This window comes from Glacieibacterium frigidum (assembly GCF_007097155.1).
Taxonomy (GTDB): Bacteria; Pseudomonadota; Alphaproteobacteria; order Sphingomonadales; family Sphingomonadaceae; genus Glacieibacterium; species Glacieibacterium frigidum.
On the sequence record NZ_VJWA01000002.1, the window covers coordinates 1 to 55,647 of the forward strand.

General features: G+C 68.9%; 55 protein-coding genes, 2 tRNA genes and 2 pseudogenes (1 of these 59 only partly in view). 27 read left to right on the forward strand and 32 right to left on the reverse strand.

Going from position 1 to position 55,647, the window contains the following annotated elements:
- From FMM06_RS09490 to FMM06_RS09505, 4 genes are all read right to left on the reverse strand, one after another.
- Window positions 1-864: glycine--tRNA ligase subunit alpha (locus FMM06_RS09490; RefSeq protein WP_144237177.1), on the reverse strand; the 864-nt coding region annotated here is incomplete at its 3' end.
- Window positions 861-1,202, reverse strand: coding sequence for a DUF6481 family protein (locus FMM06_RS09495; protein WP_144237178.1), 342 nt, complete (start codon window positions 1,200-1,202; stop codon window positions 861-863). The genes FMM06_RS09490 and FMM06_RS09495, both read right to left, overlap by 4 nt.
- Window positions 1,203-1,255: 53 nt before the next feature.
- A complete protein-coding gene (gene ruvX, locus FMM06_RS09500; RefSeq protein ID WP_144237179.1) occupies window positions 1,256-1,729 on the reverse strand; it encodes a Holliday junction resolvase RuvX in 474 nt (157 codons plus the stop codon).
- Window positions 1,730-2,953 (reverse strand): DUF3089 domain-containing protein, encoded by a 1,224-nt coding sequence (locus tag FMM06_RS09505; RefSeq protein WP_144237180.1) that lies wholly within the window; start codon window positions 2,951-2,953, stop codon window positions 1,730-1,732.
- Between the two features lie 65 nt (window positions 2,954-3,018).
- On the opposite strand from FMM06_RS09505, the gene FMM06_RS09510 reads away from it, so the two are divergent.
- Window positions 3,019-4,698: an N-acyl-D-amino-acid deacylase family protein gene (locus FMM06_RS09510; RefSeq protein ID WP_144237181.1), complete on the forward strand. Its 1,680-nt coding sequence runs from the start codon at window positions 3,019-3,021 to the stop codon at window positions 4,696-4,698.
- Here the strand turns inward: FMM06_RS09510 and mmsB are convergent.
- Window positions 4,695-5,582, reverse strand: coding sequence for a 3-hydroxyisobutyrate dehydrogenase (gene mmsB / locus FMM06_RS09515; protein ID WP_144237182.1), 888 nt, complete (start codon window positions 5,580-5,582; stop codon window positions 4,695-4,697). The genes FMM06_RS09510 and mmsB overlap by 4 nt on opposite strands.
- A gap of 138 nt (window positions 5,583-5,720) precedes the next feature.
- Here mmsB and FMM06_RS09520 point away from each other — a divergent pair, with 138 nt between their 5' ends.
- Window positions 5,721-6,335, forward strand: coding sequence for an OB-fold-containig protein (locus FMM06_RS09520; protein WP_144237183.1), 615 nt, complete (start codon window positions 5,721-5,723; stop codon window positions 6,333-6,335).
- A 36-nt stretch (window positions 6,336-6,371) separates the two neighbouring features.
- Window positions 6,372-8,117, forward strand: coding sequence for a flotillin family protein (locus FMM06_RS09525; protein WP_144237184.1), 1,746 nt, complete (start codon window positions 6,372-6,374; stop codon window positions 8,115-8,117).
- A 79-nt stretch (window positions 8,118-8,196) separates the two neighbouring features.
- Here FMM06_RS09525 and FMM06_RS09530 read toward each other — a convergent pair whose 3' ends face one another.
- The 3 genes from FMM06_RS09530 to FMM06_RS09540 form a co-directional block, all read right to left on the reverse strand.
- The gene (locus FMM06_RS09530; protein WP_144237185.1) at window positions 8,197-8,937 is read right to left on the reverse strand and encodes a Bax inhibitor-1/YccA family protein; all 741 of its coding nucleotides are present in this window, start codon (window positions 8,935-8,937) and stop codon (window positions 8,197-8,199) included.
- Between the two features lie 82 nt (window positions 8,938-9,019).
- Window positions 9,020-11,503, reverse strand: a complete 2,484-nt coding sequence (locus FMM06_RS09535; RefSeq protein WP_235889260.1) for an ABC transporter permease — start codon at window positions 11,501-11,503, stop codon at window positions 9,020-9,022.
- Window positions 11,503-12,189, reverse strand: a complete 687-nt coding sequence (locus FMM06_RS09540) for an ABC transporter ATP-binding protein (protein ID WP_144237186.1) — start codon at window positions 12,187-12,189, stop codon at window positions 11,503-11,505. Before FMM06_RS09540 ends, FMM06_RS09535 begins: the two co-directional genes overlap by 1 nt.
- A gap of 85 nt (window positions 12,190-12,274) precedes the next feature.
- Here FMM06_RS09540 and FMM06_RS09545 point away from each other — a divergent pair, with 85 nt between their 5' ends.
- From FMM06_RS09545 to FMM06_RS09585, 9 genes are all read left to right on the forward strand, one after another.
- Window positions 12,275-12,874, forward strand: coding sequence for an arylesterase (locus FMM06_RS09545; protein ID WP_144335420.1), 600 nt, complete (start codon window positions 12,275-12,277; stop codon window positions 12,872-12,874).
- Window positions 12,871-13,266 (forward strand): hypothetical protein, encoded by a 396-nt coding sequence (locus FMM06_RS09550; protein ID WP_144237187.1) that lies wholly within the window; start codon window positions 12,871-12,873, stop codon window positions 13,264-13,266. Before FMM06_RS09545 ends, FMM06_RS09550 begins: the two co-directional genes overlap by 4 nt.
- Window positions 13,259-13,789, forward strand: a complete 531-nt coding sequence (thpR, locus tag FMM06_RS09555) for an RNA 2',3'-cyclic phosphodiesterase (protein WP_144237188.1) — start codon at window positions 13,259-13,261, stop codon at window positions 13,787-13,789. Before FMM06_RS09550 ends, thpR begins: the two co-directional genes overlap by 8 nt.
- A 77-nt stretch (window positions 13,790-13,866) precedes the next feature.
- Entirely contained in the window at window positions 13,867-15,492 is a 1,626-nt protein-coding gene (locus FMM06_RS09560; RefSeq protein ID WP_328591552.1) for a spinster family MFS transporter, read from the forward strand.
- A 17-nt stretch (window positions 15,493-15,509) separates the two neighbouring features.
- Complete coding sequence (locus FMM06_RS09565) at window positions 15,510-16,286, forward strand: SDR family oxidoreductase (protein ID WP_144335422.1); 777 nt, start codon at window positions 15,510-15,512, stop codon at window positions 16,284-16,286.
- Window positions 16,287-16,425: 139 nt separating this feature from the next.
- Entirely contained in the window at window positions 16,426-16,764 is a 339-nt protein-coding gene (locus FMM06_RS09570) for a P-II family nitrogen regulator (protein ID WP_144237189.1), read from the forward strand.
- Window positions 16,765-16,904: 140 nt separating this feature from the next.
- The gene (glnA, locus tag FMM06_RS09575) at window positions 16,905-18,317 is read left to right on the forward strand and encodes a type I glutamate--ammonia ligase (RefSeq protein WP_144237190.1); all 1,413 of its coding nucleotides are present in this window, start codon (window positions 16,905-16,907) and stop codon (window positions 18,315-18,317) included.
- A gap of 192 nt (window positions 18,318-18,509) precedes the next feature.
- Window positions 18,510-18,914 (forward strand): response regulator transcription factor, encoded by a 405-nt coding sequence (locus tag FMM06_RS09580; RefSeq protein WP_144237191.1) that lies wholly within the window; start codon window positions 18,510-18,512, stop codon window positions 18,912-18,914.
- 98 nt (window positions 18,915-19,012) lie between these two features.
- Window positions 19,013-19,549, forward strand: coding sequence for a DUF4199 domain-containing protein (locus tag FMM06_RS09585; RefSeq protein WP_144237192.1), 537 nt, complete (start codon window positions 19,013-19,015; stop codon window positions 19,547-19,549).
- Here FMM06_RS09585 and FMM06_RS09590 read toward each other — a convergent pair.
- From FMM06_RS09590 to FMM06_RS09600, 3 genes are all read right to left on the reverse strand, one after another.
- Window positions 19,546-19,848, reverse strand: coding sequence for a hypothetical protein (locus FMM06_RS09590; protein ID WP_144237193.1), 303 nt, complete (start codon window positions 19,846-19,848; stop codon window positions 19,546-19,548). The genes FMM06_RS09585 and FMM06_RS09590 overlap by 4 nt on opposite strands.
- Before the next feature lie 86 nt (window positions 19,849-19,934).
- On the reverse strand, window positions 19,935-20,732 hold the full coding sequence (locus FMM06_RS09595; protein ID WP_144237194.1) for an eCIS core domain-containing protein: 798 nt from the start codon (window positions 20,730-20,732) through the stop codon (window positions 19,935-19,937).
- Window positions 20,733-20,947: 215 nt separating this feature from the next.
- Complete coding sequence (locus tag FMM06_RS09600) at window positions 20,948-21,700, reverse strand: TorF family putative porin (protein WP_144237195.1); 753 nt, start codon at window positions 21,698-21,700, stop codon at window positions 20,948-20,950.
- A gap of 368 nt (window positions 21,701-22,068) precedes the next feature.
- On the opposite strand from FMM06_RS09600, the gene parE reads away from it, so the two are divergent.
- Window positions 22,069-24,048: a DNA topoisomerase IV subunit B gene (gene parE / locus FMM06_RS09605; RefSeq protein WP_144237196.1), complete on the forward strand. Its 1,980-nt coding sequence runs from the start codon at window positions 22,069-22,071 to the stop codon at window positions 24,046-24,048.
- Between the two features lie 64 nt (window positions 24,049-24,112).
- On the forward strand, window positions 24,113-25,213 hold the full coding sequence (ychF, locus tag FMM06_RS09610; protein WP_144237197.1) for a redox-regulated ATPase YchF: 1,101 nt from the start codon (window positions 24,113-24,115) through the stop codon (window positions 25,211-25,213).
- Here ychF and FMM06_RS09615 read toward each other — a convergent pair.
- From FMM06_RS09615 to hflK, 7 genes and pseudogenes are all read right to left on the reverse strand, one after another.
- Window positions 25,165-25,701: an invasion associated locus B family protein gene (locus tag FMM06_RS09615; protein ID WP_185965135.1), complete on the reverse strand. Its 537-nt coding sequence runs from the start codon at window positions 25,699-25,701 to the stop codon at window positions 25,165-25,167. The two genes, ychF and FMM06_RS09615, sit on opposite strands and share 49 nt — an antisense overlap.
- Window positions 25,698-25,799, reverse strand: a pseudogene (locus FMM06_RS17405) (PEPxxWA-CTERM sorting domain-containing protein); the annotation flags it as partial. The gene FMM06_RS09615 and the pseudogene FMM06_RS17405, both read right to left, overlap by 4 nt.
- A 453-nt stretch (window positions 25,800-26,252) precedes the next feature.
- Window positions 26,253-26,942, reverse strand: a pseudogene (locus tag FMM06_RS17410) (nidogen-like domain-containing protein); the annotation flags it as partial.
- A gap of 131 nt (window positions 26,943-27,073) precedes the next feature.
- Entirely contained in the window at window positions 27,074-27,607 is a 534-nt protein-coding gene (locus FMM06_RS09625; protein WP_407925196.1) for an adenine phosphoribosyltransferase, read from the reverse strand.
- Window positions 27,607-29,205, reverse strand: a complete 1,599-nt coding sequence (locus FMM06_RS09630) for a Do family serine endopeptidase (RefSeq protein WP_235889261.1) — start codon at window positions 29,203-29,205, stop codon at window positions 27,607-27,609. The genes FMM06_RS09625 and FMM06_RS09630 overlap by 1 nt, the downstream gene beginning before the upstream one ends.
- A gap of 99 nt (window positions 29,206-29,304) precedes the next feature.
- A complete protein-coding gene (gene hflC, locus FMM06_RS09635; protein WP_144237200.1) occupies window positions 29,305-30,150 on the reverse strand; it encodes a protease modulator HflC in 846 nt (281 codons plus the stop codon).
- Between the two features lie 9 nt (window positions 30,151-30,159).
- Window positions 30,160-31,275: an FtsH protease activity modulator HflK gene (gene hflK, locus FMM06_RS09640; protein WP_144237201.1), complete on the reverse strand. Its 1,116-nt coding sequence runs from the start codon at window positions 31,273-31,275 to the stop codon at window positions 30,160-30,162.
- Between the two features lie 107 nt (window positions 31,276-31,382).
- On the opposite strand from hflK, the gene FMM06_RS09645 reads away from it, so the two are divergent.
- Together FMM06_RS09645 and FMM06_RS09650 are read left to right on the forward strand one after the other, a co-directional pair.
- Window positions 31,383-32,369, forward strand: a complete 987-nt coding sequence (locus FMM06_RS09645) for an Mrp/NBP35 family ATP-binding protein (RefSeq protein WP_144237202.1) — start codon at window positions 31,383-31,385, stop codon at window positions 32,367-32,369.
- A gap of 29 nt (window positions 32,370-32,398) precedes the next feature.
- A complete protein-coding gene (locus tag FMM06_RS09650) occupies window positions 32,399-32,839 on the forward strand; it encodes a CoA-binding protein (protein ID WP_144237203.1) in 441 nt (146 codons plus the stop codon).
- On the opposite strand, the gene FMM06_RS09655 is transcribed toward FMM06_RS09650, so the two are convergent.
- Window positions 32,836-33,255 carry a DUF2141 domain-containing protein gene (locus tag FMM06_RS09655; RefSeq protein ID WP_144237204.1) on the reverse strand — a complete coding sequence of 140 codons (420 nt, stop codon included), beginning with the start codon at window positions 33,253-33,255 and terminating at the stop codon, window positions 32,836-32,838. The two genes, FMM06_RS09650 and FMM06_RS09655, sit on opposite strands and share 4 nt — an antisense overlap.
- A 107-nt stretch (window positions 33,256-33,362) precedes the next feature.
- Between FMM06_RS09655 and FMM06_RS09660 the strand changes: the two genes are divergently transcribed.
- On the forward strand, window positions 33,363-34,430 hold the full coding sequence (locus tag FMM06_RS09660; protein ID WP_144237205.1) for an SPL family radical SAM protein: 1,068 nt from the start codon (window positions 33,363-33,365) through the stop codon (window positions 34,428-34,430).
- A gap of 10 nt (window positions 34,431-34,440) precedes the next feature.
- On the opposite strand, the gene FMM06_RS09665 is transcribed toward FMM06_RS09660, so the two are convergent.
- Window positions 34,441-34,836, reverse strand: coding sequence for a hypothetical protein (locus FMM06_RS09665; protein ID WP_144237206.1), 396 nt, complete (start codon window positions 34,834-34,836; stop codon window positions 34,441-34,443).
- A 73-nt stretch (window positions 34,837-34,909) separates the two neighbouring features.
- Here FMM06_RS09665 and FMM06_RS09670 point away from each other — a divergent pair, with 73 nt between their 5' ends.
- Complete coding sequence (locus tag FMM06_RS09670) at window positions 34,910-36,511, forward strand: helicase HerA-like domain-containing protein (RefSeq protein ID WP_144237207.1); 1,602 nt, start codon at window positions 34,910-34,912, stop codon at window positions 36,509-36,511.
- A 150-nt stretch (window positions 36,512-36,661) separates the two neighbouring features.
- On the opposite strand, the gene FMM06_RS09675 is transcribed toward FMM06_RS09670, so the two are convergent.
- The 8 genes from FMM06_RS09675 to FMM06_RS09705 form a co-directional block, all read right to left on the reverse strand.
- Window positions 36,662-37,081, reverse strand: coding sequence for a DUF3035 domain-containing protein (locus tag FMM06_RS09675; protein ID WP_144237208.1), 420 nt, complete (start codon window positions 37,079-37,081; stop codon window positions 36,662-36,664).
- Entirely contained in the window at window positions 37,078-37,560 is a 483-nt protein-coding gene (gene lspA, locus FMM06_RS09680; protein WP_144237209.1) for a signal peptidase II, read from the reverse strand. The genes FMM06_RS09675 and lspA overlap by 4 nt, the downstream gene beginning before the upstream one ends.
- Window positions 37,561-37,714: 154 nt before the next feature.
- Window positions 37,715-40,561 (reverse strand): isoleucine--tRNA ligase, encoded by a 2,847-nt coding sequence (gene ileS / locus FMM06_RS09685; protein WP_144237210.1) that lies wholly within the window; start codon window positions 40,559-40,561, stop codon window positions 37,715-37,717.
- A 42-nt stretch (window positions 40,562-40,603) separates the two neighbouring features.
- The gene (locus FMM06_RS09690) at window positions 40,604-41,530 is read right to left on the reverse strand and encodes a bifunctional riboflavin kinase/FAD synthetase (RefSeq protein ID WP_144237211.1); all 927 of its coding nucleotides are present in this window, start codon (window positions 41,528-41,530) and stop codon (window positions 40,604-40,606) included.
- A 48-nt stretch (window positions 41,531-41,578) separates the two neighbouring features.
- A tRNA-Arg gene (locus tag FMM06_RS09695) sits at window positions 41,579-41,655 on the reverse strand.
- 28 nt (window positions 41,656-41,683) lie between these two features.
- Window positions 41,684-41,756 (reverse strand) — tRNA-Trp (locus tag FMM06_RS16805).
- A 184-nt stretch (window positions 41,757-41,940) separates the two neighbouring features.
- On the reverse strand, window positions 41,941-43,080 hold the full coding sequence (locus FMM06_RS09700; protein WP_144335425.1) for a dipeptidase: 1,140 nt from the start codon (window positions 43,078-43,080) through the stop codon (window positions 41,941-41,943).
- A 141-nt stretch (window positions 43,081-43,221) separates the two neighbouring features.
- Window positions 43,222-43,716, reverse strand: coding sequence for a dihydrofolate reductase (locus tag FMM06_RS09705; protein ID WP_185965136.1), 495 nt, complete (start codon window positions 43,714-43,716; stop codon window positions 43,222-43,224).
- A 71-nt stretch (window positions 43,717-43,787) separates the two neighbouring features.
- Between FMM06_RS09705 and FMM06_RS09710 the strand changes: the two genes are divergently transcribed.
- The 3 genes from FMM06_RS09710 to cysN all read left to right on the forward strand — a co-directional run bounded on the left by FMM06_RS09710 (window position 43,788) and on the right by cysN (window position 47,056).
- Window positions 43,788-44,192 carry an FKBP-type peptidyl-prolyl cis-trans isomerase gene (locus FMM06_RS09710; protein ID WP_144237212.1) on the forward strand — a complete coding sequence of 135 codons (405 nt, stop codon included), beginning with the start codon at window positions 43,788-43,790 and terminating at the stop codon, window positions 44,190-44,192.
- 69 nt (window positions 44,193-44,261) lie between these two features.
- The gene (gene cysD / locus FMM06_RS09715) at window positions 44,262-45,158 is read left to right on the forward strand and encodes a sulfate adenylyltransferase subunit CysD (protein ID WP_144237213.1); all 897 of its coding nucleotides are present in this window, start codon (window positions 44,262-44,264) and stop codon (window positions 45,156-45,158) included.
- Window positions 45,158-47,056 carry a sulfate adenylyltransferase subunit CysN gene (gene cysN, locus FMM06_RS09720; RefSeq protein WP_144237214.1) on the forward strand — a complete coding sequence of 633 codons (1,899 nt, stop codon included), beginning with the start codon at window positions 45,158-45,160 and terminating at the stop codon, window positions 47,054-47,056. The genes cysD and cysN overlap by 1 nt, the downstream gene beginning before the upstream one ends.
- A 147-nt stretch (window positions 47,057-47,203) precedes the next feature.
- Here cysN and thyA read toward each other — a convergent pair whose 3' ends face one another.
- Window positions 47,204-48,124 (reverse strand): thymidylate synthase, encoded by a 921-nt coding sequence (thyA, locus tag FMM06_RS09725; RefSeq protein ID WP_144237215.1) that lies wholly within the window; start codon window positions 48,122-48,124, stop codon window positions 47,204-47,206.
- A gap of 118 nt (window positions 48,125-48,242) precedes the next feature.
- On the opposite strand from thyA, the gene FMM06_RS09730 reads away from it, so the two are divergent.
- From FMM06_RS09730 to FMM06_RS09740, 3 genes are all read left to right on the forward strand, one after another.
- Window positions 48,243-48,872 carry an acyl-homoserine-lactone synthase gene (locus FMM06_RS09730; protein ID WP_144237216.1) on the forward strand — a complete coding sequence of 210 codons (630 nt, stop codon included), beginning with the start codon at window positions 48,243-48,245 and terminating at the stop codon, window positions 48,870-48,872.
- A gap of 84 nt (window positions 48,873-48,956) precedes the next feature.
- On the forward strand, window positions 48,957-50,333 hold the full coding sequence (locus tag FMM06_RS09735) for a glycosyl transferase family protein (RefSeq protein WP_235889262.1): 1,377 nt from the start codon (window positions 48,957-48,959) through the stop codon (window positions 50,331-50,333).
- A 400-nt stretch (window positions 50,334-50,733) separates the two neighbouring features.
- Window positions 50,734-51,576, forward strand: a complete 843-nt coding sequence (locus FMM06_RS09740; protein ID WP_144237218.1) for a hypothetical protein — start codon at window positions 50,734-50,736, stop codon at window positions 51,574-51,576.
- Here the strand turns inward: FMM06_RS09740 and FMM06_RS09745 are convergent.
- The 3 genes from FMM06_RS09745 to FMM06_RS09755 are packed head-to-tail and all read right to left on the reverse strand — an operon-like array spanning window position 51,573 to window position 53,702.
- Complete coding sequence (locus tag FMM06_RS09745) at window positions 51,573-51,923, reverse strand: GFA family protein (protein ID WP_144237219.1); 351 nt, start codon at window positions 51,921-51,923, stop codon at window positions 51,573-51,575. The genes FMM06_RS09740 and FMM06_RS09745 overlap by 4 nt on opposite strands.
- Entirely contained in the window at window positions 51,920-52,993 is a 1,074-nt protein-coding gene (locus FMM06_RS09750; RefSeq protein ID WP_144237220.1) for a diiron oxygenase, read from the reverse strand. Before FMM06_RS09750 ends, FMM06_RS09745 begins: the two co-directional genes overlap by 4 nt.
- Before the next feature lie 22 nt (window positions 52,994-53,015).
- Window positions 53,016-53,702 (reverse strand): MerR family transcriptional regulator, encoded by a 687-nt coding sequence (locus FMM06_RS09755; RefSeq protein WP_144237221.1) that lies wholly within the window; start codon window positions 53,700-53,702, stop codon window positions 53,016-53,018.
- 116 nt (window positions 53,703-53,818) lie between these two features.
- On the opposite strand from FMM06_RS09755, the gene FMM06_RS09760 reads away from it, so the two are divergent.
- The 3 genes in view from FMM06_RS09760 to FMM06_RS09765 are tightly spaced (at most 15 nt apart) and all read left to right on the forward strand, a layout consistent with a single transcriptional unit that may run on beyond the window.
- Complete coding sequence (locus FMM06_RS09760) at window positions 53,819-55,390, forward strand: cisplatin damage response ATP-dependent DNA ligase (protein ID WP_144237222.1); 1,572 nt, start codon at window positions 53,819-53,821, stop codon at window positions 55,388-55,390.
- 15 nt (window positions 55,391-55,405) lie between these two features.
- Window positions 55,406-55,582: a hypothetical protein gene (locus FMM06_RS16810; RefSeq protein WP_185965137.1), complete on the forward strand. Its 177-nt coding sequence runs from the start codon at window positions 55,406-55,408 to the stop codon at window positions 55,580-55,582.
- Window positions 55,579-55,647: the 5' end (the start) of an ATP12 family chaperone protein gene (locus FMM06_RS09765; RefSeq protein ID WP_144237223.1), read on the forward strand. It continues 621 nt past the right edge of the window; only the first 69 of its 690 coding nucleotides appear in the window; its start codon is at window positions 55,579-55,581; its stop codon lies beyond the right edge, outside the window. Before FMM06_RS16810 ends, FMM06_RS09765 begins: the two co-directional genes overlap by 4 nt.

Here is a 55,647-nt window from a genome sequence, read left to right on the forward strand (position 1 = left end):
CCCCACCCCCGCCACATAGGCGTCGCACACCGCCTTGGTCAGCTCCCGCACCCGCCCGATGTACGCCGCGCGCTCGGCGACCGAGATCACGCCGCGGGCGTTGAGCAGGTTGAAGATGTGGCTCGCCTTGATCGCCTGGTCGTAGGCGGGCAGCGGCAAGCCGCGTTCGACGAGAGCGCGGCATTCGCCCGAGACGTCCTTGAACTGCTGGAACAGCAACTCCGTGTTCGCCGCCTCGAAGCTGTACGCCGAGAACTGGCGCTCGTTGTCGCGGAACACATCGCCATAGGTCGTGCCGGCGTCGTTGTAGGCGAGGTCGTAGACCGAATCCTTGCCCTGGATGTACGTCGCCAGCCGCTCGAGCCCGTAGGTCAGCTCGCCCGAGACCGGCGCACAATCGTGACCGCCGACCTGTTGGAAATAGGTGAACTGGCTCACCTCCATGCCGTCGCACCAGACTTCCCAGCCCAGCCCCCAGGCGCCGAGAGTCGGCGATTCCCAGTCGTCCTCGACGAGACGGATGTCGTGCAGGTTGGTGTCGATGCCGATGGCTTCGAGGCTGCCGAGATACTGGTCGACGATGTCGGCAGGCGACGGCTTCAGGATGACCTGGAACTGGTAGTAAGCGCCCAGCCGGTTGGGGTTCTCGCCGTAGCGCCCGTCGCTCGGCCGCCGCGACGGCTGGACGTAGCAGGCATTCCAGGGCTTCGGCCCCAGCGCGCGCAGCACGGTCGCGGGGTGGAAGGTCCCCGCGCCGACCTCGACGTCATAAGGCTGCAGCACGACGCAGCCGCGCGCGCCCCAGTAATCCTGCAATGTCAGGATCAGGTTCTGGAACGAGAGCGGTCGCGGGTACTCGGTCACCGCTTCTTGGCGGCCTTGCGCGCGGCATAGCGCTCGTCGCGCAGGCGCTTGCGCTCGGCTTCGCGCATTTCCTCGGTGATCTTGGCGTCTTCCTCGGCCTTGATGCGCGCGGCCTCCTTGGCCTCGATCGCCGCCTGCTTGGCGGCTTCCTGCGCGGCCTTCTTTTCGGCGGCGGCCGCCATGCGGCGTGCCTCGGTCGCGGCCTTGGCGGCGGCGCGCTCGGCAACGGCGGCGGGGTCGATCTCGGCGGCCTTCGCCTTGAACTTTTCGAGTGCGGCCTGGCGCGCCTTGAGGGCGTCGCCCTGGCGGTCTTTATGATCGGGAAGCTTGAAGCCCATGGGTAGTTTTGCGTCTCTATATCGTGGGGAGTGCTGCGGGCCTTACGCGAAGGTCAGGCTGGCGGCAACAAGGGTTGCCGGGTGAGCGCGTCGATTGCCCCCTGCAGGATGTGCGCGGCGGCGTGCGCGTCGATCGCCTCCGCCCGCCGCGCGCGGCTCCAGTCGTCGGCGATCATCTGGCGCTCGACCGCCTGCGTCGACCAGCGCTCGTCCCACAGCAGCAGCGGGCGGGCCAGCGGCTCGGCGATGGCGCGGGCGAAGGCGCGCACCGACTGGGTACGCGGGGAGTCGCTGCCGTCCATGCTGAGCGGCAGGCCGACGACCAGCCCCACGATGCGTTCGCGGTCGAGCAGCACCTTGAGCGCCGCGAGGTCGGGGGTGAACTTCACGCGCTTCAGCGTCGAGTGCGGGCTGGCATAGGTCCAGCCCGCGTCGCAGGTGGCGATGCCGATCGTCTTGGTGCCGACGTCGAGGCCCGCCAAGCGGCCGCCCCCCAGCTCCCCGAACCCGGCGCGGTCGACCAGCATTCAGCGGCGCCGGCGCGGGGCCGGCTGTGCGGCCTGCCAGGCGTTCATCCGCGCCTCGGCATCGGCGCGGACGTTCACCCAGAACAGCGCATAGTCGTACACGTGGTAGTTGTTGCCGGGCAGGACGTAATTGTCGAACTTCGCCGGCGGCAGGCCGATCGACAGCACGCCCGACGGCAGGCACTGCGCCCCGATCCCGCCCGCGACGAGCGTTGCATCGGCGAGCGTCGCGCCGGGGACAAGGCTGCCGAGGTTGGCTTCGGGCGGGGCCAGCTCGTCGCCGGCGGGGGCTTCCGCGACCACCGCCGTATCGGGGGCATCCTCGACAGGCAGCGGCGCGCTGGCGACAGGCAGCACCGTCGCGTTGTCGGAGCGGCCGAGCAGCGGGTTCGAGCACAGGATACGCGTGCCGGCGCGGGGCTGGCCGGTCAGGCTGGGCAGCGCGTCGAAGGCCTCGCGGATCGCCTCGGGCTCGGCGGGCTCGGCGAAGCTCTGCCAGCTGAGGATGCACCCGGTCTGCCCGGCGGCGGTGCACGCCGGCAGTCCCAGCGCCGGCAGGTCGGCTTCGACCGAGATCGGCCAGCCGACGACATAGGCGACGACGACGCGCTTGAGCACGGGCGTGCCGGCCAGCTTTTCCTTCATCAGGCGCAGCAAATGGAGCGAGCCCTGGCTGTGCGCCGCAAGGATGATCGGGCGGTCGGGGTTGGCGGCGACGAAGGCATCCCAGGCGCGCACCACGTCCGAATAGGCGAGGTCGATCGCCGCGCGCGCATCGGGTGAGTCCGCGAGGAAGGCGCCGAACGCCGCCTGGCGGTAGCGCGGCGCCCAGATCGCGCCGACGCCGTTCAGCGTGCTCGCCTGCCCCTGCAGGTAGAGCGCGAGGCGGGTGTTGGTCGCGCTGTCGCCGAACGGCATGTTCCAGCGGTCGCGGCCGAGATACGCGGTCGGGGTGATGAAGAACACCGCCGCCAGCGGCTTCGGCGCGGGCTTGTATCCCGCCGGGGTCCAGCGGGCGGGATTGTTCGGGATGTCGGGGTGCGCGTCCCAGCCGGTGACCTGCGCATAGTCGGGGCGGTCGTCCTGCGGGCTCGCGGCGAACTCGACCGTCGGGACGAGGGCGGCGCGCAGCAACTGGTTGCCGAACAGGGCCCAGGCGAAGGCGCCCGCGATGACCAGCACGATCACCGCAGCGACGATGTAGAGGAAGCGGCGTGCCAGCATGCGATTTGAACTCCCGGAAAGGCGGCTATAGCATCGACGCACGACGGCGGTAGCGGGGGCAGGTCATGCGTTGGTTGGTCGCGGCAATGCTGCTCGGCGGGTCGGCGATGGCCAGCACCCCGCACATCTTCAGTCTGCAGATCGAGAATGCGCTGATCTACGACGGGCTCGGCGGCGAGCCGTTCAGGGGCTTCGTGCTCGTCGACGGTGATCGCATCGTCGGGGTCGGCCGCGGCGAACCCGTCAACCTCGCGCGCAACCGGATCGACGCGAAGGGCATGGCGGTCGCCCCCGGCTTCATCAACATGCTCAGCTGGTCGACCGAAAGCCTGATCGCCGACGGTCGCGCGGTCAGCGACATCAAGCAGGGTGTGACGCTCGAGGTGATGGGCGAAGGCGAGTCGATGGGGCCGCTCAGCCCGGCGCTCAAGGACTATGCGCTCAAGCAGCAGTCCGACATCAAGTATCCGATCACCTGGACGACGCTGGGCGAGTATCTGGCGATGCTGGAGGGACGCGGCATCGCGCCCAACGTCGCGAGCTTCGTCGGCGCAGCGACGGTGCGCGAGAACGTGCTCGGCTTCGACGATGTCGATCCCAACCCTGAGCAGCTCGATGCGATGCGCAAGCTAGTGCGCGAGGCGATGAACGAGGGTGCGCTGGGGGTCGGCAGCTCGCTGATCTACGCGCCCGCGAGCTATGCCGAGACCCCCGAACTGATCGCGCTGGCGACCGAGAGCGCGAAGTGCGGCGGCATGTACATCAGCCACATGCGCTCCGAAGGCGACCGGCTGGTCGAGGCGGTCGACGAACTCATCGAGATCGCGCGGGCGTCGGGCGGCCCGGCGGAGATCTATCACCTCAAGCAGGCCGGCCAGGCCAACTGGGGCAAGCTCGACACCGTCATCGCCCGCGTCGAGGCGGCGCGTGCCAAGGGCATCCGCATCACCGCCGACATGTACAACTACACCGCCGGCGCGACGGGGCTCGATGCGGCGATGCCGACCTGGGTGCAGGCCGGCGGCTACGACAAATGGGCCGAGCGGCTGCGCGACCCGGCGACCCGCGCCCGAGTGATCGCCGAGATGAAGCAGCCGGGAAAGGATTGGGAAAACCTGCGCCTCGCCACCGGCAGCGCCGACCGCGTGCTGTTCCTCGGCTTCAAGAACCCGAAGCTGAAGCCCCTGACCGGCAAGACGCTCGCCGAGGTCGCGAAAGCGCGTGGCACCAGCCCGGAGGACACGATCGTCGACCTGGTGATCGAGGACGGCAGCCGCGTCTCGACCGCCTATTTCCTGATGGACGAGGCCAATGTCCGCCGCCAGGTTGGCCTGCCGTGGATGGCGTTCGGCTCCGACGCCGAGGGCCAGGCTCCCGAGGGCGTGTTCTTGCAGTCGAGCACCCACCCGCGCGCCTATGGCAATGTCGCGCGCCTGCTGGGCAAATATGTCCGCGACGAGAAGGCAACCACCCTGCCCGACGCGATCCGCCGCCTGACCAGCTTTCCGGCCGATAATTTGGGCCTGAAGGACCGCGGGCGGCTGCAGGCAGGCGCCTTCGCCGACATCGTGGTGTTCGACCCCGCGGGCCTCGGCGACCGCGCGACCTATGCCAAGCCGCAGGTCTTCTCGACCGGCGTCGCGCATGTCTTCGTCAACGGCGTGCAGGTGCTGAAGGACGGCGAGCCGACGGGCGCCAAGGCGGGGCGGTTCGTGAAGGGCCCCGGCGCGGGGCGGTGCAGCTAATCCCGCCAGGTCCCGTCGAGCAGCTTGACGATCCCCGAGAAGTCCCGCCCGCCGCCGCCGAGCCCGACGAACATCTGATAAAGCGCCTCCGCCTGCGCGCCCATCGGCACGCTCGCCCCGGCGCCGCTCGCCGCCTCGAGCGCGAGTTTCAGGTCCTTGAGCATCAGCGCCGCGCCGAAGCCGCCGGCATAGTCGCGGTTCGAGGGTGCGGCGGGTACCGGGCCGGGGACGGGGCAATAGCTCGTCATCGACCACGACTGGCCGCTCGCCTTCGAGCTGATGTCAAAGAAGGTCTGCGCATCGAGGCCGAGCTTCTCGGCCAGCACGAACGCCTCGGCAGTCGCAACCATCGTCGCGCCCAGGATCATGTTGTTGCAGATCTTCGCCGCCTGACCCATGCCCGCAGGCCCGGCGTGGATCACCGCCTTGCCCATCGCCTCGAGGATCGGCCGCGCCGCCGCGAATGCGTGCTCGCTGCCGCCGCACATGAAGGTCAGCGTGCCGCCCTGCGCCGCCGCGGTGCCGCCCGAGACCGGCGCGTCGACCATCGCCAGCCCCCGCGACGCGGCCTCGCCGTGGACCGCCTTGGCGGTCGCGACGTCGATCGTCGAGCAGTCGATCAGGATCACCCCGCGGTGCGTCGCGGCGAACACCTCGTCCTCGTAAACGCTGCGGACGTGCCGCCCGGCAGGCAGCATGGTGACCACCGCGTCGGCCCCGCCGACTGCCTGCGTCACCGACCCCGCGCGGTGGCAGCCATCCGCCACCGCCCGCTCGAGCGCCGCTTCGTCGAGGTCGAAGGCACAGACCTGATGCCCCGCCTTCTCGAGATTTGCAGCCATGCCCGAGCCCATGTGGCCGAGCCCGATGAAGGCGATTTTCATGGGCGTGCTGCTAGCGCATCGCACCGGCGGCGGGAAGCAGGGGGCCCGAGTGTCTTACGAAAGCGATGCGCGCGTCATGACGCTGTGCTAGCCGTAACCATCCGAAACGCCTGAGCAATACGGAGCTGGAGGAATAGAGTGCTGACGCTGCTGCTCACCTCAGCCTATGCGCCGTTCACGGTTGCGTTCGCGGTCATGATCGGCGTTGGCCTGATCGAGCTTTTGGGCTTCGGCATCGACCATCCGGAGACCGATATCGAGACCGACACCGGCGGCTCGACGCTGCTCGGCTGGCTGGGCCTGGGGGTCGAGATCCCGCTGCTGGTGTGGCTCATCGCGCTGCTCGCGTGCTTTTCGCTGACCGGCGTGGCGCTGCAGCAGATCGTCACGGCGGTCGCGGGCGCGCCGTTGAGCGGCGTGGTCGCCGGGGCAATCGCCTTTCCGCTCGCCGCCGTGCTCAACGCCGCCGTATCGCGCGGGCTGGTCAGGATCCTGCCGGGCTATGAATCGACCGTCATCTCCGCCGACGAGCTGCTGATGCGCCGCGGCACCGTGCTGGAAGGCGTCGCCCGCCGCGGGCATCCGGCGCGTGCCCGGGTCGTCGACCGGCACAACCAGGCGCATTACGTCATGGTCGAGCCGCACGAGGATGCCGAGTTCATCGAGCAGGGCGAAACCGCGCTGCTCGTGCGCAAGCAGGGCACGACGTTCTTCGGTTTGCGGGATGCCGACGCCGCATTAAGATCGATCTGAGCTTTCGCCGATAGCGGCGATCCGGGGGGGGTGGGCGTGCCTGAGTCTTTGATCAATATCCTCGTTTACGCGGGCATCGTGCTCGTCGCGCTGGTCGTCATCGGGGTCATCCTGACACGACTTTACCGGCGCGCCACGAAGGACGTGGCGCTGATCCGCACCGGCTTCGGCGGCGAGAAGGTCGTGCTGAACGGCGGCATCATGGTCATCCCCGTCCTGCACGAACTGATGCAGGTCCGCCTGACGACCGTGAAGCTCGAGGTATCGCGCCTCAACAAGGACGCGCTGATCACCCTCGACAAGCTGCGCGTCGACGTCGTCGGGCTGTTTCACATCAAGGTGAAGCCCGACGCGCAATCGATCGCGGCAGCGGCGCAGACGCTCGGCGAGGCGGTCAACAGCCCCGAGGCGGTCAAGGCCCTGCTTGACGGCAAGCTGGTCTCGGCGCTGCGCTCGGTCGCCGCGACGATGACGATGGAGCATCTCCACGCCAACCGCGCCGACTTCATCCAGAAGGTTCAGGAGGCGCTGACCACCGACCTTGACATGAACGGCTTCCAGCTCGAGTCGGTCAGCATCACCCACTTCGACCAGACCGCGTTCGAGCATTTCAACGAGAACAATGCCTTCGACGCCGAAGGCCTGACCGTGCTGACCCGCACGATCGAGGAGCGGAAGAAGATCCGCAACGACATCGTCACCACCAACCGGGTCGAGATCGAGCAGCGCAACCTCGACGCCAACAACCAGTCGCTCGAGATCGCGCAGGCCGCCGAGCAGGCGCGGCTGACGCAGGAGCAGACGCTGGCGGCGCGGCGTGCCGAGCAGGCGACCGCGATCGCCACCGCCGAGGCCGAGCAGACGCGGCTTGCCGAGATCGCCCGGATCACCGCGACGCAGGCGCAGGCCGTCGCGCAGACCGAGGCCGACAAGATCGTCCAGACCGCGACCATCGTGCGCGACGGCGCGATCCAGACCGCGACGATCGAGCGCGACCGCAACATCGAGCTCGCGCGCATCACCACCGCGGTGCAGACCGCGCAGAAGTCGGAGGAGGAGTCGACCGCGACCGCCGCCGCAAACGAGGCGCGCGCGCATGCGATCCGCGCCGAAGAGAGCGTCGCGACCGCCAAGGCGACCGAAATCGCCAACCGCAACCGCAACGTCGCGGTCATCGCCGCGACGCAAAAGGCCGAGGAACAGGCGGTCAGCATTACCGTCGCCGCGACTGCCGAGAAGGAAGCCGCGGAAGCGCGCGCCTCGGCACTGCGCACCGAGGCCGTCGCCGATGCCGACGCCGAAAAGGCGCGCGCCGAAGGCCGGGCCGCGGCGTTCAGGGTCGACGCGGCCGGCAAGACCGCGCTGAACGAGGCGACCAACGTGCTGAGCAGCGAGCAGACCGCCCTGCTGATGCGCCAGGCGATCCTGAATGCCCTGCCCGAGATCATCGCCGCGGCCAGCAAGCCGATGGAGCAGATCGACCGCATCAGCATCGTCGATGCGCGCGGCCTGCACGGCGATGGCGGTGCCGGCGATGCGTCGGGCGGCAACGGCAATCTCGCCGATGCCGCGGTCGCTGCGGCGATGCGCTACCGCGTCGGCGGGCCGCTCATCGACGGGCTGATGGGGGAGCTCGGCATGGGGGGCAAGTCGCTCGACGAGATGCTCGCGGGGACGGCCGAGAAGCGCGCGCCGTCGCGGCTGAACGGCAGCGAGCCGCATGCACCTGCGGATACCGCGGTGGCCCCGGACGTCAGGCTGAGCGGCCCGTCGCGGACCTGAACTCGCTCCCCGCAGGACCCAAACAAAAAGGCCCGGCGGATCGCTCCGCCGGGCCTCTCTGTTTGCTCAGACGTGCCGGTTAGCGGCGGTCGCCCATGAAGCGCAGGAGGAACAGGAACAGGTTGATGAAGTCGAGGTACAGCGTCAGCGCGCCCATGATGATCGTCTTGCCGATCATCTCGCTGCCCTGGACCTGGTAGTACATCTCCTTGATCTTCTGCGTGTCGTACACGGTCAGGCCGGCAAACAGGAACACGCCGACGACCGAGATGATCAGCGACATCGTGCTCGACTGGGTGAACACGTTGATCAGGCTGGCGATGATCAGGCCGACCAGGCCCATCAGCAGGAACTTGCCCATGCCCGACAGGTCGCGCTTCGTCGTGTAGCCGTACAGGCTGAGCGCGCCGAAGCCGGCCGCGGTCGCGAAGAAGGTACTGGCCACCGACGCGCCGGTATAGACCAGCAGGATCGTCGACAGCGAAGCGCCCATCAGCGCGGCATAGAGCCAGAACAGCCCCTTGGCCTGCGTCTCCGACAGCTTGTTGATGCCGAAGCTGAGCACCATGACCAGCGCGAACGGCGCCAGCATGACGATCCACTTCAGGATGCCGGGCTGCATGAAGATCTGCGCGGCCCAACTCTCGGCCCCGCCGCGCGCGAACAGCAGCGCGACGACGCCGGTCAGCAGCACGCCGGACGCCATGTAGTTGTAGACCGACAGCATATAGGACCGCAGGCCCGCGTCGTAGCTGGCGTCACCTGCCGCCACGCCGGTCGCCCGCGGATAGGCGATACGGGGGTCGAACTGATTGGCCATCTGAAATCTCTCTCCCTTGTCCGGCATCCTTGCCGATACATGGAGCAATATCGGCGGTTGTCGCCACGCTTTCAAGGGGGCGTTACAGGGTGCGCAGCACGCTCGCGGGCCGCGCCGACAATGCCCGCCAGCTGCCCGCCAGCGCGAGCAGCACGGTCAGCACGCCGCCTGCGACGACGGTCAGCACGACAGGCCCCCACGCCGGCTGCCACGCCAGCTTGAACACCTGCACGACGACGTACCAGCCCGCGGCCGTGCCGAGCAGCATCGCGACGCCCGCGACGATGCCGCCGAGCACCGCGTATTCGAGCAGGGTGGCGCGCGCCACCTGGCCGCGGGTCGCGCCCAGCACCTTGAGCAGCACGGCATCGTAGGTCCGCGCCCGGCGGCCAGCGGCGAGCGCGCCGATCAGCACCGCGATGCCCGCTGCGAGCGTCAGCGACCCTGCCGCGCGGATCGCCGCCGACAGCTGGCCGAGCAGGGTCGAGACCTGCCCCAGCACGTCGGCGACGCGCACGGTCGACGCGGTCGGGAAGGTCCACGTCATCGCCGCCTGGAAGCCGCGCTCCTGGGGAGGCTGCATCGCGATCGTCGCCATCCAGCTGTGCGGCGCGGCCTCCAGCGTGCCCGGCGTGAACAGGATGGCGAAGTTGAACCCCAGGCTCTGCCAGTCGATCTTGCGGAAGCTCGCGATGGTCGCGGTGACCTCGACGCCCAGCACCGACATGGTCAGCGTGTCGCCGATCTTGAGCCCCAGCGCCTTGGCCGCGACCTCGTCGATCGAGATCAGCGGCGGGCCGGCATAGTCCTTCGGCCACCACTTGCCGGCGGTCAGCACATTGTTCGGCGGGAAGTCGGCGGCGTAGCTAAGGCCACGGTCGCCGCGCAGGATCCACGCGTCCTCGGGCAGGTTCTTGAGGCGGGCGACGGGCACGCCCTTCACCGCGGTCACCGGCCCGCGCAGCGACGGCACGGTACGCAGGGTGGCGCCGGGGGCGGTTGTCCGGACAAGCGTGCGGAACTGGTCGAGCCCTTCGGTCGGCACGTCGATGACGAAGAAGCTGGGCGCGCGCTTGGGCAGCGAGCGTTCGATCTGCGCGCCGAGATTGGCCTCGATGACGCTGAGCGTCGCGAACAGTGTCAGGCCGAGGCCGAGCGCGACCACCAGCTGGCGGGTCAGCGCGCCGGGTCGGTGAAGATTGCCGAGCGCGAGGCGGGCGAGCGGTCCCTTGGGCCGCGGAAGGCGCGCTGCGACGAAGCGGATCAGTGCCGCCAGCGCGCCGAGTGCCAGCAGCAGCGCCAGCGCGCCGCCGATGAAGCCCAGCGCGAACAGCCGGTCGTTCGCCTGCCCTACCGCGAGGCCGACGATCGCCGCGCCCGCCAGCGCGATCAGCGCGAGCGTGCCGTTGCCCGGCCGCGGCCCGCTTTCGGTCGCGTCGCGGAACAGGCGCGCGGCGGGCATCGCGCGGGCGCGCGCCAGTGGCCACAACGCGAAGGCGAGCGCGATGAGCAGGCCGTAGGCGCCCGCAGTCAGCAGCGGCACCGGATAGATGCCGAGCGCCGGCGGCACGGGCAGCGCGTCGCCGGCGACTGCGACCATGAGGAACGGCACCGCCGCCCCCAGCCCCGCGCCGACCGCGACCGCCGCGAGTGCGACGACGCCGATCTGCAGCAGGTAGGAGCGGAAGATCAGCCCGCCGTCGGCCCCGACCGACTTCAGCGTCGCGATGGTCCCCGACTTGGCGTCGAGATAGGCCGCGACGCCGTTGCCGACACCGACGCCCGCGACGACCAGCGCGGTCAGCGACACCAAAGTCAGGAACTGGCCGAGCCGGTCGACGAACTGGCGCGTGCCGGGCGCGGCGTTGTCGCGGTCGCCGATCTGCCACCCGGCGTCGGGCGCGGCGGCGCGCAGCTGCGCGGTCGCGGCCTTGGGGCTGACACCGCTGGGCAGGAGAACGCGGTACTGCGAGCGGAACAGGCTGCCCGGCGCGATCAGGCCGGTCCGTTGCAGGTCGTCCAGCCGCATGACGAGCCCGGGGCCGAAGCCGAAGCCCTCCCCTGCCTTGTCGGGCTCGACTCCGACGATGCCCGCGACGCGCAAGGTGGCGGTGCCGATGCTCAGCGTGTCGCCCGCCTTGACGCCGAGGCGCTCGGCAAGCGCCACGCTGGGGGCGACGGTTCCGGGGGCAAGCGTCGCGCCGTTGGCGAGGGAGAATGTCCCGACCAACGGGTAAGCGGTGTCCACCGCCTTGAGCTCGGCGAGGACACGGACATCGGCCCCTGCCCGGCCCGCCATCGCGCGCAGGCGCACGACCTCCGAAACGCGGCCCAGCTTCGCCAGTGCAGCGCGCTCCTCTGGGGTCGCGCTGCGCTGCGTCAGCCGCGCCTCGATGTCGCCGCCGAGGATGGTCTGGCCGTTGTCGGCGAGGCCGGAGCGGATCGCGCTCGACAGGCTGCCGACCCCGGCCAGCGCCAGCGTGCCGAGGACGAGGCAGATCGCGAGCAGGCGCAGGCCCGACAGGCCGCCGCGAAGTTCGCGCAGCGCGAGACGGAGGGCCAGCATCAGGTCGCAGCGTCCCGCACGACGACGCCGTCCTTCATCTCGATCACCCGCCCGCACCGGCTCCCCAGCGACGCGTCATGCGTGATCAGCACCAGGGTCGCCCCCGTCTCTGCCGCGCGCGCGAAGATCAGTTCGACGATCCCCCCGCCGGTCGAGGCGTCGAGGTTGCCCGTCGGCTCGTCGGCGAACAGCAGGATGGGGCGTGGCGCGGTGGCGCGCGCGATGGCGACGCGTTGCTGCTCGCCCCCCGAAAGCTGCGTCGGGTAATGCGTCAGGCGGTGGCCGAGACCGACCGCTTCCAGCTCGGCCTGCGCCGCCGCGAACGCATCGGCGCGGCCGGCGAGTTCGAGCGGCACCGCGACATTCTCCAGCGCCGTCATCGTCGGGATCAGGTGGAAGGCCTGCAGCACGATGCCGATGCGGCCGCGCCGCGCGCGCGCCAGCCCGTCCTCGTCGAGCGTCCCGAAATCCTGCCCCGCAACGCGCACCGTGCCGCCGCTGGCACGCTCTAGCCCGCTCAGCACCGCCATCAGCGACGACTTGCCCGATCCGCTCGCGCCCAGGATCGCGACGCGCTCGCCGGCGCCGACGGACAGGTCGATGCCGCGCAGCACGTCGACCGCGGCATCGCCGCGACCCAGCCGCAGGGTGACATTCTTCGCGTCGATGACGATATCGGGGGTCATGCAGACTTTCGGAAGGCTGAGTGTGTTGGATGGATATGGCGGGTTGCGCCGAATTTGTAAGCTGTTCGTCGCGGGCGCACTGGCGATGATGTCGCAGGCAGCGGTCGCGGCGCCGGTCCGCACCATCCTGGCGTTCGGCGATTCGCTGACTGCGGGGTACCAGCTGGGGCCGCAGGACGGCTTCGCGCCGCAGCTCGAGGCGGCGCTGCGCATGACCGGGCGGCAGGTGCGCGTCCACAATGCTGGGGTGTCGGGCGACACGAGCGCGCAGGGCCGCGCGCGGCTCGCCTGGGTGCTCAAGGGTCTGAAGACCAAGCCCGACCTGGCGATCGTCGAGCTCGGCGCCAACGACATGCTGCGCGGCCAGCCGCCCTTCGCTGCACGCGCCAATCTCGACGCGATCCTGACCGAGCTCAAGAAGCAGGGCGTGCCCGTCGTGCTGGCGGGCATGCTCGCCTCGCCCAACCTCGGGCCCGGCTATGCGCGCGAGTTCAACGCGATCTATCCCGATCTCGCGAAGAAGCACGGCGCGGCGCTGTACCCGTTTTTCATGAACGGCGTCGTCGGCGGGCGCGGCCTGCAGCTCGCGGACGGGCTCCACCCGTCGAAGGCCGGCGTCGCGGTGATCGTGCGCGGCATCCTGCCGACGGTGACCAGGGCGCTCGACCGGCTGCCCGCCAAATGAGCGACCAGCGCGTGCTCGGCAAGATCGGGAGCATCATCGCGGGGCTGGCGGCGACCCTCCTCGCCAGTTCGCTCGCGGTGCCGATCCTGTGGGCGATGGTCCGGGCGCTGTCGGGCCAGAGGTGGTTCGCCGCCGTTGCGCCGTTCCTCCTGCTGCTCGCCAGCGCCGCTGCGGCGTGGCTCGCGGTCGTCATCATCGACGGCGTCGCGGGGCGGACGCGGCAGCGCATCGTGCTGGCGACGCTGGCGCTGCTCGCGGTGCTGCGCGTCGTCTCCACGCTATCGGCGGGCGGCACCGGGCCCAACGCACTGTGGCAGTGCGCCGCCGCAGTCGTCGCCGCGGCCGTGATGGCGTGGCGCTTCCGCGTCACCGACGCGCGGCGCCGTGCATAGGCTGTTCGTCGCGGTCCCGCCGCCGCCGCACGTCCGCGACGCGCTGCTGGCCGCGATGGGCGGCGTCGCGGGCGCGCGCTGGCAGCGCGACGACCAGCTGCACTCCACCCTGCGCTTCATCGGCGAGGTCGACCGGCATGCAGGGCAGGACATCGCTGCCGCGCTGGGCGGCGTCCACCACCCGGGGTTCGACGCGACGCTCTCTGCACCGGGCGTCTTCGACAAACGCGGGCGCATCGACACATTGTGGATCGGCGTCGCGCCCTATCCGCCGATCGCCGCGCTGCACCACAAGGTCGACGCCGCGCTGCGCCGCGCCGGGGTGCCGCCCGACACGCGCGCCTATCACCCGCACATCACCATCGCGCGCTTCGGCCGCGAGCAGGTCGGGGCGGCGGGCTTCGTCCCCGCCGTACCGCTGACCGGCATCGGCTTCCGCGTCGATCACTTCGCGCTTTACGAAAGCACGCTGGGCCACGACGGCGCCGACTACCGCATCATCGAGCGTTACTCATTGGATTGAGGCTTTCCGCACGCCCAAGCCCCTGCTAGCCAAGGCACAACGCCCCGCCACGAGGGCCATGTCCGCGGGGAGACTGCATGACCGACATGATAGTGCCGCCAAAGGTCGATGGCCCGGCCGCCGACTTTCCACCCGTCGGCGGGCGCTACGCCTGGTACGTGCTGTTCGTCATGGTGCTGGTCTATGTCGTCAATTTCGTCGACCGCCAGATCCTCTCGATCCTGGCGGAGGACATCAAGGCCGACCTGGGCCTGACCGATACCGAGCTCGGCTTCCTGTACGGTACCGCCTTCGCGGTCTTCTATGCGCTGTTCGGCATCCCGCTGGGGCGGCTGGCCGACAACTGGATCCGCACGCGGCTGTTGTCGATCGGCCTCGCGGTCTGGTCGGGCATGACGATGCTGTCGGGCTTCGCCAACAACTTCACCCAGCTCAGCGTCGCGCGCGTCGGCGTCGGTATCGGCGAGGCGTCGGCCAGCCCCAGCGCCTTCTCGATGCTGTCGGACTGGTTCCCGAAGGAGCGCCGCGCCACCGCCCTCGCGATCTACTCGAGCGGCCTGTACATCGGAGGGGGCGTTTCGCTGCTGATCGGCGCGGTCGTCGTCAAGGCGTGGAACAACGCCTTTCCGGGCGGCGGGCCGCTCGGCCTGGTCGGCTGGCAGGCGGCGTTCATGGCGGTCGGCCTGCCCGGCCTGCTGCTCGCGATCTGGGTCGCCACGCTGAAGGAGCCGATCCGCGGCCGTGCCGACAATCTGCCGCCGCCGGTACCCGTCCCCGACGTGTGGCGCCGCTTCTGGCACGACCTGTCGAGCGTGCTGCCGCCGCTGACCTTCTTCCACATCGCGCAGTTCGGCACGAAGGCGCTGCTTCGCAACATCGCACTGGCGGCGCTGGTCACGGGTATCGCCAGCGCGATGATCGCGCTGACCGGCGACCTGCCGCAGTGGCTGGCGCTCGGCACCGGCGCCTATGCGGTCGCCAGCTGGGCGCAGTCGCTGAAGGAGCGCGACCCGCCGACCTTCGCGCTGATCTGGGGCACGCCGACCTTCATCCTCGCGCTCGTCGCCTTCGGCAGCATCGCCTTCAAGGGCTATGCGCTGGGCTTCTGGGCGGTGCCCTATGCCATCCGCACCTTCGTCGCGCCGCTCGCGGAGGCGGGCATCGCGCCGCCGTGGTACGGCACCACCGAGTTCATCGCACTGACGCTGGGCGGCATGGCGGCGCTCGGCGGCTTCCTGGGCGTCGTCATCGGCGGCGCGATGTCCGACAAGGTCAAGCGCGGCAATCCGGGCGGGCGGATCATGGTCGCGGTGCTCGCGACGCTGGTGCCCGCGCCCTTCATCATCTTCCAGTACACGACCGACTCGCTACCGTTGTTCTTCCTGCTCAACATCGGCCCGGCGCTGTTCGGCAGCATCTATGTCGGGATCGCGGCGGCGACGTCGCAGGATCTCGTGCTGCCGCGCATGCGGGGTGCGGCGACCGCCACCTATTTCATCGGCACGACGATGATCGGGCTGGGGCTGGGACCGTATTTCGCCGGCAAGATCTCCAAGGTGACCGGCGACCTCAGCATCGGCATCCTGTCGCTGCTGCTTGCCGCACCGATCACGCTGATCTGCCTCTACCTCGTCTATCGCAAGCTGCCCGAAGCCGAGGCGACACGCATCGAGCGTGCCCGCGCGGCGGGCGAACCCATCTGACCGGAGCCAGCATGACCCTGAAAATCGAAGACATGTTCAGCGTGCGCGGCAAGGTAGCGATCGTCACCGGCGGCAGCCGCGGCATCGGAGAGATGATCGCCCGCGGCTATGTCGAGAACGGCGCGCGCGTCTACATCACCTCGCGCAACGCCGCGGTCTGCGACGGGCTGGCAGCCAAGCTCAGCGAGATCGGCGAGTGCATCTCGATCCCCGCCGACCTGTCGAAGATGGACGAGGTCGAGCGCTTCGCCGCCGAGTTCGAGGCGCGCGAGAACCACCTCGACATCCTCGTCAACAACGCCGGCGCGTCGTGGGGCGCGAAGTTCGGCGAGTTTCCGGAGAGCGGCTGGGACAAGGTCATGGACCTCAACGTCAAGTCGATCTTCTTCCTGACGCAGCGGCTTGGCGCCCGGCTGGAAGCGGCGGGCAGCGAGGATGGCTTCGCGCGCGTCATCAACATCGCGTCGATCGACGGGCTGCACGTCTCGGGCCTCGAGACCTACAGCTATGCCGCGTCCAAGGCCGCGGTGATCCACCTGACCAAGATGATGGCGAAATATCTGGCGCCCAAGCACATCGCGGTCAACGCCATCGCGCCGGGCTACTTCCCGTCGAAGATGACCGCCGCGATCAACGAGGAGGACGCGCAGGCGACGATGGCCGCGACCCCGATGCACCGCCGCGGCGCGCCGCACGACATGGCGGGGCTGGCCATCTACCTCTCGTCGCGCGCGTCGAGCTTCGTCACGGGCAGCGTCATCGCGTGCGACGGCGGACTGGCGACGACGGCCTGATTTGCCCGCAAATTGACCAGCTGCCCCGCGTTTGGGCAGCATCCGGAGCCGAAAATCCCTTCGCACCTGCGAAAAGCCGCGTTCCAAGACTGGCACGGCCTGTGCTAGGCATTCAGCATCAGAGCTTCGGGGGCAGTGCGTGAAGAAGATCGAAGCCGTTATCAAGCCATTCAAGCTCGACGAGGTGAAGGAGGCGCTGCACGAGGTCGGTGTCAGCGGCATCACCGTGACCGAGGCCAAGGGCTTCGGTCGGCAGAAGGGCCATACCGAACTCTATCGCGGCGCCGAATATGTCGTCGATTTCCTGCCCAAGGTGCGGCTGGAGGTCGTCGTCGACGACGACCAGGCCGACCGGGTGGTCGAGGCGATCGCCACCGCCGCCCGCACGGGCCGCATCGGCGACGGCAAGATCTTCGTGTCGACGATCGACGCCGCGGTCCGCATCCGGACCGGCGAACGTGACAGCGATGCGATCTGAACGTCCCCCTCGCAGCGTCATGCTGGCGAACGCCAGCACCCATGGCGGTGCGAACACGACAGACTGAGTTTACGGCAACCGTGGGTGCTGGCGTTCGCCAGCATGACGGACACTTAAGTTAAAGCGGAGGGAAAATACCGATGGCGAACAAAGCGTCCGACGTCCTGGCGATGATCAAGGAAAAGGAGATCGAGTGGGTCGACCTCCGCTTCACCGACCCCAAGGGCAAGTGGCAGCACCTGACGATGGTCTCGTCGGTGGTCGACGAGGACCAGCTGACCGATGGCTTCATGTTCGACGGCAGCTCGATCGAGGGCTGGAAGGCGATCAACGAGTCCGACATGATCCTGATGCCGGACCTCGACGCGGTTTATATCGACCCGTTCTCGGCGACCCCGATGCTGATCCTGATCTGCGACATCGTCGAGCCGTCGACCGGCCAGCTGTACGGCCGCGACCCGCGCTCGACCGCGAAGCGCGGTGAGGCGTACCTCAAGTCGACCGGCATCGGCGACACCATCTACATCGGGCCCGAGGCCGAGTTCTTCGTGTTCGACGACGTCAAGTTCGAGCTCGGCTACAACAAGGGCAGCTACAGCCTCGACGACATCGAGCTGCCGACCAACAGCGGCACCAGCTATCCCGAAGGCAACATGGGCCACCGCCCGCGCATCAAGGGCGGCTATTTCCCCGTCGCCCCGGTCGACAGCGCCGTCGACCTGCGCGCCGAGATGGTCTCGACGATGCTCGAGATGGGCCTGCCCTGCGACAAGCACCACCACGAGGTCGCCGCCGCGCAGCACGAGCTGGGCCTGACCTTCGGCACGATGACGACGACTGCCGACCGCATGCAGGTCTACAAGTATGTCGTCCACCAGGTCGCGCATGCCTATGGCAAGACCGCGACCTTCATGCCCAAGCCGATCAAGGACGACAACGGCAGCGGCATGCACACCCATCTGTCGATCTGGAACGGCAAGACGCCGCTGTTCGCCGGCGACCAGTATGCCGGCCTGTCGGAAATGGCGCTGTTCTTCATCGGCGGCATCATCAAGCACGCCAAGGCCTGCAACGCCTTCACCAACCCGTCGACCAACAGCTACAAGCGCCTGGTCCCGGGCTTCGAGGCGCCCGTGCTGCTCGCCTATTCGGCGCGCAACCGCTCGGCGTCGTGCCGCATCCCCTATGGCACCGGCGCCAAGGCGAAGCGCGTCGAGGTGCGCTTCCCCGACGCGATGGCGAACCCGTACCTCTGCTACACCGCGCTGCTGATGGCCGGCCTCGACGGCATCGAGAACCGCATCCACCCCGGCCCGGCGATGGACAAGAACCTCTACGACCTGCCGCCGCGCGAACTGAAGAAGGTCCCGACGGTCTGCGCATCGCTGCGCGAGGCACTCGGCGCCCTCGACCGCTCGCGCCACGTCTTCACCAAGGGCGGCGTGTTCACCGACGACCAGATCACCTCGTACATCGAGCTCAAGATGCACGACGTGCAGCGCTGGGAGATGACCCCGGCGCCGGTCGAGTTCGATATGTACTATTCGGCGTAAAGCGCGGCCGGGCCGATAGCGGAATTTGCGTCTTCGCAAATTCCGTCTTCGGCCCGGACTCGTGCTTCGCCGCGGACGGCGGGTCGGCGGCGCTTGCTCGCCGAACCCGGCCGACGGCGGCGGCTTTGCCGACCGCCCTTCCCTCCTGAATTTCTTCGCAGGCGGGAACACTGCCGCTAAACTCCCCCCGCCATGCGCATCGCCCTCTACGCCGCAGCCCTCGCCCTCGGCACCCTCGCGCTGCAATGGCTCGACTATAAGCGGATCGCGCGCACCTACTCGCTCGACATCACCATCCTGATCATCGCGGCGGCCTTCCTCGCGCTCGGCATCTGGCTCGGCGCCAAACTCCTGAACCCCAAACCCCTCCCCCACGACGGCAACCCCCAGGCCCAGGCCGCGCTCGGCATCAGCGCGCGCGAGCTGACCGTCTTGCACAGCCTCGCGGCGGGGCATTCGAACAAGGAAATCGCGACGCAGCTCGGCGTCTCGCCCAACACCGTCAAGACGCATGTCGCGCGACTGTTCGAGAAGCTCGACGCGCGCCGCCGCACCGATGCCATCGCCAAGGCGCGCGACCTCGGCCTTGTGCCCTGAATTCTTTCGGGTGATTTCGTCGAAATCATCCTTTCGGACGATTGCCTGAAAAGGGCGCGGCGCGCTGAATGGCCCCAGGCAAACCAGCGGAGGGCAAGATGCTGCGCCAGATACTCACCTACGGGACCATCGCCGGGTTGATCGTCGGATCGATTCTCGGGGCTTTGACCGTCGCGTCGGCGGGCCAGGCGCCCGGGCCGTACGGCATGGCGATCGGCTATCTGACGATGCTGATCGCGCTCAGCACGATCTTCGTGGCGATCAAGCGCCGCCGCGATGTCGACGGCGGCGGGGTCATCCGCTTCTGGCCGGCGCTCGGTCTAGGCGTCGGGATCAGCGTCGTTGCGGGGATTTTCTACGTCGCCGCTTGGGAGGCGGCGACGGCGTTCACAGGGCTCGACTTCGGGCGGGTCTATGCCGACGCGCTGATCGCCCAGGAAAAGGCGAAGGGCGTGTCGGGCGCGGCACTCGCCAGGTTCACCGCCGACATGCGCGCGTTCGAGGTGCAATATGCCGACCCGTTGTGGCGGCTGCCGATGGTGTTCTCTGAGATCTTGCCTGTCGGCGTGCTGGTGTCGCTGATCTCGGCCGGGCTGCTCGCCAACCGGCGCTTCCTGCCCGCGCGGCGCGTCTAGCGAACGACCACCGGAGCGTCCGCCTGCCATCCGATCCCGGATGCGTTGACCTCGTACTTTCGCCCCGGCAGCAGGCGCTCTGGCGCAACGACAATCTCGTAATTCACGGGCGTCACGCCGAAGCGAATGTTCGCCGCGCACGGCGCGCCCTTGCTGGCATCGATTTGCCGGATCGCCCACACCATGCGCCGCGTTCCGCCGGTCAGGTCGGTGACGTTCATTCCCTGCACGCATGCCGTCTTGCCACGGTCGTAGGTGACGTCGAACTGCGGCCGCGGTCCATCGCCGACGACCCGCACTGTCGCCTCGAGCTGACACGCCGCAAGCAAAGCGACGACAGGCAGGCCGAGGGCCGATCGAATGCGCGGCATGGCGCAGCCTAACATCAAAGACCGAAGAAGCCAGTACCGCGCAGGCGCGTCTCGAGCACCTGCGCTCGCTCGGGTGTCAGCTTGCCCTCGCCCGCCAGGTGACCGGCGTAGTCTCCCAGCATCTGCGCCTGGCCCTCGATCGTCTCGGTCGCATAGGTCGTGTTGCGCGACGCATAGTCGTACGCGGCATTGCGGTCGCCGGTTGTCGTCAGATCGTGCGCGTATTTGCCGAAGAAACTGCCGAATCCCATGTCCTGGTACTGGTTGACGTGCGCGAACTCGTGGACGAGCGTGTTGATGCCCTTGGGGCTCTGCGAGAAATCGCCGACATATTTGTCCGAACGGACATAGACTGTGTTGCCCTCGGTAATCGCCGGGTTGCCGCCGACGTTGAACGCCAGCCACGCGTCGGGATTGCGGCCCGGGCCGTCGACGATGCGCACGTTGCTGAGATCGATATCGTTGCCGAAGGCGCTGCGCAGCGCGGTCGTCTCGCCCGGGGTCAGCGTCCGCGCATCGGGGCCACGCATCGAATCGGCGAGCGCGTTGGCGGCCGAATTGGGCAGCGAGGTGAGCGAATCGCGCACCGTGCCCGCCCAGCCCGCGACGGTGTCGCGCGCGTCGGCCGCCAGCGAGCCGAGATTGTCGAGACCGCGCGCCACGACGCCCGCCGCGACCGGCGCGAGGCCGTTGCTGATGAGGTGATCGACGCCCTTCTCGGCGAGGTCGCCGAGCTGGTCCGGGATCGCGGGCGGGTCGATGAAGTCGCTGACCGCGGCGGTGGCGCGGCTGGCAATGCTGGTCAGGTCCATGGTCGGCTCCGCTGGTTGTGCGGAGGCCGATTTAGGGGATGTGGGGGGTTTGGGCTGTAGTCGGAACGATTAGCTTGGGGGGGCGGTCGGCAAAGCCGCCGCCTGCGTCGGACGGGATCGGCAAGGGCCGACCCGCCGGCCGGTCTTGGAAGACTCCAGCCAGAAGTCGAAATTCGCGAAGGGCGAATTTCGCCTTCTGGCCGGGCGTCCGGCGACTAGAACGCCGCCGTCAGCGACACCACGACACCATCCTTGCGGTTGCGGCGCAGCGCGAACGACGAGTTGTCGAGGTCGTTGCCGATATACTGCACGCCGAGCGTCAGGAACTTATACTTGGCGTCGACGCCGACCATATAGTCGAACTTGCCGCCTGAGCCGTAGTCGAAGGCGCCGTCCTCATAGCCGACCGAGCCCTTCAGCGTGATCGGCGAGTCCGGGATGCCGAAGGTCACCAGGCCGTAGACATAGGTGTTGTCTTCGAAGGTGTTTTCCTGGTCGGGCGCATAGTTGAGGCCGACGGTCACGCCGACCGGGCCCAGCGTGCCGGCGACCGAGACGAAGGGCTCGTAGTAGGCGACGTTCTTGCCGCCCGGATAGATGTAGCCGATGACGCCGAACGACGGGGTGAAGTTGCCGATCGCCTTCGAGAAGCCGAGCGTCAGGTCGATCTCCTGCTCCGAACCGTTGTTGAAGTTGCCGCTCTTGTCGATGTAGGCGCCGACGGGCTCGATCGTCGAACCCCAGATGCTGGCGAACAGGCCGAAGCTCGACGTCGCGGTGATGCTCGCCTGGCCGGCGATGTCGCGGTCCGACAGCGACACGCCGCGGAAGCGGTAATCGGTGACGAACGCCGCAGTGCCGGTGAAGGTGACCGGCGGAGTCGCCTCGGCGGGCGCGGCGGCGTCCTGCGCGAATGCCGCACCGGCGGTGCACAGTGCCAGCGCGGCAGTGATGGTCGAGAATTTCATGGCGTCGTCTCCCTGTCCGCCGGGCGCGCGTCTGCGCCGGCGTGAAGTGCTGGTTTTCGTGCACCCGCTCAGGGCACCGCGGTTCCGCGGTCGTCTTGTTGCGGTAGAAATGCCCAAGATTGGTGCGGCGCACAACAGCTTCGTTACGCGTGTCGCGCAATCCCGCGCGATGTGGATTCACGGCAACAGCATAAGCGCCGCATAAGAAAAGGGGCCGCCGGTTTCCCGACGGCCCCTGAGTAAAATCCTTGGGGAGGATCGCCATATTGGCCTGATCTTTGTGCACTGCAGCAAAGCGCATTGCAATGCACAAAACGATACGCCTGCGATTTTTTTTGGAAGCGCCGCACGGCCTGCTAAGACGGGCCATGAGCGACCTGTTCGCGGCAACCGCCGCCCCTTCCGACTATGACGCATCGCATATCGAGGTGCTGGAGGGGCTCGAGCCCGTTCGCCGCCGCCCCGGCATGTACATCGGTGGCGTCGACGAGCGCGCGTTGCACCACCTCGCCGCCGAAGTGCTCGACAATTCGATGGACGAGGCGGTGGCGGGCCACGCAACGCGGATCGAGGTCGTGCTGTCCGCCGACGGCAGCTTGAGCATCAGCGACAACGGCCGCGGCATCCCGGTCGACCCGCACCCCAAGTTTCCCGACAAGTCGGCGCTGGAGGTCATCATGACGATGCTCCATTCGGGCGGCAAGTTCAGCGGCAAGGCCTATGCGACCAGCGGCGGCCTGCACGGCGTCGGCGTCTCGGTGGTCAACGCTTTGTCCTCCACCCTGACCGTCGAGGTGGCGCGCAACCGCGAGCTGTTCCGCCAGTCGTTCGCGCGCGGCCACACCGTCACGGGCCTCGAAAAGCTCGGCGCGGTGCCCAACCGGCGCGGCACGACGATCGCCTTCCTGCCCGATCCGCTGATCTTCGGCGACGAGGCGCGCTTCAAGCCCGCGCGCCTGTACCGCTTGGCGCGGTCGAAGGCGTATCTGTTCCGCGGGGTCGAGATCCGCTGGCGCTGCGACCCTGCCCTCGTCACCGACGGCACGCCCGCCACCGCGACCTTCCAGTTTCCCGGCGGCCTCGCCGACCATCTGCGCGAGCAGCTCGGCGACCGCGAGCTCGTCACGCCGGTGCTGTTCGAGGGCCGTGCCGACCTGCCCGACGGTGCGGGCGCGGTCGAATGGGCGGTGGCCTGGCCGCTTTACGGCGAAGGCTCGGCGAGCTATTACGCGAATACCATCCCCACCCCCGACGGCGGCACGCACGAGGCGGGGCTGCGGGCGGCGCTGTCGAAGGGCATCAAGAATTTCGCAGGGCTCACCGGCCAGACCAAGCGCGCCGCCGACCTCGCGCCCGAGGACGTGATGACCGGCGCCGAGATCATGCTGTCACTGTTCATCCGCGAGCCGCAGTTCCAGAGCCAGACCAAGGACCGGCTGACCAGCCCGGAAGCCGCGCGCCTCGTCGAGGGCGCGCTGCGCGACCGCTTCGACCATTGGCTCGCCGACGCGCAGGACCGCGGCCGCGCGCTGCTCGGCTTCGTACTCGAGCGCATGGACGATCGTCTGCGCCGCCGCGCCGACATGGCGAACCAGCGCAAGACCGCGGTCAACAAGCGCAACCTGCGCCTGCCGGGCAAGCTGACCGACTGCACGCGGAGCGACCCCGCTGGCACCGAGCTGTTCATCGTCGAGGGCGATTCGGCGGGCGGCTCGGCGAAGCAGGCGCGCGACCGCAATACCCAGGCCGTGCTGCCCATCCGCGGCAAGATCCTCAACGTCGCCAGCGCCAACGCCGCCAAGATCGGCGCGAACACCGAGATCGCCGACCTGGGCCAGGCGCTCGGCTGCGGGACCCGCGAGCGCTACAACCCCGCCGCGCTGCGCTACGAACGCGTCGTCATCATGACCGACGCCGACGTCGACGGTGCGCACATCGCGACGCTGCTGATGACCTATTTCTTCCAGGAAATGCCGGGCCTCGTCCGCGACGGCCATTTGTTCGTCGCGCAGCCGCCGCTGTACCGCATGGCGCAGGGGGGGACCGTCGCCTACGCCCGCGACGACGCTCACCGCGAGGAGCTGCTGCGCACGACCTTCAAGGGCAAGGGCCAGATCGACACGAGCCGCTTCAAGGGGCTGGGCGAGATGGCGCCGCAACAGCTGCGCGACACGACGATGGACCCCGCCAAGCGCACCCTGCTCAAGGTCGTCCTCCCCACCGACGCCGACGGCCGGGCGGAGGTCAAGGACCTCGTCGACCGCCTGATGGGCCGCCACCCCGAACACCGCTTCGCCTTCATCCAGGCCAGCGCGAGCATGGTCGAGGCGGAGCGGCTGGACGCCTGAGGCCGCGACCGGCTAGGGCACGCGCCACATCTTCCGCCGCGCGCGGGACACACAAGGACTTATCATGGGCTTTCGCTGCGGAATCGTCGGGTTGCCGAATGTCGGCAAGTCGACCCTGTTCAATGCGCTGACCGAGACCGCGTCCGCGGCGGCGGCGAACTATCCGTTCTGCACGATCGAGCCCAACGTCGGGAACGTGCCGGTGCCCGATCCGCGGCTGGGCGTGCTGTCGGGGATCGCCAAGTCGGCGAAGATCATCGAGACGCAGCTCGGCTTCGTCGACATCGCCGGCCTCGTGCGCGGCGCGTCGAAGGGCGAGGGGCTGGGCAACCAGTTCCTCGGCAACATCCGCGAGGTCGACGCGATCGTCCACGTCCTGCGCTGCTTCGAGGACGACGACGTCACCCATGTCGAGGGGCGCATCGACCCCGTGTCCGACGCCGACACGGTCGATACCGAGCTGATGCTGAGCGACCTCGAGAGCCTCGAGAAGCGCGTCCCCGCGCTCGCCAAGAAGGGCATGCAGGGCGACAAGGAGGCGAAGGTCGCCGCCGCCGTGCTCGGCCGCGCGCTCGACCTGCTGCGTGAGGGGAAGCCCGCGCGGCTGGTCGTTCCCGGCGACGAGGAGGAGGCGAAGGCGCTCCACGCGGCGCAGCTGCTGACCGGCAAGCCCGTCCTCTATGTCTGCAACGTCGCCGAGGGCGATGCGGCCGAGGGCAATGCGCTGTCGGCGGCGGTCGCGAAGAAGGCGGCCGCCGAAGGCGCGCGCTCGGTGGTCATATCGGCGGCGATCGAGAGCGAGATCGCGATGATGGACCCCGCCGACCGGCCCGACTTCCTGAGCGAGCTGGGGCTGACCGAGACCGGCCTCGCCCGCGTCGTGCGCGCCGGCTACGACCTGCTCGGCCTGCTGACCTTCTTCACCGTCGGCCCCAAGGAGACGCGCGCCTGGACGGTGCCGGCCGGCAGTCGCGCGCCCCAGGCGGCGGGTGCGATCCACAGCGATTTCGAGAAGGGCTTCATCCGCGCCGAGACGATCGCGTACGATGACTATGTGGCGTTCAAGGGCGAGGCGGGGGCACGCGACGCGGGCAAGTTCCGCAGCGAGGGCAAGGATTACGTCGTCGTCGACGGTGACGTGCTCAACTTCCGCTTCAACGTCTGAGGCCGGGCTTCGAGCGCCGCCAGCGCCGCGCCGAAGCCGCGCAGGTCGAGCGGCACCAGCATCTGCTGCCCTGTGCCGAGACGCCACGCGACCTGGGCATTGCGCGCCTTGGTGAAGCGCGCGCGGATTGCAGGCGTCAGCCGGCCGCTCGCCTCGCACGACTTGAAGCTGCACGCCGCGACGGGCAGGCGCAGCTCCGACCCGTCCTCGAGCTTCATGCCGAAGCCGGCATTGCGGTCGATGCCGGGCGCGACGCGCAGGTGAAACTGCGCGGGCTGGCCGGGCTTGCCGAGCACGAGGATCGCGCCGAGCACGACCTTGCGCCCCGTCCGGTCGGTGGCGACCGCCTGCGACGCGACGCAGGGTGCACCGGGCGCCTTGCCGCACAGGATCGCCCAGCTGCCGGTCCCCTTGGCCGGCGGGGGTGCCGGGGCGGCCCCGGCGGGTGCGGCGAGCGCCAGCACCAGTGCCGCCCCGGCAAGCCTCACGATGCGACCACGCTGCGGCGGCGGCGCGCCATTGCGCCGACCATGCCGAAGCCGCCGATCAGCATCGCCCAGGTCGCGGGCTCGGGTACCCCGCCCGCGACGAACACGGTGAACGGCGACTGGGTCATGTTGACCTGTCCGGCACCGGCGAAGGTCAGCCCGGTGACGAACGCCAGCGGGTTGTCGGGATCGAGGAACGGCGTCACCTCGATATCGCGCACCGCGAACGACGACACGCCGCCCGGCCCGAACACATATTCGACCCCGGCCGCCAGCGTGGTCAGCAGTGTGTCGTACATCCCGGTCATGCTGTTGAAGCCGTAGATCTCGTACCCGTCCGCATCGCCCAGATCGGGCAGCAGCACCGACGCGATGTTGGGGCCGGTGTTGACGACATAGTCGTAGCCGACGGCGACGAACGGATCGATGAAGACGCGCTGGCCGAGCTGGACGCCGAAGTCGAACTCATAGCCGTCCTCGGTCACCACGGTCGGCAGCAGCGGCCGGTCGGCGCTGTCGCCGGTCGTGATCTCGCCGTTGCGGATCGCGAAGCGCCACAGACCCGGCGTTTCGAGGCTGACGTTGCTGGTGTTCTGCAGTTCGAGCACGTCGTTGGTGCGCGACCCCGGCAGGGTGAAGAAATTGACACCGTCGCCTGCATCATAGCCGGCCTGCGCGGGGACGCCACCGAGGCCGTTGGCGTCGCCGCCGCTGGCCGAGCCGGTCGTCCATTCGAGGCGGTTGTAGCGGAACTCGATGTCGAAATCGCCAGCCCCGGCGACGTTCGAGCGGTCGCTGAGGATCAGCTGGAAGTCGTTGGTCCGGCTGTTGTTCGCGTTGTAGAAGCCGACATCGTGCCACGTCACGACGGTCGTCGTCGCGTTGGGCGAGGCGACATAGACCGCGCCGCCGCCGGGCTGGTTACGCGTATCGACGTCAGCCCAATAAGGGGCGATGATCGGCTGGATCGATGCCGGGAACGGCGACGGCGTGAAGGTGCCGAGCGGGTTGCCGAAGCTGATGTTGCCGTTGTTGTTGACGTAGAAGGTCGAGTAATTCTGCCCGAAGAAGTTGAGCGTGAACGGCAGATTGAGCTCGTTCGACGATCCGTCATCATTCGGCGACTGCGACAGCGCGCCGTACCCTTCCGGCCCGCCGAAACCGTCCGCGAGCGGTGCGGCGAACGCCGCAGAACTCAACAGCGCAGCGCCCAGCGCTGCAACCAATCCGACTTTAAGCATTATGCAAAATCCCCTGCCTGTTACGCGAATTGAAGGGCTAGCCTTCGTTTTCGAATAATCCCGGCCCGGACATTCTGCGCGGCAAGATATCGGAAACGTCTTGTTACGCAAGTGACGAAATGATTAAAATTTCAGTCCCCTGCAAACTCGAGCAGCGTCTGCACGCGCACCCCGCCGGCGCGCAACCGCGCGGCCCCGCCGAGGTCGGGCAGGTCGATGACGAACCCTGCCCCGGCGACTTCAGCCCCCGCCTGGCGCAGCAATTGCGCCGTCGCAATCGCCGTGCCGCCGGTCGCGATCAGGTCGTCGACGATCACCACGCGCGCCCCCGGCGGGCAGGCGTCGGCGTGCATCTCGATGCGGTCCTGCCCGTATTCGAGCGCATAGTTCACGCCCAGCACCGCGCCGGGCAGCTTGTTCTTCTTGCGAATCAGCAACAGCCCGCACCCCAGCGCCTGCGCGACGCCGGTGCCGAAGATGAAGCCGCGCGCCTCGATCCCGGCGATCAGGTCGGGCTTCAGGTCGGCGAGTGCGGCCGAAAGTTGGTCGATCGACCCGGACAGCCCGGCGGGATCGAGCAGCAGCGTCGTGATGTCGCGAAACTGGATCCCCGGCTTGGGATAGCCGGGGATCGTCCGAATGAGCCCTGCGAGCCCGTCCGCCACTATTTCTTGACGGGCATCAGCGCGATACCGATGTAGCGCGCTGCAATGGCGCCGCGCTGCACGAGCATCAGCACCGTCTCCTTGCCCGACTTGCGCGCCGCATCGACGGCTGCAGCAGCAGCAGCGGTGGTCGGCGTCGGCACCTGGTTGATCTGCAGGATCACGTCGCCGCGCTGCAGCCCCTTGGCGGCCGCGTCGCTCGACGGGTTGATCTGCGCGATCACCACGCCCTGCACGGTCGCGGGCAGCTTGAGCTGGGTCCGCACCTCGGCGGTTAGCGGCAGCAGGCTGATGCCAAGGCTGGCGCGCGTTGCTTCCGACGCAGGAGTCGCGGGTGCGCTGCTCTCGTCAGGGACGGCGGGCGTGCCCTGGACGATCGCTTCCGACGGACGCGCCGCGACATTGGCCTGCACGGTCAGGCGCTTGCCGCCGCGGATCAGTTCGATCGGGATGGTCGAGCCGATGCGCTGGTTCGCGACGATGAAGCTCAGCGTGTTGTCGAAGGTCACTTCCTGACCGGCAACCTTGGTGATGACGTCGCCCTGGCGGACGCCGGCACGCGCTGCCGGGCCGCCGTCGACGACCGCCGCGACGATCTCGCCGCGGTCCTTGGGCAGGCCGAGGCCGGCCGCGATGTCCGACGACACCGGCTGGATGCTGACGCCCAGATAGCCGCGCTTGACGAGGCCGCCGCCGCGCAGCTGCTCGACCACCGGACGCGCCAGCTCGGCGGGGATGGCGAAGCCGAGCCCGACGTTGCCGCCGGTCGGCGAGAAGATCGCGGTGTTGATGCCGATGACGTTGCCGTCGAGATCGAACAGCGGACCGCCCGAGTTGCCCTGGTTGATCGACGCGTCGGTCTGGATGTAGCGGTCGTACTGGCCCGACCCGATGTTCCGGTGCAGCGCCGAGACGATGCCCGCGGTCACCGTGCCGCCGAGGCCGAACGGGTTTCCGATCGCGATCGCCCAGTCGCCGACGCGGACGCCCTGCGAGTTGCCGAACTTGACGTACGGCAGGTTGGTCGCCTCGATCTTGAGCAGCGCCATGTCCGACAGCGGGTCGCGGCCGACGACGCGCGCCTTATACTCGCGACGGTCGCTGAGCGTCACGGTGATGGTGTCGACCGATACCTTCGAATCGGCCCCGCCCGAACGCGGGTCGCCGCCCGAGATGACGTGATTGTTGGTGACGATATAGCCCGACGGATCGACGATGAAGCCGCTGCCCAGCGACGTCGCCTCGCGCGTCACCGGCTCGCCCTGCTCACCCTGCTGCTCCTGGAAGCGGCGGAAGAACTCCTCGAGCGGGTTCGACTGACCGCCCTGGCCGAAGTTGCGCAGGCGGCCGACCTCGACCTTCTGGGTCGTCGAGACGTTGACGACGGCGGGCGTCAGGCGCGCGGTCAGGTCGGCGAAGCTGCGCGGTGCGCCGCCGGGGCCGGTGATCGGCACGGGCGGAACGGCGTCGTTCTGCGCCGGCGGGGCGACCGCAGGCGGGGTTGCGATCTGCGCGCCTGCCGAGCTGAACACGGCGACGGCACCCCCGGCAATCAGGAGACCGGGCAGGACAGCGGTAACGACAGACTTGATGCGCACGTGGGGCAGACCTTTCGGATGAAGGGATTTCAGGCGATGAATGCTTTCACGCGCCTGAACGGTGCATTTATATCACATCCCAGAAAATAATGCGTCGCTTTAGCGCGGGGTCCGCCTGCCCTCGAATTCGCGCATGAATTCGTTCTGGGTCGACAGGACCATCGTCGAGCTGCTGTCCTTGAACGTCTTCCGGTACGCCTCCATGGCGCGATAGAAAGCATAGAAGTCGGCGTCCTTGCCGAAGCTGGCGGCATAGACCTCGGCCGCCTTGGCGTCGGCCTCGGCGCGGATCAGCTGCGCCTGCTTGTCGCCCTGCGCGCGGATGTTGAGCGCCTCCTGGTTCCGCGCCGACGCCATGCGGGCATAGGCGCTTTCCAGCGGTGCGCCGGTCGGCAGGTCGGCGCGCTTGATCCGCACGTCGACGATCTCCGCCCCGTACTGGCGCGCCTGACGGTTCACGCTCTGCTGGATGTCCTCCATCAGCGTCGTCCGCTCAGGCGACAGCAGCGCCGCAAAAGGCTGCTTGCCGAGCTCGTTGCGCAGCCGCGAACCCAGGATGCGCGACAGCGCCTCCGCGACGCGGTCCTCGCTCCCGACGGTCTGGATCATGCGCAGCGGGTCGACGATGCGGAAGCGCGCGAAGGCATCGACGACGAGCCGCAGCTGGTCGGTCGACAGCACCGTCTGCTCGGGCATGTCGAGGTCGAGCACCCGCTTGTCGACGTAGCGCACCGATTCGAAGAACGGGAACTTGGCCTGCAGCCCGGCCTTGGTCTGGCCGAACGGCGCCTTGGGGTCATAGGCGTTGACGATCCGCACCGGCCGGTCGAGCTGGAGCACGACGGCCTGGCTGGTCTCGGGCACGGTGTAGATCGTGCTCATCAGGGTGATGACCGCCAGGAAGGCGAGCACCGCCCAGGCGATCGGGTTGCGAAGCAAAGTCATGCGCGGGCCTCAGCGGGGGGCGGCAGCAGCGGGCTCTTCGACCGGCTGCGCGCGCTTGCGGATTTCGGGGAGCGGCAGATAGGTCTGCACGCCGTTGCCGGCCTCGATGAAGGTCTTGTCGACCTTGCCGAGCACGCCCTCCATCGTCTCGAGGTACATGCGCTTGCGCGTCACCTCGGGCGCCAGGCGGTACTGGGCATAGACCGCGTCGAACTGCGCTGCCGCACCCTGGCTGACCGCGGCCAGCTGCGAGGCATAGCCGCGCGAGTTGTTGAGCGCCTGCTGGGCATACTGCTGCGCCGCCGACACGCTCTTGAACGCCTCGTCGACCGCGGCGGGCGGATCGGCCTGCTTGATGTCGACGCCGCGCACCTCGATGCCGCCGCGATACGAATCGAGCAGCTCTTGCATGCGCTCGCGCACCTGGTCAGCGATCTGCGCCCGCTGCGGACCGATCGCGTCGTTCAGCGTGGCGCGGCCGATCTCGGCCCGCATCGCCGACTCGGCAACTTCGCGGATCGTCTGTTCGGGCTCGGCGAGCTCGAACAGGAACAGCTCGGGATTACGGATCTTCCAGCGCACCGCATAGGCGATGTCGATGATGTTCTGGTCGCCGGTCAGCATCAGGTTCTCGGTCGCGCCTTCACCGACGCCGATGTCGACCGAACGGATCTGCTCGACCTTGGGCTTGACCACCGTGTCGATCGGCGCGGGCAGCTTGAAGTGGAAGCCGGGGCCCGTCGTCTCGACGTAGCGGCCGAAGCGCAGCACGACGCCGCGCTCCTGCGGATCGACGCGGTAGGCGCTGGTCAGCGCCAGCCACAGACCGACCGCGATCGAGATGCCGATCGCCCACACCCGGTTGTTGATGGCGAAGCCGCCACCGCCGCCGCCGCCCGAACCACCGGGGACCGCGCCGCGCAGCTTTTCCTGGCTGCGGCGAATGAAGGCGTCGAAATCGACGTTGCCCGACGGGCGGTTGGGACGGTTCGGCCGGCGCGGCGGGCCTTCGCCCCACGGGCTCTTGGGCGGACCGCCATCGCCGTCGCCACCGCCGCCCTTGCCGCCACTACCGCCGCCCCACGGACCACCGCCGCCGGACTCATTGTTGTTCTGCCAGGGCATCAGGGTTCCTGTAGGGGGGAGCATCGTCATCGCTATATACGACGTGCGCACGGATTTGCGAGATGGCGACCGCCATGCGGCAATCCCGCATCCCAAAAGGTTCCCAGATGCCCGATCGCGACACCCTGAACGCCGCTCTTGCCGCCGCCGCCGGCACCCGCGCCAGCGGACTGGTGGTGCGCGACGGGGTGGCCGGCCTCGTGCTGGCGGTCGACGGGCTCGACACCGCCGAGGCCGAGCGGCTGCGCGCCGCGGTCGAGGTGGCGCTGCGCCGCGTGCCCGGCGTGACCGGCGTGCGCATCATCATGACCGCCGCCAAGGCCGCCGCCCCGGTCGGCACCGCGGTGCGTCCCGACAGCGCGGTGCCCGGCGTGCGGCGCCTGCTCGCGGTCGCCAGCGGCAAGGGCGGGGTCGGTAAGTCGACGGTGGCGGCAAACCTCGCGGTCGCGCTCGGCAAGCGGGGATTGAAGGTCGGGCTGCTCGACGCCGACATCTATGGGCCGTCGGTCCCGACCCTGCTGGGGCTGCCAGGGCGCGCGCAGATCGAGGGCGGCAAGCTGCTGCCGATGGCCGCGCACGGGATCACCGCGCTGTCGATCGGCATGATGATGGCGCAGGACAAGGCGGTCATCTGGCGCGGGCCGATGGCGGCGAGCGCGATGATGCAGATGATCGAGCAGGCGAACTGGGGCGTGCTCGACGTGCTGGTCATCGACCTGCCGCCCGGCACCGGCGACATCCAGCTGACCATGGCGCAGAAGCTGAAGCCAAGCGGCGCGGTCATCGTCTCGACCCCGCAGGACCTCGCGCTGATCGACGCCCGCCGCGCCATCGCGATGTTCGGCGAGGTCGGCGTGCCGGTGATCGGGCTGGTCGAGAACATGAGCATGTTCGTCTGCCCCCACTGCGGCGAGCGCAGCGACATCTTCGGGCATGGCGGGGCCGAGGACCTGGGCGCGGGCGCGGGCGTGCCGTTCCTGGGGGCGGTGCCGCTGACGATGGCGCTGCGGGCGGCCTCGGACGCCGGCGAGCCGGGAGCGGCGCCCGAGTTCGAGGGGATCGCGGAACGGGTCAGTGTCGGACTGGGTTTGTAACGCCGCAAACCAACGCGAAAGACGATCCCATGCCCCTCACCACCGACGACGAAATCCGGGACCTGCTCGAAGGCGCGCGCACCATCGCAGTCGTCGGCGCATCGGACTCGCCCGACAAGCCGAGCTGGGGCGTCATGCACGCCCTGCAGGAGCACGGCTACCGCGTCATTCCCGTCAACCCGCGCATCACCGGCGAGCATGTTCACGGGGAATTCGTCTGGCGCGACCTGGCGCAGATCGGTGACCCCATCGACATCGTCGACATCTTCCGCCGCAGCGCCGACGTGCCCGGCGTCGTCGACGAGGCCATCGCCGCCGGCGCCAAGGCGGTGTGGATGCAGCTCGGCGTGATCAGCCCGGAGGGTGCCGCCAAGGCCGAAGCCGCGGGCCTGCAGGTCGTCATGGACCGCTGCCCCAAGATCGAACTGCGCCGCCTGGGGCTCGCGAAGATCGAACCCGACGCGAGCTAGGGCTTGGGATAGACCATCGTCTCGGTCAGCGTCGCGCCGGCGGCCGGGACGGCGACCTTGATCACGTCGAAGTCGGGCGGGCCGCGCAATTTGTCGGCGTTCGACATCGCCCAGCCCTCGGTCGGCGCGCCCGAGGCGCTCATCCCAAGCTGAAAATCGCCGTTGGCGTCGTGCGTCACGGCGAGTACGTAATCGCCCGCGGCGACGTCCTTAAGCGTCGCCGTGACCGTCCCAGCGACCGGCTTGACCATCGCGAAATAGGGCGGCTTCGCCCGGAACAGCGTCGCGCGGTCGAACAGCGAGACGATCAGCATGCCGGGCCGCGCCTCGACGGCGTTCAACGTCACGGTCACATCCCCCGCCGTCGCCGGCGCAGCCAGCGCGATCGCTGCCAGAATCGCAAATCGTTTCATCATCTTGTCTCCACCCTCGCAGCGGAAGCTACAAACGTCCGTGCAGTCGTCAAGCCGCGATGCGACAAGCACGCCGATGAACCGCGGGCGTCCCGGCGGGTTGGCCGAGCATGGATGACGCCGACCCCCTGCTCGCGTCGCGCCTGTGGCGGCCGAAGCGCGTCATCGTCACGCGCTCGGCGCTGGCGTGGGAGCACGGGCGCGGCATCGTCGAGCGCGCCGCGGCGCTCGGCCTGCCGGTCGAGGAGCTTGCCAGCGACCGGCTTGGCATCGGCGACCTCGGCTATGCGCAGGCCAAGTCGACGCTGGCGATCGTCGTCGCGCCGCCGGGCAAACTGCGCTTCCAGCCGATCGCACCCTCGGCCGACTGGCGCATCGACCTCGCCGAGGGGTGCCCCGCGCATTGCAGCTATTGCTATCTCGCGGGCTCGCTCAAGGGCCCACCGATCACCCGGGCGTACGCGAACCTGCCCGAGATCTTCGCGGCGCTCCCCGCCTATCTGGGGCAGGGCAAGGTGACGTCACGCTCGAGGGCGCGCGCACACGAGGGCACGACCTTCGAGGCGTCGTGCTACACCGACCCGCTCGGCATCGAGCATCTGACCGGCTCGCTGGCGGCGACGATCGCGCATTTCGGCGAATGGCAGGCGGACGCGCAGCTGCGCTTCACCACCAAGTTCGCGAGTGTCGAGCCGCTGCTGACCCTCGCCCACAACGGCCGCACGCGGATGCGCGTGTCGATCAATCCCCCCGCCTATGCGCGCTTCGAAGGCGGCACCGCGCCCGTTGCGGCGCGGCTGCAGGCTCTGCGGCGGATGGCGATGGCGGGCTATCCGATGGGCCTGACCATCGCGCCGATCATCGCCGCCGAAGGCTGGCGCGAGGCCTATGCCGGGCTGATCGCCAACGTCGCCGCCGCGCTGGACGGTGCCCCCGACCCCGACCTGACCGTCGAGCTGATCACCCACCGCTTCTCGCCCACCTCGAAGGCGGTGCTCGACAGCTGGTACCCCGGCTCGGCGCTCGACATGAGTGCCGCGAACCGTGCCGAAAAGCGCACCAAGTTCGGCAGCGTCAAACACGTCTACGACAAGCCGACGATGACCGAATTGCGCGGCTGGTTCGAGGCCGAGATTGCGCGGGCGCTGCCGGCTGCGCGGGTGCTGTACTGGACCTAGCGACCCAGAATTACCGGAACGTGCCCTTCGGCAGGCACAGCTTGACGTCGCTCTCGATCGACGCGTTCTCGTTGTACTTGGCGACGAAGGCGTCCCAGGCGGCGTCCTTCTTCCAGCCGGGCGTGTTGCCATAGACGTGGATCGTCGAAACCTTGACCACCGACGGCTTGTCGACGCCGCCGCTGCGTTCGTAGACGGGCACCACGATGACCTTGTCGTCCTTGAACCCCTTCGACGCGTACCATGCCTGGTTCGCCCTCGCGGCCTCGGCGAAGCCTGCCATGCTGCCGCCGGGCTTGAGCTTCGAAACCCGCATACCCACGAATTGCCCGGTGCAGGCGGGCGCCTGCGCCGACGCGGCGGTGGCGGCAGCGAGCAGCGCGCCGGTGATCAGCAGTTTGAGCATGGTCGGTTCCCCCCGAGGTTTGCGTGCAGCACCGTAACGGCTATTCGGGGCGCTTCAAGTCGGGAGCGCGTACATGGCGGACAGCATCTTCATCGGTAAGGGCGAGGAGCATCCCCAGGCGCTGGTGCTGCGCCGCGCCAACCGCCACGGGCTGATCGCCGGCGCGACCGGCACCGGCAAGACCGTCACCCTGCAGACGCTTGCGGAGGGGTTCAGCCGCGAGGGCGTCCCCGTCTTTATGGCCGACGTGAAGGGCGACATCGCCGGCATGGCGATGACCGGCACCGCGGCCGCTGCCTGGACGACCAAGCGCGCCGCAGAGATCGGCATCGAGGGCTATAGCTTCGCCGACAACCCGGTGGTGTTCTGGGACCTGTTCGGCGAACAGGGCCACCCGATCCGCACGACGATCTCCGAGATGGGCCCGCTGCTGCTGGCGCGCCTGATGGGGCTCAACGAGACGCAGGAGGGCGTGCTCGCCGTCGCCTTCAAATATGCCGATGAGAACGGGCTGCACGTCCTCGACCTGAAGGATCTGCAGGCGCTGCTCGCGTGGTGCGCCGACAATGCGCAGGAGCTGGCGTCGCAGTACGGCAACGTCACCCGCGCGTCGGTCGGCACGATCCAGCGCCAGGTGCTGCAGCTCGAATCGCAAGGCGCCGCGCATTTCTTTGGGGAGCCGGCGCTCGACATCGCCGACTTCCTGACCGTCGACGACCAGGGTCGCGGCCAGGTCAACATCCTCGCGGCCGACAAGCTGATGCAGTCCCCGCGCCTCTACGCGACCTTCCTGCTGTGGCTGCTCAGCGAGCTGTTCGAAACCCTGCCCGAGGTCGGCGACCTGCCCAAGCCCAAGCTCGTCTTCTTCTTCGACGAGGCGCATCTGCTGTTCGACGAGGCACCCCCGGCGCTGCTCGACAAGATCGAGCAGGTCGTCCGCCTGATCCGCTCGAAGGGCTGCGGCGTCTACTTCATCAGCCAGAACCCCGTCGACATCCCCGAGACGGTGGCGGGCCAGCTCGGCAACCGCGTCCAGCACGCGCTCCGCGCCTTCACGCCGAAGGACCAGAAGGCGATCCGCGCCGCGTCCGAGACCTTCCGCGCCAACCCCAAGGTCAACGTCGTCACCGCGATCACCGAGTTGAAGGTCGGCGAAGCGCTGGTCTCGCTGCTTCAGGACGATGGCTCGCCGTCGGTCGTCGAGCGCACGCTGATCGCCCCGCCCCGCTCACGCGTCGGCCCGATCACCGCGGCCGAGCGCAAGCTGATGATCGACACCTCGGGCGTCGCGGGCAAGTACGAGGAGGCCATCGACCGCGAGTCGGCGTACGAGATCCTCAACGCCAAGTCCGCCGCCGCGCAGGCCGCCGCCGACGCCGAGGCCGCCAAGACCAAGGAAGAGAAGGCCGCCGCAATCGCTGCGAAAGCACAGGCGAAGGCCGATGCCGAGGCCGCCAAGCTGGCGGCGGCGCAGGCCCGCGCAGCGGCGCGACCGGTGCCCAAGTCGATGAGCGAGAAGCTGATCGAGAGCGTCGCGCGCTCGGCGGCGAGCAGCGTCGGGCGTCAGGTTGCGAGCGGGATCGGGCGCTCGATCGGCGGGCGAGCGGGAGGGAATATTGCGGGGAACGTCGGGGCAACGCTGCTGCGGGGGTTGCTGGGGGGATTGTTCAAGTAGGGCGCCCCGCCCTCCCCTTCAGGGGAGGGCCGGAGAGACGCTGCGCAGCAGCGGCCCCGGGGTGGGGTCTTCTCTTTACGGTCGGGGCCAGCCCCACCCCCGGGCCGGCTTCGCCGTCTCTCGCTCCTCCCCTGAAGGGGAGGGGTAGCGTCAGCCCGGCACCACCTCGGCAACCTGCGCATTCGTCGTCCCCGCCGGTGCCCCCATCAGCTCCTTCAGGAACGCACCCTTGTCGACGGTCGGGGTCTGCGGGTCGCCGGCGCTCGAGCGGATGCCGGGTTCGGGCTTGGTCGCGCCGGCCTTGTCGAGGAGGTTCTGCTCGGCCGCCGACTTCGGCGGCACGCGGACACCGGGGCCGAACAGCGCTTCGGCGGCGGCGCCCTGCGCATCCTGGCCGATCGGGCGGGCCTCACCGGGCTTGGGCGGGGTCAGCGCGAAGTCGGGCGGCACGACGAGCGGCGCGTTGCGGCTGATCGCGAATTCGTCGGGGGCGTTGCGGTCCGCCAGCCCGCCCTTGCCGCAGGCGGCGAGCGAAACGGCAGCGAGACCCAGAACGACAGCGCTTCTCATGACAACTCCTTCGTCGGCGTGCGCACGAACAGCGCGCGCGCCAGCAGCAATATGACGCCGATGCTTATACCCGCATCGGCGACGTTGAAGACATATTTAAAGTCGAACCACCCATACTGGACATGAACGAAGTCGACGACATAGCCGTAGCGGATGCGGTCGACGATATTGCCCAGCGCGCCGCCGAGCACGAGACCCAGCGCGACGACGTCGCCCCGCGCCCGCTCACGCGCGATCCACACCGCGACGAGCGCCGCGATAGCCCCCGTCCCGGCGACGAGCAGCCAGCGCATCCCGTCGGTCCCCGCCTGGAACAGCCCGAGCGACACGCCGTAGTTCGCCACCCAGGTTAGCGTCAGGAACGGCGTGACCGGCACCCAGCCGCGGCTCTGCAGCTGGACGATCTCGACGATCCAGTATTTCGACAGCTGGTCGAGGATGAACACCGCAATGGCGAGCCCGTAGCCGAGACGCTTCATGCCCAACCCTCCCCTTCAGGGGAGGGTGCGAGAGTCGCGTCGCAGGCGCGGCCCGCGGGTGGGGACTTCCCGCCCGCACGTCCCCACCCCGGGGCCGCCGCTTCGCGGCGTCTCTCCGACCCTCCCCTGAAGGGGAGGGTCGCCCACTTACCCATCATGCCACCACCGCGGCGCAGCGGGCGTCGAGCCCGGTGACCGGGTCGACGTCGGGGCGGTGCCGCCAGCAGCGCTCGCAGCGGGGATCGGTCGTCGCCTCGACGGTTACCGCCTCCTGATCGACGACCCGGAACGCCGTCTGACCGGCGATGCACAGCTCGTTGAAGTCGACCGACTGCATGAGGGCGACGCTGTCCGCATCGGCGCTCACGGTCACCGCGGCCTCGAGGCTCGACCCGATCTTTTTCTCGCGCCGCAGAGGCTCGATGCTGACCGTCACCAGCCCGCGCAGTTCGCGCAGCCGCTCCCAGCGCGCCGCCAGCGCCTCGTCGCGCCATGCCGCGTCGATGCCCGGCCAGTCGCTGAAATGCACCGACTCCGCCCCCGGGAAGCGCGTCGCCCACACCTCCTCGGCGGTGAACACCAGCACCGGGGCGAGCCACTTCACCAGGGCTTCGAACACATGGTCGAGCACCGTGCGGTACGCCCGCCGCTTCGGGTCGTCGTGCGCGTCGCAGTAGAGCGAGTCCTTGCGGATATCGAAGACGAACGCGCTCAGGTCGTTGTTCACGAAGGTCGAGACCGCGGTGACGTAGCCGTTGAAGTCGAAGTTCCCGACGCAGGTCCGCAGTTCGGCATCGAGGTCGGTCAGGCGGTGGAGCACCCAACGTTCGAGCTCGGGCATCGTGCCTGCGTCCGTCCAGCGCTCGGCCTCGTCGAAGCCGTCGAGCGCGCCGAGCAGGTAGCGGAAGGTGTTGCGCAGCTTGCGATACTGGTCGCTGACGCCTTTCAAGATCTCGTCGCCGATGCGGTGGTCCTCGGTCGCGTCGACGGTCGCGGTCCACAGGCGGACGATGTCGGCACCGTAGGTCTCCATGACCTTGATCGGATCGGTGACGTTGCCGAGCGATTTCGACTGCTTGAAGCCCTTGTTGTCGAGCGTCATGCCGTGGGTCAGGACCGCCTTGTACGGCGCCCGGCCGCGCGTGCCGCAGCTTTCGAGCAGCGACGACTGGAACCAGCCGCGATGCTGGTCGGAGCCTTCGAGGTACAGGTCGGCGGGGCTGCTCAGCGCCGGCCACTCGCCGCTTTCGAGGACGAAGGCGTGGGTGCAGCCGCTGTCGAACCACACGTCGAGGATGTCGTCGACGCGCTCATAGTCCGCTGCGTCGCGCGCGTTGCCCAGGAAGACGGCCGGGTCGGTCGCCCACCAGGCGTCGGCGCCGCCCGCCTTGACCGCGGCGACGATGCGCGCGTTGACCTCCGCGTCGCGCAGATATTCGCCCGTCCGCCGGTCGACGAACAGCGTGATCGGCACGCCCCACGCACGCTGGCGGCTGATCACCCAGTCGGGGCGCCCCTCGACCATCGCGGTGATGCGGTTCTGGCCCTTCGCAGGCAGCCAGCGCGTGTCCTTGATCGCGGCGAGGGCGGTGTCGCGCAGCGTCTGCCCGCCGTGCGCCACGTCCATCGGGATGAACCACTGCGGCGTCGCGCGGAAGATCAGCTTCGCCTTCGACCGCCACGAATGCGGATAGCTGTGCTTATAGTCCGCACTCGCCGCGAGCAGCGCCCCCGCCTCGCGCAGCGCCGTGCAGATCGGCCCGTCGGGGGCGTTGAACTTCGGGTTGATGACGCTGCCCTGCCCGCCGAGCCACGCCCAGTCCGCGCGGTACTTGCCGTCGCCCTCGACCGCGAACACCGGCTCCAGCCCGTTCGCCTTGCACAGCAGAAAGTCGTCCTCGCCGTGGTCGGGCGCCATGTGGACGAGGCCGGTGCCCTGCTCGGTGGTGACGAAGTCGCCAGCGAGGAACGGCCGCGGGCGCGCGAAGAACCCGCCGAGCGCGTGCATCGGGTGGCGGGCGACGGTGCCGGCTAAAGCACTGCCGGGAATAGGGTCGAAGTACATCGACTTGCCGTCACTCAATGGCTCCGCAACGGCAGACCGGCCATCCACAGGATCAGCATGCAATGCTGGAAACCCGATACGAGCGAGGAAGCTATCGGCAAGTTTGTGTGAGACGAGAACAAATGGAAGTTCGCGTTTCGCATTAAGATCGACGAGATTCAGGAGAACATATTCCACCTCAGGCCCATATGCGATCGCCTGGTTGACTGGGATTGTCCACGGCGTCGTTGTCCAGATGGCGACTTGTTGGCCGATCAGATTCGTGAAGCGGCTCTCCACGATCTCGAACGCCACGTCGATCTGGGTCGAGACGATGTCCTCATACTCGACCTCGGCCTCGGCCAGCGCGGTCTTCTCGACCGGCGACCACATCACCGGCTTGGCGCCGCGGTACAGCTGGCCGGAGTCGGCGAACTTGAGCAGCTCGCGGACGATCGTCGCCTCGGCGTCGAACGCCATCGTCAGATACGGGTGGTCCCAGTCGCCGCCGACGCCGAGACGCTTCAGTTGCTCGCGCTGGCGCTCGACCCAGTGCTGCGCGTACGCCCGGCACTCGGCGCGGAACTCGGCCGCGGGGACGCTGTCCTTGCTCAGCTTCCTGGCGCGATACTGCTCCTCTACCTTCCACTCGATCGGCAGGCCGTGGCAGTCCCAGCCGGGGACGTAGGGCGCGTCCTTGCCCAGCAGCGTCTGCGTCCGCACCACCAGGTCCTTCAGGATATGGTTGAGCGCGTGGCCGATGTGGATGTCGCCGTTGGCGTAGGGCGGACCGTCGTGGAGGATGAATTTCTCGCGGCCGTTGCGGGCGGCGCGCAACTTCGCCTCCAGCCCGTCGCCCAGCCAGCGCGCCAGGATCTCGGGCTCCTTCTGCGGCAGCCCGGCCTTCATCGGAAAGTCGGTTTTGGGCAGGAAGACGGTGTTGCGGTAGTCGGTCATGGCGGGGGTGCGTCTAGAGCAAGCGCGCGTTCACGCAAATGCTTACCGTGCCAGCGCGACCCGCGCCGCCTCGGCATCCGCCGCGATCTGGGTTTTGAGCGCCTCCAGCCCGTCGAGCTTCGCCTCGGGCCGCAGGTAGGCGATCAGCTCGACCCCCAGCGTCTCGCCGTAAAGGTCGTCGTCGAAATCGAACAGCCACGCCTCGAGCAGTTCCTTCGGCGGCTCGATCATCGGCCGCACGCCGAGGTTGGCGACGCCGTCGTGCAGGGTCCCGTCCGCCCGCCGCACACGCACCGCGTACACCCCGTAAGCCGGGCGCAAATACGGACCCAGGTCGATGTTGGCGGTCGGAAAGCCGAGCGTCCGCCCCAGCTTCGCGCCATGCTCGACGACGCCTGAGATCGTGTACGGCCGCGTCAGCAGCGCCGCCGCGCCCGCCGGGTCGCCGCCCTTGAGCAGCGCGCGGATCCGGCTCGACGAGATCGTGCCGCCGGTGTCGGCGACGGGCTCGACGACCTCCGCGTCGAAACCATGGCTGCGGCCCTGATCGCGCAGTGCCGCGACGTCGCCCGAGCGGCCGACGCCGAAAGTGAAGTCGTTGCCGCTGACCACCGCCGCGGCACCGATGCGGCCCTGCAGCCAGTTGGCGCAGAACCCCTGCGCGGTCTCGGCGGCGAGCGCGCGATCGAAGGGCAGCACCACCGTGCCGTCGATGCCGAACCCTTCGAACAGGTCGAGCCGCTGGTCGATGCGGGTCAGCGCGAAGGGCGCGGAGTCGGGCCGGAACAGCCGCGCCGGATGCGGATCGAAGGTCGCGACCAGCGCCGGCCGCCCCTCGGCGCGCGCCCGCGCCAGCGCCCGCCCGACCACCGCCTGGTGCCCGCGGTGAAAGCCGTCGAAATTGCCCAGCGCGACGACGCCACCGCGCAAGCGTGCCGGTACCGCGTCCCCCCCGAAAATCCGTTCCATGGCCGGGGTCTAACGCGACGCATCGCGCCTGTCTGCCCCTCGCGAAAATGGTGCTTCCGGCTGGACTCGAACCAGCGACCTTCAGACTCGGAATCTGCTGCGCTGTCCTGCTGCGCCACGGAAGCATTGGAGGTGCCGCGCACTGCGGAACCCTGGCACCGGCGCCCGGACTCGAACCGGGATCGGCGGTTTTGGAAACCCCCGAGGCGCGCCTGTCCACGCCGGTGTATCGATTGAATTGGTGTGGAGTGGCAGGCAGGGCCTGCCGGAAGCGCACGTCGAAACGACGCCGCGCCTAAGCTACAGCGTCACCGTCGCCAGAAAGGCGCGTGCGATCGCGAGGGGGAGTTCATGCTCACGCGGCGGCGGATAGCCGATCGTGCGCGCCGCCGCAAGCCGGGGGCGTAACGTCAGGCGGGCAACCCCGCCATCAGCAGCCGCCGCACATTGCCACCCATCACCTTGGTGATATCGGCGTCGCTGAGGCCCGCATCGATCAGCGCCTGCGTCACCGCACTGATGTGCGCTGCATCGAACCCCGTCGTCACCGACCCGTCGAAGTCGGACCCCAGCCCGACATGGTCGATGCCGGCGACCTTCACCGCATGGACGATCGCCCTGGCAGTGGCTTGCGGCGTCGGCGCGCACACCGCCGCGTCCCAGTAGCCGATGCCGATCACCCCGCCGTTCTTCGCCAGCGCACGCAGCTCATCGTCGGTCAGGTTGCGGTTCGTGTCGCACGTCGCCTTGACCCCGCCGTGGCTGACCACCACCGGCCGCGCCGCGAGCCGCATGACGTCTGCGAAGGCGGCATGGCTGGCGTGCGCGACATCGACGATCATGCCCTTCGCCTCCATCGCGCGCACGGCCTTCAGCCCGAACGGGGTCAGGCCGTATTTCTTCTCGCCGTGCATCGAGCCCGCGAGCTCGTTGTCGAAGAAATGCGCGAGGCCGATCATGCGGAAGCCCGCGGCGTACAGCCGGTCGAGGTTGCGCAAATCGCCCTCGAGGTTGTGCGCGCCCTCGACCGACAACAGGGTCCCGACCACCCCGGGCCGCAGCGCCGAGACATCGCCGCGCGTCCGCACGACGCGGATCGCCGGCGCGCGTTCGGCGGCGCGGTGCAGCTTCTCGGCGTGCCACAGCGACCGCTCGACGAGCGACCCCCAGGTTCGCATCGGCTGCAGCTGCGCGATGCTGAGCAGCGTGATGTTGTCGGTATCGCCCGAATTCGACTCGTAGTTCTGCCCCTTCGGCGTCTTGGTCACCGAGGACAGGACCTGCAGCCCGACATTGCCCGCCTGCAGTCGCGGCAGGTCGACCTGCCCGCGCGTCGCGGCAGCGTCGAAGTCGCGCTGCCACAACAGCGTGTCGCCGTGCAGGTCGGCGATGAACAGCTTGGCGTGGAGCGCCCTGGCGCGTTCGCCGACCGGCCACGGCCCGCCGACGACGCGGTTCATGCCGCGCTCGGCGATGCCGGGGGCGAAGATCAGGAACGCCGCGACCGCGACGACGAGCAGCGCGGCGATGCCGAACACGATCCTGCGCAAGGTCATGCGCGCCCTCCCCCAACCTCACTTTTATTCGTCATGCTGGCGAACGCCAGCACCCACTTTGGCCCGATACTCCACCCCTCGAGCCCGCGCGGCAATGGGTGCTGGCGTTCGCCAGCATGACGGCGAGGGGAAGGTTCAGATCCGCTCCAGCGTCACGAAGCTGTACACCGGCCGCTCGCCCTCGGCCGCGTGGTCCTCGCGCGCCACTTCCCGCCACACGTCCGCCCCGAACGCCGGCAGCAGCGTATCTCCTTGCGGAGCCGCATGAACCTCGGTCAGATACACCCGCCGCGCCAGCGGAAGCGCGTCCGCGTAGACCGCCGCTCCGCCGATCACCATCACCTCCTCGGCCCGCGCCCGGGGGTCCATGCCGGCGGCGGCGATCGCCTCGGCAAGGTTTGGCACCACCGTCACCCCGTCGGCGCGCCAGTCAGATCGCGTCAGCACGATATTGTGCCGTCCCGGCAGCGGCCGGCCGATCGATTCGAAGGTCCGCCGCCCCATCACCACGGGCTTGCCGACGGTCAGCCGCTTGAAGTGCGCAAGGTCGGCGGGCAGGTGCCACGGCAGCGCATTGTCGCGGCCGATCACGCCATTGTCGGCACGCGCGACGACGAAGCTGACGATCATGCGCTTACCTCACGTGACGAGGCGCCGGGCGTGTCGTACAGCCGCGTGCCAGTCAAGTTGAGGTCCTCCGAATGATCGCGCTCGCCGCCCTGCTCCTCGCCGCCGCCACCCCAGCCATGCCCCAGCCGCCGGTCGTCCGCAGCGTCGAGGTCAAGCCCGGCACCGGGGCGGCTGCGAAGGCGGGCGACCGCGTCACGGTCCATTACACCGGCTGGCTCGCGACGCCCGCCGGCAAGCGCGGCAAGAAGTTCGATTCGAGCCTCGACGCCCGGCGGCCGATCGACTTCGTGCTCGGCGCGGGCGAGGTCATCCCCGGCTGGGACGAAGGCATCGCCGGGCTGAAAGTCGGCGGCAAGCGCACCCTGACGATCCCGCCCGAACTCGGATACGGCCGCGACGGTGCGGGTGCCGACATCCCGCCGAACGCGACGCTGATCTTCGACGTCGAGCTCGTCGCGGTGAAGCCCGCGCCATAGCGCTGCTTCGCGATCGCCAAGCAGCGCGCTGCTGTTCCACCCCCGCGACGCGCGCTAGACGGGCGCTCGATGACGCTGACCCACCTCGACCGCCTCGAAGCCGAGGCGATCCACATCTTCCGCGAAGCCGTCGCAGACGCCGAGCGGCCCGTGCTGCTCTATTCGGCGGGCAAGGATTCGGCGGTCCTGCTACACCTCGCGCGCAAGGCGTTCTTCCCCGGCCCCCCGCCTTTCCCGCTGCTTCATGTCGATACGACGTGGAAGTTCGCCGAGATGTACCGCGTCCGCGATGCTGCTGCGGCGGCGGCGGGCATCGAGCTGATCGTCTGGCAGAACCCCGATGCGCTGGCACGCAGCATCAACCCGTTCGATCACGGCGCCAGCGTCCATACCGACCTGTGGAAGACCGTCGGCCTGCGCCAGGCGCTCGACCATCACCGCTTCGACGTCGCGTTTGGGGGCGCACGGCGCGACGAAGAGAAGTCGCGGGCAAAGGAACGCATCTTCAGCCTGCGCTCGGCGAGCCACGGCTGGGACCCCAAGGCGCAGCGGCCCGAACTGTGGCGGCTCTACAATGCACGCCACGCGGGCGGCGAATCCCTTCGCGTCTTCCCGCTGTCGAACTGGACCGAGCTCGACATCTGGCAATATATCGCCGCCGAGAACATCGCGATCGCCGACCTGTATTTCGCGCGTGAACGCCCCGTCGTCGAGCATGAAGGGCTGACCATCGTCGTCGACGACGAGCGCATGCCGCTGAACGGCCGCGTTCCCGAGATGCGCTCGGTGCGCTTTAGGACGCTCGGCTGCTACCCGCTGTCGGGGGCCGAGCCCAGCGACGCGACGACGCTCGACGGGGTGATCCGCGAGATGCTGCTCGCCACCGGCTCCGAACGCGCCGGCCGCGCCATCGACCATGACGCCAGCGCGAGCATGGAGAAGAAGAAGCGCGAGGGGTATTTCTGATGGCCGCCTACGCCGCCCCTGCCGCCGTCGCCGAGGACATCGCCGCCTATCTGGCGACGCACCGCACCAAGTCGCTGCTGCGCTTCATCACCTGCGGGTCGGTCGACGACGGCAAGTCGACGCTGATCGGCCGCTTGCTCTACGACAGCCGCGCGGTATTCGCCGACCAGCTCGACGCGCTGGCGGTCGACTCGCGCGCCCACGGCACGCAAGGGCAGGCCCTCGATTTCGCGCTGCTCGTCGATGGGCTGGCCGCAGAGCGCGAGCAGGGCATCACCATCGACGTCGCCTATCGCTTCTTCGCGACCGACAAGCGCAAGTTCATCGTCGCCGACACGCCGGGGCACGAGCAGTACACGCGCAACATGGTCACCGCGGCGTCGACCGCCGACCTCGCGGTGGTGCTCGTCGATGCGCGCGCCGGGGTGCTGGTGCAGACGCGGCGGCACTCGTGGCTCGCGCACCTGCTCGGGGTCCGCCACGTCGTGCTGGCGGTCAACAAGATCGACCTCGTCGACTTCGACCGGGCGCGCTTCGACGAGATCGTCGCCGACTACAGCGCGTTCGCGAGCCAGATCGGCATCGGCGCGGTCACCGCGATCCCGATCTCGGGGCTGGGCGGGGATAACATCACGACGGCCTCGCCGCGCACCCCGTGGTACGCCGGCCCGACGCTGATCGAGCATCTCGAGACCGTCGCGGTCGACGATGCCGACGCGGGGAAACCCTTCCGCATGAGCGTCCAGCTGGTCAGCCGCCCGACGTCCGACTTCCGCGGCTTCGCGGGGCTGATCGATGCCGGCACGGTGCGCCCCGGCGACGCGGTGCGCGTCCTGCCGTCGGGGCGGACGACGACGGTCGCGCGCATCGTCACGATGGACGGCGACTTGGCGGAGGCTCAGGCCGGCCAGTCGGTGACCCTGACGCTCGCGGACGAGGTCGACTGCTCGCGCGGCTGCGTGATCGCGGCGGCTGCCTCCCCGCCCAAAACCGCCGCGCAGTTCGAGGCGACGCTCGTCTGGATGGCCGAGACGCCGCTGCTGCCCGGGCGCGGCTACGACCTCAAGCTCGGCACCCAGGTCGCGACCGCCACGGTGCAGGCGCCCAAATACCAGGTCAACGTCAACACCGGCGAGCAGCTCGCCGCCAAGACGCTAGACATGAACGCCATCGGCGTCGCGACGCTCGCCCTCGACCGGCCGCTGATCTTCGAACCCTATGCCGCCAGCCGGACGCTCGGCGGCTTCATCCTGATCGACCGCGAGACGCGCGCCACGGTGGCGGCGGGCATGCTCAACTTCGCGCTGCGCCGTGCGCAGAACGTCCACTGGCAGGCGGCCGATATCGACCGGACCAGTCACGCCCGGCTGAAGGGCCAGCGCCCCGCAGTGCTATGGTTCACGGGGCTCAGCGGTGCGGGCAAGTCGACGATCGCCAATGCGGTCGAGACGCGGCTCCACGGGCTGGGACGGCATAGCTTCCTGCTCGACGGCGACAATGTCCGCCACGGCCTCAACCGCGACCTGGGCTTCACCGACGCCGACCGCGTCGAGAATATCCGCCGCGTCGGCGAGGTCGCCAAGCTGATGACCGACGCCGGGCTGATCGTCATCACCGCGTTCATCTCGCCGTTCCGCGCCGAGCGCGACATGGTGCGCGGGATGATGGCCGAGGGCGAGTTCATCGAGATCCACGTCGACACGCCGCTCGCCGAGGCCGAGCGCCGCGACGTCAAGGGCCTCTACGCCAAGGCGCGCGCCGGCAAGCTCGCCAATTTCACCGGCATCGACAGCCCGTACGAGGCCCCCGAAGCGCCCGAGCTGCGCATAGATACGACCGCGCTCGACGTCGACGCGGCGGCGGACCTGGTGGTGGAGTATCTGCTCGCACGCGGCTGACCGGGATTGACATTTCTGAACCGATATGGTACGTTCAGAGGATGATCGTGCCGCCTGCCCTATCCCTGCCGAAACGCCGTCGCGCCGCACTTCGCGCGGGTTTTCACATTGTCTTCGCGACCGTCAAATTCGCTTACTTGTTCATGTTCAGACCGCCACTGGCGCCGCGATGTGCGGATGCGGTTCATAGCCCTCGACCGCGACATCCTCGAAGCGATAGTCGAAGATCGACGATACCGGCGCCAGCGTCAGCTTCGGAAACGGTCGCGGCTCGCGCGTCAGCTGCTCGGCGACGAGATCGCCGTGGTTCAGATAGACGTGCGCATCGGCCCCCATCCAGATGCACTCGCCGGGCAGCAGCCCGCACTGGTCGGCGAGCATGCGGATCAGCAGCGCATGCTCGAAGATATTGAAGCCGAACCCCAGCCCGAGATCGCATGACCGCTGGTAGAGGATGCCCGACAGGCGCCCGTCGGCGACGAAATACTGATAGGTCATGTGGCACGGCGGCAGCGCCATGCCACCCAGCTCGGCGACGTTCCACCCGGTGAAGATATTCCGCCGCGACGACGGGTTGTCGCGCAGTCCCTTCACCAGCTCGGCGATCTGGTTGACCGGCTGGCCGGCGCGGAACAGCCCCTCGCCCGCCGCCTCGTAGGTCCGCCAGCCGACCCATTGCGCGCCATAGACGCGGCCCAGGTCGCCCCACTCCGCGGCGAAGGCGTCGTCCTCGACGATCCGCGCCTCGAACGCGTCGCGGTCGATCGCCTCGCCGGTAGCGGCGCGGTACTTCGCCAGCGGCCAGTCGGTCCAGATGTGCACGCCCTGCCTGACCAGCTCGCGGATGTTGGTGTCGCCGCTCAGGAACCAGATCAGTTCGCGCACCGCCGACTTCCAGAAGATGCGCTTGGTGGTCAGCAGCGGCACGGTGCCGTCGGCCAGGTCGAAGCGCATCGTCGCGCCGAACAGCGCCCTGGTGCCGACCCCGGTGCGGTCGCGGCGCTCGCTCCCTGTCCGCCAGACGCGGTCGAGCAGGTCGAGATACTGGGCTTCGGGATGCGCTGTCATCGCCCTCGTCTAGCCGCGCCGGCCGTCCCCCGCCAGCTACCCCTGATCGGGGGTATTCGCCCGGTAACCCTAACCGACGATAAGCCTGATCAAGGTTAATATTGCAGGGGTCTGCCAGATGGTCGCCGTCGTCACCGCCGAGAACCGCAGCGCCTTTGCCGGCACGATCACGCAGATGCACCGCGACCGCAAGGCGGTGTTCGTCGACGCGTTGAAGTGGGAGATTCCCGTCGTCGACGATGCCTTCGAGATCGACGAATACGACACCGAGGCCGCGGTCTATCTGGTCGCGCAGGAACCGCTCAGCGGCGCGCATCTGGGGTCGGTGCGGCTGGTCTGCACCGCCGGCCCGCACCTGCTGGGCGACAAATTCGCCTTCCTGTGCGCCGACGCCGTACCGACCGGCGACGACGTGTGGGAGATCACCCGCCTGTGCACCACCCCCGGCCTGACCCCCGCCGCGGCGCTTCAGGTCCGCATGCGGCTGGTCATGGCGCTGATGGAGTACGCGCTCGCGCACGGCATCGCGCGCTACACGATGATGACCCACACCGCCTATCTGCCGACCCTGCTCGCGGTCGGCTGGGACATCGAACCCCTCGGCCTCCCCGCCGACGTCGCCGGCCAGCCCACCGGCGCGCTGCAGATCAGCGTGAATGCCGCAGCCCTCGACCGGCTGCGCACGCTCTACGGCTTCCGCGCGCCGGTCATCGGGGCGAGCGATGCCAGGTCGGCAGTGGCGGCGTGAGCCCCTGCGCCGCGCCGGTTGATCGGGCGACATGTTGAGCATAGCCTGAGCTGATCTGTACGCCGGGGGGCCATGACGGACGGGTTGATACTGCTCGCCCTGTTCCACAATGCGACGCGCGAGTTGCTGGCGTTCGCGGCGGTCGGGATCGCGCTGTGCAGCCTCGACGACCTGTTCGTCGACGCGGTGTTCCTCGTCCGGCTCGGCTGGCGACGGGCGACCGTGTACCGGCGCAATCTCCGCGCCAGTGCCGACAGTCTGGACCCCGCGGCGCCGGGACGGTTCGCGATCATCGTGCCGGCGTGGGACGAGGCGGCGGTGATCGGCGCGATGCTGCGCGACCTGACCGCGCGGCTCGACCATCCGGCGTACCGCGTCTTCGTCGGGGTCTATCCCAACGACCCCACCACGGCGGCGGCAGTCGCGGGTGTCGGCGACCCGCGGATCGAGATCATCACCTGCGCGCGCTCGGGACCGACGACCAAGGCCGATTGCCTCAATCATCTGTGGCGCGCGCTGCTCGCCGACGAGGGGCGGCACGGGCGCTTCAAGGCGGTCGTCCTGCACGATGCCGAGGATGTCGTCGACGCGCTCGAGCTGCGGGTCTTCGATCACCTGATCCCGCGGCTTGGCATGGTCCAGCTGCCCGTCGTGCCGCTCGTGGACGCGCGCTCGCGCTGGATTGCGGGGCACTACATGGACGAGTTCGCCGAGAACCATCTTAAGGACATGGCCGTGCGCGAGGCGCTGGGCGCCGCCGTCCCGAGCGCTGGCGTCGCGTGCGCGATCGAGCGGACGATGCTGGGCCGGATCGCCGACCAGGCGGGCGGCGAACCCTTCGACGCGGCGTGCCTGACCGAAGACTACGAGCTCGGCCTCAAGATCAAGGCGCTCGGCGGGCGCGGCGCGCTGGTTCGCATTAAGGGGCGGACCGGGGTGGTCGCGACCCGCGAGCATTTCCCCGGCGATCTCGAGAGCGCGCTGCGGCAGAAGTCGCGCTGGCTGCTAGGCATCGCGCTCGGCGGCTGGGACCGGCTGGGGTGGCGCAGTGGCTGGGCCGACCGGCTGATGCTGATGCGCGACCGCAAGGCGATCGTCTCGGCGCTGCTGACGGTGATCGGCTATGTGGCCGGGCTGTTCGCGCTGATCGATGTCGCGCTTGTGGGTGCAGTGTCCGGCACCAAGGGCTTCGCACCGCTGGTCGCGCCCGGCAGCTGGCTCGCCACTGTGCTGGCCTTCACCAGCATCGTGCTGGGGTGGCGGCTTACGATGCGCGCGGTGCTGAGCGGCCACGTCAACGGCTGGCGCGAGGGGCTTCGCTCGGTCCCGCGCGTCGTCGTCGGAAACATGATCAACGCCCTCGCGGCGCTGCGCGCGACGCGGCGTTACGTGTCGATGCGGCGGGGCCGCTCCACGCTCGTCTGGGACAAGACCGCGCACCGCTTTCCCGGCGTGCCGTGAGGCGCTTTTCGTGAGGCTGGGACCGCTGCGCTTCCTGGCCTGCGTCGCCGTAGGGACGATGGCGTGGGCGGTCAGCCGGGTCCCCGTCGTCGTCGCGCGGGCGGAGGCGGACGTCGCTGCAGCGGCATCGTGGGAGGCTGGGCGTGCGATGAGCGAGCACCTGGCAGTCGCGCGGCACGATCCGCCGATGCGTGATGCACCTGCGATCGCAGCTCTAGTACTTCCGAACGCACCTGTGGTCGTTCGTCATTCCGGCGAGGGCCGGAACCCGGTTGCGCCACACGCTCGAATCCTGGCGCTTGTAACGCGGATGGGTTCCGGCCCTCGCCGGAAGGACGGCCAGAGGGTTCAAGCCAAGGTCACCGCTGTGCCTGTCGAAAGCGGCAGCGCTTTAGAACTTTTGTCACCCAGCCAAGCCGCGCTGTTCGCACCACCGCGTCTGGCCCCCTCCCCCGCAGCGTTCGACCTCGCCGCCGCCGCCTACGCCGACCTCGCTCGCCGCGACCGGCGGAGCGCAGCGAGCAAGTTCGAAGCCGCTCTCGCCGTCGACCCCGCTGCATCCAATGCCCCCGCTTGGCGCACCGAACTGCGCCGCCTGCGACAGCAATGGTCAGGCGACGCGTACATCCTCGTGCGCGGCGCAGGGCCTACGGGGCTCGGCGTCGCCCCGCTTTTTGGCGGCGGGCAGAGCGGCGGGAGCCTCGCCTTCACCCCCGACCCGCTGGCACGTCGGCCCATCGCCGTCGTCGCCCGCGCCACGGTCGCGCACGAGGGCAAGGACTTCGGCATCGCGGGCATCGACCGGGGTTCGCTGCAGACCGCGCTCGGCGTCCGCTGGCAGGTCGTGCCCGGCGCATCGCTTACCGCCGAGCGGTTGATCGCGGGCGGCTCGGCCGCGCGTGACGCCTGGGTGCTCCGCACCGCCGGGGGCACAGCGCACAAGCTAGGCCCCGTCCAACTCGACGTCTATGCCGAGGCGGGGGTCGTGGGCGCACGCCGCCGCGATACGTTCGCCAGCGCGCAGGCCCGCGCTGAGCTCCCCCTCCCCGCAGGGCTGGATGCCGGCGGCGGCGCTTGGGTGAGCATTCAAAACGCCGCCACGACCGTCCACCGCGTCGACATCGGCCCGACGATCGGCTGGCGCGCCGGCCCGATCACCGCCCGCGCCGACTGGCGTTTCCGTGTTGCCGGCGACGCCGCGCCGGGCTCCGGCCCGGCGCTGACGCTCTCCGCGGCCTTCTAGTCGACGTACTCTTCGGTCCCTGCCCCATCGAGGTGCCGGACGCGCGCCGCCGCCAGCACTTCGGGCGGCAGCAGGCGAGCATTGACCCCCATGCGCTGCCGCGCCGGGTCAGGGGACGCCCAGTGGGTGACGCAGCCGCACATCGTGCAGCGGTGGAACACGACCGTCCGGTTACCCCAGACATAGGTCTCGGTAGACCCCGACACGTCGACGTCGCCGGGCACGTAGTAAGCCCACAGCACGCCGTAGCGGCGGCAGATCGAGCAGTTGCAGTCGGTGACCTCGACCGGCGCCGCCGCCACGACGATGGTGCACGCCCCGCAGTGGCAGGTCGCGGTGGCGCTCACTCGGCCGCGATCGCCGCGATGTCGTGAATGTTCTGCCGCCGCGCGTCGAACTCGTTCGCGATCTTCTCGTCGTTGGCCTGCAGCGCGTCGACGTCGACCGACATGTAGTCGAGCACGCCCATCTCGGTGTAGCCCTTCTGCACGATCGGCCCCCACAGACCGATGTCGGCGACGACGGGGACGATGCGGTTGAACAGGTGGTTGCGGAACAGCTTCTGGTTGGGGCTGTCCTTGGCATAGGCGATGCACTCGTCGGCGTCGTAGCCCAGCGTCTCCCACACCTCGCGCGCCTCGAACCGGTCGCGCATCAAGTAGCAGGCCTCGACCAGGAACTCCTCGCGCTCGTTGCGCTCGCCCTGCGTCAGCTGGGGGTAGTATTCGCGCAACGACAGCCGTCCGAAGGCGACGTGGCGCGCCTCGTCCTGCATCACGTACGCGTTGACGGCGCCGGCCAGCGGCGAGGTCGTCATGTCGCGGATGCCGGCAAAAGCCGCGAGCGCCAACCCTTCGATGACAACCTGCATGCCGAGGTAGGTCATGTCCCAGCGCTTGTCGGTCAGGACCTGCTCGAGCAGGACGCTGAGCGGCCCGGTCATCGGATAGCTGAGGCCCAGCTTCTCGATCAGCCGCTTGTACGATTCGACGTGACGCGCCTCGTCGATGGTCTGGGTGCTGGCGTAGAACTTGGCTTCGAGGTCGGGGACCTGCTGGACGATCTTGGCGGCGCAGATCAGCGCGCCCTGCTCGCCGTGGAGGAACTGGCTGAGCTGCCATGCCGCGAAGTTGCGGCGCAGCTCGACGCGCTCCTTCTTGTTCATCTTGTCCCACAGCGGCGAGCCATAGATTGCCATCTGCTGCTCGGGCAGGCCCATCGGGTTTTCGTATTCGAGCTCCTGGCTCCAGTTGATCCGGTGCTCGGCATCCCATTGCTGCTGCTTGCCCTTGGCATAGAGCTTGAGCAGGTCCTTGCGGTCGTCGCTGTATTCGAAGTCGAACACCGCCTCGAACTCCTGCGCGACGTTCCACGTCGGGCCGTTCGGCGTCAGCTTGTAGGTGTCGGTGAAGGCCATGGCGTGTCTCTCCCCAGAGATATCAGCTGTTGTCGTTGGCAATCCGCCGGCGTTCGCCGAGCTTCTTCAGGATGGCGCGGGTGCGCAGCAGGCTGAGCAGTTCGTTGATCGACGCGACGCCGCGCTCGGCCATATCGGCGGCCTCGCTCTCGCCGACCTGGCCCGCGGTGTGCTCGAAGAACAGGCGCATTTCCTGCGTTGTCACCCACTCGACGAAGTCGAGGTAGAGGCGCAGGCCGCCATTGTGAAAGCCGCGCTCATGCGTGAAGCCCACGGCGTTGAGGTCGCCGAGGACGCGCAGGATCGCCGCGTCGCGCGCGCTGACCGTGCCGTCGGCATCGACGCTGATCATGCCGGTCTCGATCAGGTCGGGCAGATGCTCGAGGGTATGGCTGTCGACGACGCTCGCGACGGCGACGCGAGCGGCGTCTTGGTCGAGACGCGCCGACAACTGGCTGTCGAGCTGCGGGAAGGCCTGCGGCTCCAGCCAGCGGTCGCCGTCGTCGCGGTCGAGCAGGCTGCGGATCACCGCGAGCGGCAGGAAACGCTCCTCCTGCAACCGCTTGATGGCGCGGACGCGGGTGACATGGTCGTCGCTGTACGAGGCCGAGTTGCGGCTGGCGCGTGCCGGTTCGGGCAGCAATCCCTCCCGGATGTAGAAGCGGATCGTCTCGCGACCCACCCCCGTCCGCTGTTCGAGTTCGCGCATCCGCAAATGGGCAGCTCCTGAGTGCGACTCGGAAGCTATCACGAAGTGTGGAGTAGCGCTACGCGATTTCGTTGCGGCTTGGCACCGGCGCGCCCGCGCCTACGTTATGCGAACCAATGCAGGCCTTTGCCGCCCTTCTCGACGCGCTGCTGTACACGCGGTCGCGCAATGCCAAGCTGCGGCTGATCGGCGATTATCTGCGCGCCACGCCCGACCCCGACCGCGGCTGGGCGCTCGCGGCGCTGACCGGCGGGCTCGACCTGAAGGCGGTGCAGCCCAAGCTGATCCGCACGCTGATCGAAGACCGCGTCGACCCCGTGCTGTTCCGCATGAGCCACGACTATGTCGGCGACCTGGCCGAGACGGTGGCGCTGCTGTGGCCCGATCCGCTGACGCCGGAGACGCGGCCTGCCCCGACGCTGGGCGAGGTCGTCGACCGGCTCCGCGCATTGTCGCGGGTCGATGCGCCGAAGGTTGTCGTCGAACTCCTCGACCGGCTCGAGCCGCCGGGGCGCTATGCGCTGCTCAAGCTCGCGACCGGGGCGCTTCGCATCGGCATCTCGGCACGCCTGGCGAAGACGGCGTTCGCGCAAGGCTTCGGGGTCGAGGTCGATGCGGTGGAGGAGGTGTGGCACGGCCTGTCGCCGCCCTACCCCGAGCTGTTCGAATGGGTCGCCGGCGGGGCGCAACCCACCGCGGGCGATGTCGCGACTTTCCGCCCGTTCATGCTCGCGCACCCGCTCGATGAGCTGAAGCTCGACCTCGCCGAGTATGCGGCCGAGTGGAAATGGGACGGCATCCGCATCCAGCTGGTGCACGTCGCCGGGCAGACGCGCCTGTTCAGCCGGGCCGGAGACGACATCACCGGCAGCTTCCCCGATGTCGCGGCGGCGTTCAGCTACCCGGCGGTGCTCGACGGCGAGCTGCTGGTGCGCGGCGACGTGCAGGGCGGCGAGGCGGCGAGTTTCAACGCGCTGCAGCAGCGGCTAGGGCGCAAGACGCCGACGGGCAAGGCGATGGCCGACTATCCGGCGTTCGTGCGCATCTACGACGTGCTGTTCGACGGCGCGGAGGATCTGCGCGCGCAGCCTTGGACGACGCGGCGGGCGCGGCTGGAGGCGCTGATGCCGCGCCTTGACCCCGCCCGCTTCGACTTGTCGGCGGTGATTAACGCGGCGGACTTTCCGGCGCTCGAGGCGATCCGCGACGGCGCGCGCGACGCGGCGATCGAGGGGCTGATGCTGAAGCGCCGCAACAGCCCCTATGTCGCCGGCCGGCGCACCGGCCTGTGGTACAAGTGGAAGCGCGACCCGCTCGTGGCGGACTGCGTGATGATGTACGCCCAGCGCGGCCACGGGAAGCGGTCGAGCTTCTACAGCGACTATACTTTCGGCTGCTGGACCGACGACGGGCAGCTGTCCCCGGTCGGCAAGGCGTACAGCGGCTTCACCGACGCCGAGCTCGCGATGCTCGACAAGTTCGTCCGCGCCAACACCGTCGCGCGGTTCGGACCGGTCCGAGAGGTCGCGAAGACGATGGTGCTGGAGGTCGCGTTCGATTCCATTCACCGCTCGACGCGGCACAAGTCGGGGGTGGCGATGCGTTTCCCCCGCATCGCGCGCATCCGCACCGACAAGCCCGCGGCCGAGGCTGACACGGTCGCGGCGTTGATCAAGCTGATCGCCTGAGGCAGGACCCAGACCATGACCGACAAGCAGCGCTTCCTGATTTATTTCGCCGTCCGCGTCGTGACGCTGTCGATCTTCGCCGGCGGGCTGATCGCGCTGCGCGCAGACCGCACGGTGCTGGCGGTGGTGCTGCTGGCGATCGGTGCGGCGGGCTTCTTCATCCGCCCGCGTCACATCCTGCCGAACCGGTGAGGCGCTTCTACAAGGACGCGGCTGCACTCGCGGGCGACGGCGGCTGGAGCATCGCCCTCGACGGA

What these genes read in the sequence shown, in the direction of transcription:
- FMM06_RS09495 (WP_144237178.1), bottom strand. Translation starts at nt 1,202, where the DNA reads ATGGGCTTCAAGCTTCCCGATCATAAAGACCGCCAGGGCGACGCCCTC.
- ruvX (WP_144237179.1), bottom strand. Translation starts at nt 1,729, where the DNA reads ATGCTGGTCGACCGCGCCGGGTTCGGGGAGCTGGGGGGCGGCCGCTTG.
- FMM06_RS09505 (WP_144237180.1), bottom strand. Translation starts at nt 2,953, where the DNA reads ATGCTGGCACGCCGCTTCCTCTACATCGTCGCTGCGGTGATCGTGCTG.
- FMM06_RS09510 (WP_144237181.1), top strand. Translation starts at nt 3,019, where the DNA reads ATGCGTTGGTTGGTCGCGGCAATGCTGCTCGGCGGGTCGGCGATGGCC.
- mmsB (WP_144237182.1), bottom strand. Translation starts at nt 5,582, where the DNA reads ATGAAAATCGCCTTCATCGGGCTCGGCCACATGGGCTCGGGCATGGCT.
- FMM06_RS09530 (WP_144237185.1), bottom strand. Translation starts at nt 8,937, where the DNA reads ATGGCCAATCAGTTCGACCCCCGTATCGCCTATCCGCGGGCGACCGGC.
- FMM06_RS09535 (WP_235889260.1), bottom strand. Translation starts at nt 11,503, where the DNA reads ATGCTGGCCCTCCGTCTCGCGCTGCGCGAACTTCGCGGCGGCCTGTCG.
- FMM06_RS09540 (WP_144237186.1), bottom strand. Translation starts at nt 12,189, where the DNA reads ATGACCCCCGATATCGTCATCGACGCGAAGAATGTCACCCTGCGGCTG.
- FMM06_RS09545 (WP_144335420.1), top strand. Translation starts at nt 12,275, where the DNA reads ATGATGTCGCAGGCAGCGGTCGCGGCGCCGGTCCGCACCATCCTGGCG.
- FMM06_RS09550 (WP_144237187.1), top strand. Translation starts at nt 12,871, where the DNA reads ATGAGCGACCAGCGCGTGCTCGGCAAGATCGGGAGCATCATCGCGGGG.
- FMM06_RS09560 (WP_328591552.1), top strand. Translation starts at nt 13,867, where the DNA reads ATGACCGACATGATAGTGCCGCCAAAGGTCGATGGCCCGGCCGCCGAC.
- glnA (WP_144237190.1), top strand. Translation starts at nt 16,905, where the DNA reads ATGGCGAACAAAGCGTCCGACGTCCTGGCGATGATCAAGGAAAAGGAG.
- FMM06_RS09580 (WP_144237191.1), top strand. Translation starts at nt 18,510, where the DNA reads ATGCGCATCGCCCTCTACGCCGCAGCCCTCGCCCTCGGCACCCTCGCG.
- FMM06_RS09585 (WP_144237192.1), top strand. Translation starts at nt 19,013, where the DNA reads ATGCTGCGCCAGATACTCACCTACGGGACCATCGCCGGGTTGATCGTC.
- FMM06_RS09595 (WP_144237194.1), bottom strand. Translation starts at nt 20,732, where the DNA reads ATGGACCTGACCAGCATTGCCAGCCGCGCCACCGCCGCGGTCAGCGAC.
- FMM06_RS09600 (WP_144237195.1), bottom strand. Translation starts at nt 21,700, where the DNA reads ATGAAATTCTCGACCATCACTGCCGCGCTGGCACTGTGCACCGCCGGT.
- parE (WP_144237196.1), top strand. Translation starts at nt 22,069, where the DNA reads ATGAGCGACCTGTTCGCGGCAACCGCCGCCCCTTCCGACTATGACGCA.
- ychF (WP_144237197.1), top strand. Translation starts at nt 24,113, where the DNA reads ATGGGCTTTCGCTGCGGAATCGTCGGGTTGCCGAATGTCGGCAAGTCG.
- hflC (WP_144237200.1), bottom strand. Translation starts at nt 30,150, where the DNA reads ATGACTTTGCTTCGCAACCCGATCGCCTGGGCGGTGCTCGCCTTCCTG.
- hflK (WP_144237201.1), bottom strand. Translation starts at nt 31,275, where the DNA reads ATGCCCTGGCAGAACAACAATGAGTCCGGCGGCGGTGGTCCGTGGGGC.
- FMM06_RS09645 (WP_144237202.1), top strand. Translation starts at nt 31,383, where the DNA reads ATGCCCGATCGCGACACCCTGAACGCCGCTCTTGCCGCCGCCGCCGGC.
- FMM06_RS09650 (WP_144237203.1), top strand. Translation starts at nt 32,399, where the DNA reads ATGCCCCTCACCACCGACGACGAAATCCGGGACCTGCTCGAAGGCGCG.
- FMM06_RS09655 (WP_144237204.1), bottom strand. Translation starts at nt 33,255, where the DNA reads ATGATGAAACGATTTGCGATTCTGGCAGCGATCGCGCTGGCTGCGCCG.
- FMM06_RS09660 (WP_144237205.1), top strand. Translation starts at nt 33,363, where the DNA reads ATGGATGACGCCGACCCCCTGCTCGCGTCGCGCCTGTGGCGGCCGAAG.
- FMM06_RS09665 (WP_144237206.1), bottom strand. Translation starts at nt 34,836, where the DNA reads ATGCTCAAACTGCTGATCACCGGCGCGCTGCTCGCTGCCGCCACCGCC.
- FMM06_RS09670 (WP_144237207.1), top strand. Translation starts at nt 34,910, where the DNA reads ATGGCGGACAGCATCTTCATCGGTAAGGGCGAGGAGCATCCCCAGGCG.
- FMM06_RS09675 (WP_144237208.1), bottom strand. Translation starts at nt 37,081, where the DNA reads ATGAGAAGCGCTGTCGTTCTGGGTCTCGCTGCCGTTTCGCTCGCCGCC.
- lspA (WP_144237209.1), bottom strand. Translation starts at nt 37,560, where the DNA reads ATGAAGCGTCTCGGCTACGGGCTCGCCATTGCGGTGTTCATCCTCGAC.
- ileS (WP_144237210.1), bottom strand. Translation starts at nt 40,561, where the DNA reads ATGACCGACTACCGCAACACCGTCTTCCTGCCCAAAACCGACTTTCCG.
- FMM06_RS09690 (WP_144237211.1), bottom strand. Translation starts at nt 41,530, where the DNA reads ATGGAACGGATTTTCGGGGGGGACGCGGTACCGGCACGCTTGCGCGGT.
- FMM06_RS09705 (WP_185965136.1), bottom strand. Translation starts at nt 43,716, where the DNA reads ATGATCGTCAGCTTCGTCGTCGCGCGTGCCGACAATGGCGTGATCGGC.
- FMM06_RS09710 (WP_144237212.1), top strand. Translation starts at nt 43,788, where the DNA reads ATGATCGCGCTCGCCGCCCTGCTCCTCGCCGCCGCCACCCCAGCCATG.
- cysD (WP_144237213.1), top strand. Translation starts at nt 44,262, where the DNA reads ATGACGCTGACCCACCTCGACCGCCTCGAAGCCGAGGCGATCCACATC.
- cysN (WP_144237214.1), top strand. Translation starts at nt 45,158, where the DNA reads ATGGCCGCCTACGCCGCCCCTGCCGCCGTCGCCGAGGACATCGCCGCC.
- thyA (WP_144237215.1), bottom strand. Translation starts at nt 48,124, where the DNA reads ATGACAGCGCATCCCGAAGCCCAGTATCTCGACCTGCTCGACCGCGTC.
- FMM06_RS09730 (WP_144237216.1), top strand. Translation starts at nt 48,243, where the DNA reads ATGGTCGCCGTCGTCACCGCCGAGAACCGCAGCGCCTTTGCCGGCACG.
- FMM06_RS09750 (WP_144237220.1), bottom strand. Translation starts at nt 52,993, where the DNA reads ATGGCCTTCACCGACACCTACAAGCTGACGCCGAACGGCCCGACGTGG.
- FMM06_RS09755 (WP_144237221.1), bottom strand. Translation starts at nt 53,702, where the DNA reads ATGCGCGAACTCGAACAGCGGACGGGGGTGGGTCGCGAGACGATCCGC.
- FMM06_RS09760 (WP_144237222.1), top strand. Translation starts at nt 53,819, where the DNA reads ATGCAGGCCTTTGCCGCCCTTCTCGACGCGCTGCTGTACACGCGGTCG.
- FMM06_RS16810 (WP_185965137.1), top strand. Translation starts at nt 55,406, where the DNA reads ATGACCGACAAGCAGCGCTTCCTGATTTATTTCGCCGTCCGCGTCGTG.